Consider the following 57,671-nt stretch of genomic DNA (forward strand, 5'->3'; position numbering starts at 1 on the left):
TCTGCCCTTCCCGCTGGCGATACCGTGCCCTAGTCGGACTAGGCCGCCGTCAACTGCAATGGGCGCTCAGGCGGCAGAGGCGTCAATGCTCCGGCCGGACGGGCTTGAATGATCTCTATGCCGCCTGCTTTCGGCGGGCCTCTCGCTGGCGTCTCAGTTCGTGGCGCTTGGCCGCCCAGGAGAAGTCATCACGTTCCGCTGAAAGGATCTTGGCGAAGGCGCAGTCTGCGATCCAGGAGTTCAGGCAGTCTTTCGCCCGCATTTTCTGTGATCGTAGCCGAAACATCGCTGATTTCATGGGTGTGATGCAACAGCCTGATTTCGCCGCTTTCGCAATCCTGCGATGTCCTGCGGCGAGAATTGCCGAAATTATGCAAAGCACGGTTTTTGCTGCCGCGCCGACCTTCGATCGGGCCAAGGCGAGGAGAGCGCGGCTCTATTGCTTCGCCGACGAAGCGTCCGCACAAGCGTTCCAAGACCACTTCCCAGGCTTGATATTCGATCCAAAGTGCGACCGGGAAAATGGCTTGGTCCGCGGCGTCTGGCTCCGCACGGGAGAGTACAAGAGAATTCTCGATCTCGGCCCGCTCAGCGTGCGGGAGATCCTGCGGAACTAGGGGCAAGCCATGTGCGGACGCTATACCAGGTATCTCCCGTGGTCGGAAATTCACCGCCTCTATCGACTAACGGCGCCAGCCGAAATCGGCCGCAACGACGCGCCGCGCTACAACATTGCGGCCACGGAAGAAAGTGCCGTTCGTCACGGCAGGCGAAAACGGAATCCACCGGCTTCGCCAAGGTTGGTGGCCCGTCCCTTTTGGGCCAAGGAGATGCCGAAAGCCGCCATGTTCAAAGCCCGAATCGAGAGCGTCGACACGCTCAATCCGCGTCAGACCGTCGAGGAAGTCATCTCCCGGCCGCTCGAGTTCTATCTCGGCCTCAAAGGGGCGGCGTGCGACCGCCGCGTTGGCGAACTCATGCACATGATCGAGATGGACGAAAGCTTCCTCGACCGTCTGCCGGGCGAACTTTCGGGCGGTCAGAAGCAGCGCATCTGCATTGCCCGGGCGCTAGCTGCTAATCCGGAGCTCATCATCTGCGACGAGGTGACCTCGGTCCTCGACCAGATCGTACAGGAAGAGATCCTGAAGCTCCTTATGCGGCTGCAACAAGAATTCGGAGTCAGCTACATTTTCATCACGCACGACATCGCGACGGTGCGGGCAATCGCCGACGAAATTGTCGTCATGCACCAAGGCAAAGTCGTCGAGCAGGGGCTCAAGACCGAAATCCTGACGCCGCCGCATTGCTCCGTATACCGAGCTGCTTCTCTCCTCGGTGCCGGAGGTGGATCCAGACTGGCTGACGAAGCTGCTGGAAACCCGGGAGCGCAAGCGGGTATGGGCATTCGGTCCGAGCGACGGCTCTGCGAGGAGGTCAACCTTAATCTCGCCTATCGATGGTTTTGCCGTTTGGGATTGGACGGCAAGGTTCCTGACCATTCTACCTTCTCGCGCAACCGCCATGGCCGGTTCCGGCAGAGCGACATCCTGCGACACCTCTTCGAGACAGTCGTGGAACGCTGCCTGAGCGAAGGCCTGGTAGGTGGCGAAGGGTTTGCGGTGGACGCCAGCCTGATCGCAGCCGATGCCAACAAACAGCGCTCCATTCCGGGGCGACGAGTGGCGCGCCGCCGATCTTGGCGCTGGGGCCGGTCGAGCGGTGCGAGAGTATCTCGCAACCCTGGATGACGCCGCTTTCGGGGCGGCCAGTGAGGTCACACCGAAGTTCATCTCACCCTCCGATCCGGCGGCACAGTGGACCGGAGCGCACAAGGGTCATGCCTTCTTTGCTTACGCCACCAATTATCTGATCGATACCGACCATGGCGTCATCCTGGACGTCGAAGCCACCCGCGCGATCCGGCAGGCCGAAGTGGGAGCGGCGCGCACCATGATTGACAGGACCGAGGACCGCTTCGCCCTCAAGCCAGAGTACCTGGCCGCCGACAGCGCCTACGGATCGGCAGCGAACCTCGCCTGGTTGGTCAAGGAACGGGAGATCGCGCCGCATATCCCGGTGTTCGATAAGTCCAACCGGACGGATGGCACTTTCTCGCGCGCCGACTTTATGTTCGATCCGGACGCGAACGAATACACCTGCCCGGGTGGCAAACGGCTGGTGCAGTTCCGGCGCAGCTACAAGACGCCGCGCACAGGCAGGCACGCGGCTTTACCGCGCCAGCCAGCACGACGGCAAAGTCTGCGAGTTGAAGTCGCAGTGCTGTCCGAATATGCCCTCTCGTAAGATCCCCCGAGATCTGAACGAGGATGCCCGCGATGTCGCCAGGGCAATTGCCGAGACGCCGGAATATGAGCGGTCCCGTCATCGACGGAAGAAGGTCGAGATGCTGTTCGCGCATCTCAAACGCATTTTGCGGCTTGGGCGTCTGCGACTGCGCGGTCCCTCAGGCGCGCGCGATGAGTTCCTCCTCGCCGCTACCGCCCAGAATCTCAGAAGATTGGCAAAGCTCCGACCACCGGCCGGGCCGATGATCGCTGCCTTGGCGTAAAGGAGGGACAGCCGCCGCCAAACGAAACACTGCAGGTAGTGAGATCCGAAAACTGCGGCAAATCTGGCCGGATTGATCCGACCAAGAGCCATGCTGCCGTCCCGGCAACGACTAAATCAACAATATCAGGCGCATAGCAGTCGTTCACGAAAGTTGGCAAGAACGACTGCAACGGGTTGAGGGCAGATATTGGTGGCGATCTACCTGAGTTTATTTCGCGAAGGCGGTTCGCTCATTTAGGAAACGGGCCGTATTCTGTCGATCGGCTGAATCAATTCCTCTCCGCCCTTATTCTTGCTTAAATTCACCTGCCGATCGACTCTGTTGAATTGCAGTTGGGCACCGAGATCGCGCCTGAGCAGGTCCTTGGCCGCTGAGGTCGGCGTCGCCGCATCCAGCCAGGCGTCATAGGCGGCGGGATCGAGAATTATCGGCTGCCGATCGTGGAGGTTGACCATCGAAGGCTGCCTTGTCCGTCGGGCAACCAGCACCAGAGATAGCCCCGCGCCGTCATATTCACCGTCACCGGCGATCAATCACCGGCATCGGTCCGCGCCACTGACGTTCACTCTGCGATCCGGGTGTTCTGCAACCGAATCGTCACGCCGCCAAGCGAGCAAAGAGCGAGTGTCCGACACAAGCCGGGAGACCCGCCTGATGCGTGCAACACCTTGATCTAAGCGCAATTTGCCTCATTCAAACAGACGAGGACAGTAGCCCGGCCTGATTCTACGTTAGGAGGTCGTCGTGTGAACTCGTCCTGGAGCAATTATTGCACGTTATGCGGAAACAGAAGCAAGCTCGTGACTCTTGATGCAGACACTGTTGGAGTTCATGCGGTCGCATCCCGTAGGGGGCACGTTGTCGAAGAACGGCTGGGGGAACAACGATTTTTTCGGTGCTACCGCAAAAATCTACAAACCCCATTCGGTTATTTCCCGCCAGGATGACCACAACGATGGGATATTTGTCGTAAAATCGGGGTGGGCCATCCTTTACCACGGACTGCCGGACGGAGAACGGCAGATCATCGACACCCCTCTCAGGGGAGACATTGTCGGTTTCCGTGGTGTGGACGGACCCCGTCTAGCGTCGCTGGCGTCCATAACCGAACTCGCTGTTTATGAAATTTCCAGTAAGGAACTGCTCAAGGCCATTTTGTCCCAAGGCCACCTCGGGAAGAAGATCGCCTGCTCCCTGGCCCGCTTGAACGCCATCCTTGCCGAACATCTTATGAATACCGGGCGGCGGAACGCGATGAGGCGCACCGCCCATTTCCTGCTCGAGTTGGAGGAGAGGCTCTCCATGGTTGGGCTGTCGGCCCATGGGAGATATGAGTGCCCTCTTACCCAATATGAACTGGCCGACATCCTCGGAATGACCGCCGTTCACGTCAACCGAACGTTAAGGGAACTCCGCAAGGCCGATCTCGTTTCTTTCAAGTCAGGCTATGTAGAGGTGATCAACCGCAAGAAGCTGGTCGAAACAGCCGGATTCGACAGCGAGTATCTCAGATATCGCTGAGCGGCAGCATATCGACCATCAGCAAATTCTCCGCTGAAGACACCGTCCGGCGTCGCGGACAGTTCCACAAGACATTTCCGGGGACACCTGGCGGGCTTGGCATGTCTCCACGACGGCAGCCGCATCCGGCCGAGGCGGTCGAAGGTTGGGCTCAGCGGAACTCAACCCATTCAAAATCGAGAGAAGCCAGATCATCACGCCCGACGGCGACACGGCCTACCGCGCGAGGTCGGCGTGCTGCCTACGGCAGATCCATCGGGTGTGCTCGAATTAAAGCGTTGCGCCACGGATATCACTTCTGCGCCCTGACTATGCCAACAGCACCTTCAGGAATTCTGGTCTACCTCTGCAATCGCGGCATGCACTAGCCGATCCACGTTCGGGTGTCGGCTGGGCTGAAGATGGCTAAGTGGTCCCATGCCTGCGTCTTAAGGCAGAATGCAGCGCCTTGGGGCCAGCCTGGCGTCGGTTTCCTTGAAAATTACGAAAAAAACAACCTATGTTAGAGACTGCTTATAAATAAACCGTACACTCACCCAAGCTGGTCTCGCTGAGGAGTCGGACAACTGAAAACGGCTCAAATGGGGTAATCGAGCCTCAAGCTTTCACAAGGCCTGGTTATCAAACCTGCAATGCTAGTGAATGAAGAAACTACATCGCAAGGTGGTTTGGTATGGGAAAGAGTGGGTATTCCACGGCACGGCTGCATAACTACACTTCGGCCAATCGGTCAGGGGTTCCGTCCAGCGGAAGCGTTCACGGACAGAGGGAATACCTCCTCATCCTGGACGGAAGGGCCCTAGACCGCGAATGTCTCGCATCGGCTCTCGTGGACCACGAACTCGGCATGGGGGTCGCCGCCTTGAGTTCGATCGATGAATGGCGCGTAAAGAAGGGCTCGGCCCCTCCCCTGGCAGCCATACTCTTCAACCTTGGCGGACGGAAGGTCACCGATCATGGCATCGCAGACGAGATCAGGCACATTTCCTCCGAGTTCAAATCAATTCCTGTGGTCATCCTGGCCGACACCGAAGACCTTGTACAGATACTGACCGCTCTCGAATGCGGTGCACGCGGCTACATTCCGACCTCGGTCGGAATCGATGTCTGCGTCGAGGCTATAAACCTTGCGGCAGCGGGAGGCATCTTCGTCCCGGCGAGCAGTGTCCTTTCCATGCGGCACCTGATGGATTCGGGCAGCCGCGACAGACAGCCTTTGACAGGCATTTTCACACTCAGGCAGGCCGAGGTTGCCCAAGCGCTCCGGCGCGGCAAGGCGAACAAGATTATCGCCTACGAACTGAACCTGCGCGAAAGCACCGTGAAGGTCCACATCCGAAATATCATGAAGAAGCTGAAGGCGACCAACCGCACGGAGGTCGCCTACAAGGTCAACGATCTCCTCGCCGAGGGAACTCTGGCGGAAGAGTGGACCAGGCATAACACTGCCCGCCTTGGGTGAATTCCGCGGGCTGTGTTCGAGGTCTTCGGCACGATCGGCAGTATTGCCTAGCTGCCTGTGCGGGTTAATTGCTACCGCGGAATCGGCCGCTCAATCTGCGATCTAAGCAGGCTCGGGGAAGGTGTGTCTGCCTACCCATCCTATGGCCTCCTCGATCGTATCGAAATTCTTGTGCTCCCGCTCAGCAGCCCGAACCCCGTCTCGAGGAACCATTTGCCTTTTTCGTGGAGTAGGCTTCCTCGTCGATCTGGGTGAGGACCGCCACCAGTTGGTCACGTTTCCTATTCGGGATCTCGTATTCGAGCATCAGGTGATCGCGAAAGACGTTCTGGGTCGGTTGGTTGACCTCCCGTTGGTCCTCGGGATCAACCCGTGATCTGCATCCGTCGGCCACTGCTTATCGATCGGCTATGGGTGGGGAAGTAGCTGTCTTCGAAATCAGCGGGTTCGAATGTGGACGAGTTTAATCGGAAGGGCCTCGGCCGAAGCCCGTGCCGCTTATCCAACGCTACCGCTAGGCTTTGGCAAGTGACCGCACAAGCCCGAATGACGATATGTCAGGACGGGAAAGCGGGTCTATCGGATGATGATTATTAGTGGTACCCCTTTTGTGCTTCAAGTAGATCTTGCGGATGGTGAGACTGCTGAGTTGCCATCTTTTCGTTCCCCGACGAGCCATTGCCAGAGGGGGGCGTAAGCATACCATGGTTCATCGCCCAAACTGCAGCCTGTGTCCGGTTGCGGACCCGAATCTTTCGAAGGATGGCCTTGACGTGTACCTTCACTGTAGCTTCGGCGATGTTAATCTCGCGCGCGATGGCTTTGTTAGATTCCCCTTCGATCAAGCGCCATAAAATACATCTTTCCCGATTTGACAAAATTACTAGTTCTCGATCCCCATTCTCCACTTTAACAGCCACGTGTGTTAACTCGTCAGTTACCGTGTCATGTTTCAGACCATGCCTTACATCTTGAAGAAACGCCGAAGTTTCTGCAGGTAACACCATCTGCCCTAGCATAACCAATTCGAGAGCTTTGACGAAAGTGTCGTAAGCAGCAGCTTTTGTCAAATACCCGTCAGCCCCCGCACGAAGAGCTGAAACTATATCGGTCGTTCGACAGTAATCGGCTAGCGCAACGACATGGCAGGTCGGGTAAATCGCTTTAAAGTCTGCAATTTGTGCGAATTCAGCATCCGCATCAATACCGCCGACATCTATGATGAGCAAGATGGGTCGGTGCTGGGGTAGCGGCTTCTGCAGAAGATCGTGAACACAAGCCGCAGAGAAAAGAATACGAAAATTTGCTGCATCCAGGATTCGACTAAGGCCTTCTCGGAGTAACTCGCTCGGCCCGACAAGCACTGTGATAAAAGATTGCCTTGTCATCATGGCCTTCTCGCTCTGCGCGATTAAGATACACGCATCGATTAGGGCGCTCCACGCACCACCGCACAGTTTCTTTTTTTACCTTACGCTTGGAAGGCCCTACCCCAAAATACCCTCTTAAGGCGTAGGGCAGCATCGTCGAGGCCTATCCGGATTCTCAAGCCTACGGCCTTTTGGGGAAGGCACGAGCCCGGCTTTCAGCCGCTCCGGAATGATCGTGTTTGCAACTAGGAGCCGTAAATGGTGATCGGCTCGTTCTTCCATGACCTGGATGATGAAGTTGGAAACGGCCCAGCCATCCTGCGAATGCATGTCGGGGCCGCAGGCGGTTCGAGACGCTGCGTCGGTAAACCAAGAGTTCCTCTTCGTTGCGTTCGATCGCTTTTGTCCCGTTTTGCCATCAAAGAAGTTCTCCTGCAGCGCAGCAACCTGGCTAATTGGACGAGCCCTCCCAAGACCGCGCTTTATCCGGAAGGAGTGCCCACAAAGGGATAGTTGTGCCGCTGGCGGCGAAGGCTCACGATAAGGCAGAGCCTTGCCCGTCGAACCTCGACCAGTTCGGGACGGGGCGGGATGGCCGCCCTTGAAATGAAAGCCATATGCCATGGCCATGGATACAGAATACAATTCCGAGCCCATCCCATTCCCGTCACAGGCGGCCCCCCGCAGGGGAATAAAGGCCGTCCTGCTTGTCTTCGGGCTGTGCGGGGTCGCCGCCCTGGGAGGGGCCGCGATCAGAAACGGGGGGGCCATGGAAGCTTCCAGAGCCGTGGCACAAAAGGTCGAGGATGCTTCCGGCGCCGTGGTGCAGAAGGTCGAGCATGTCTCCGGAGCCGTGGTGGAGAAGGTCGAGGATGTCTCCGGCGCCGTGATGCAAAAGGTCGGGGATGCTTCCGGCGCCGTGGTGCAGAAGGTCGAGGATGCCTCCGGAGCAGTGGTGCAAAAAGTCGAAGATGTCTCCGAAGCCGTAGTGCAGAAGGTGTCTGCTGCTATCTATGGCTGGAGCTGGCAAGAACATCCGGTCCAAGCCACGGCCGAACCCTCCCGCGCGATCGTGTCGAGACCGGATGCGTCGACTATGGCGTCGGTCGAACGGAGCGCCGTCCCTGCCCTCCCCACCAGTGCCGAGCGCCCCAAAACCCTCGCCAAGGCGCCAGACGTGCCAACCGGAGCCCTCTTCGGCGTCGGCGATCGCCTCAAGGCCGTGTTCTACGAGCGCGTCGACGTCGAGGAAGACAAGTGGGGGGGCGCGTCCTCGGCCTTGCACGGCATCCTCCAGCGTCCGGAACTGAGCGGCGAATATATTGTCCAAGAGGACGGCACGATTTCAGTGCCCTTGCTTGGCTCCATTCCGGTCGCCAACCGGTCGACGCAACAGGTACAGGCCGACTTGGCGGAAACCTTCAATCAACTGCTGGGCCGCAAAGGACTAGTCAACATCCTGCCGCTGGAGCGCCCGCCCATTTACGTGCTGGGCCCGGTCAAGAATCCAGGCTCGTTCAAGTACGCGGCCGGCATGACGATCCTGCACGCGATCGCGCTGGCCGGCGGACTCGACCGGGCCGAGAGCGAGCCGTGGCAGAAGATCGAAGCCGTGCGTGAGACCCAGAAGCGGACCGGGGCGATCGATACCATGTTGAAGTTGCTCGCGCGCGCGGCGGTGCTGAAGGCCGAGCGCGACGGCACGGCGCCCAAGATCCCGCGCCAGTTGCTGGAGCTGGCCGGCGCGACCGAAGCTGCCAACCTCGTGAACGAGCAGAGCGACCGGCGCAAGGCCGTCGCCACGGCCCGCAAGGATCGCGAGCGCGCGACCATGCGTGCGCTGGAGGCGGCCAAGCAGGATGTTGCCGCTTATGCGCGCATGGAGTCGTTCGACGAACTCATCAAGCTGCGCCAGGAGCGCGTCAACAGCATGCGCACGCTCGTGGACCGCAAAGTTCTCAGCATGACGGTGATGGATCAGATCCAGAGTGAGTTGTCCGACGCGCAACAGCGTCGGCAGGACGCCCGCAACCAATACGCGAGCGCCAAGCAGCGCCTCGCTTGGCTAGAGTCTGAGGTGTTGCGGACCCGGGCCGACCTCAGGAACGATCTGGAGGTCGAGATCGAGACCACGGAGAGCCAGATCGCGGCCAATGTGCGCGAGTTGAACGCCAGCGAAGGCGTCCTGTACATGTTGCCGGTGACCCGCGCGCAGTTTGCGAAGGACGCAAACAGCGCAACTTATCAAATCGTGCGGCAATCGGCAGCCGGGCCGGTCAGCATCGAGTCCGATGGGATGACCCTGTTGCAGCCAGGCGACCTCGTCAACATCAGCGTGGGCGCTAGCGAGCCAAGAGAGCCGGCCGGTTCGCCGGTCCCGACCTTGCCGCTGACCGGCGAGAGCTTGCCGGCCGCGCGCAGACCTAGCGATGGTCTTGGAACGTCGCTTCTCGAGAATGGCATTCAACAGTAGCGCTGCTATCCCCGGGAGACCCGGCATGAAGACCAGCTCAGCCTGCTCCTCAACGAACTGCGCTTGCCGCCATCAAGCGAAGTTGTGGGATCGAGATCCCCATCATATCGAGACCAATCCAGCCCATCCGACGAATACGCCATAAAAGCGTTGTATCGGACGCCAGTGATCGGTTGTAAAATGCTTCACCAAGCGACCATTCATCACAGGCAACTTTGACGGGATCACTGTAGTATGTCTGAATTTTCTCGATCCCCATTCCGGGCGTGGCTAACCATGTCGGAATATGATGGCATAACCGATCAACGTCGGTTAGCACTTTATTGAGACCGGTACCCGCCGCCGGATCGCTGGTAGCAAAACTGTCACCAGCCAATACCAGACCAGGTTGCTGTTCATGATTCTGCGCGGCGTAAAGATCAACGGGTCGAATCTGAATATCGCTTGACACGACAGCATCACCAAGGAGACGCTTCAATCGGGGCATTACCGAATACAATGCAGATAACGGCGATGTGCGCACTTCCTGACACCACGGATGGCGCATATCACCATGGTAGACGAACACATTGGCGCGCATTCTTGAACCAATCGGAAACAGGCTCACATAACCCATAGGCCCTGGCTTTTCCGCAGAATACGTTAAAGCTTGAAATTTGAAACCAGCTTTAGAGGTGAGATCAAAACCAACACTGATCGAGTGGCATTTGCTGATCTCGGATCGCGTGATCGCACCCCGGACGACATTGTTTAAGCCGGTCGCCACCACAATCAATCGGGTCGACCATGTGTCACCATTTGACAGGGTAATTTGCTGCCGGTCGGAACTCGTCGTTATTTTGGTCACTTTAGCGCAGATGAATTGGACACTATCAGGAATCTGGCGGCGAATAACATTTACCAAATCCTCATAAGCCACCCCATATTCGCAGGGCTCGCCGTGTTTCCCTTGCTTTTTACCAATGACATAACCGCGACGGGCCACCCATATCTCAGTCATCGGTGTCGCAGCCGCCAATACGGCATCCACCAGCCCGGTTTTTTTGAGCAAGTCGACTTGATCGCCATCGAGTTTTTCGCAGCGAAACTCCACCGGATAGACTTGATGGATATCAACAAGGATGGTCGAAATCCCCATCCGGCCAAGCATCGCAGCGGCTAACGAGCCGGCGGTACCACCCCCGAGGACCGCTACATCAATATTATTCAATTCCCGCTCCTTCGCCCACCACTTCATTGACAACACGATCATGACAGCGAACCAAACGGTATCGAAGAAAATTCAAGACCCCGTCTTTTGCTGCAAAACCAAACCATGGGCGCTTGTTCATCACGCGACCAAACCGCGCAATCCACAGTTCGGTGAACAGCGTTGACGCGGCAACAATCCCCTCCATCATCCGGCCAGTCTCGCGAAGCAACCTGAACTGCTTCTCCTCAATCTTCTCGCAGCGAAAATCCTCCGGATAGGGATGATGCGCGTCGATCAGGGCGACCGAGAATCCAGCTCGCCCGAGCGTCGCGGCGGCGATGGAGCCCCCCAGGCCGCCGCCGACAGTCCCAATATCTACGCCATACATCATAGTCTCCCGCAAAGTAATCGCATTATACTATACTTTTTAGAGAAGCTCGATGATTGTACCCCGCTCCAAGATCAAAAACTCGTGAACGGTCGGTCAGATAAACATGCGACGCAAGGATCGTCTTGTCTTACGAAGAACCTGCCGCAGCGGCGGCTTTAACAACGTCGTTTGATTATACCATCTATCCACATAATGAATCGCCATTCGCGCCGCAATTACAATACGACCGCGCAACGTTCTGCTATCAAAATGGAAAAACAAGGGCAAGTTGATATCCGACCATGCAAGCTTATATGGTTCGTCGCCGATCGTAAAATCGAATTTCTGCATCTTCTGGCCAATGGCATATTGCAACATTTCCTGAATATGCTGACGCCCGGGACTGTATTTGGCGAACTCGTCCTCATAACTCGACATCACCAGTGAATAACTGGAGTTGAACCGGAGACCGAGACCCGTCGCCACCGGAACCCCAGCCACATCCAGCCGCGTGACATGGATAACCCCGCACAAGCGAGGATTGGCGACAATCGCCAAGTAAAATTCGCGAAAACCCGGACGTGCGAACATATCATGAACACCCATTCGGGCATAGCTGCTCCGTTTTTGTTCGATCAGCTTTGCAATGGTCCACTCGATCTCGGCCTGCTCTTGCACGTCTACAAAGCGAATCGCCCCGCCACCTTGCTTGGCGAGGTTTTTGGCCTTGCGCCGGTGGGTATGCAGCGTCGAATTCGAAAACTTTGACGCATAAAACCGATCCCAGTTCGCTTCCGGGAGGGTTGCGACATGTCCCCCGCAATTAGCCAGCAAGACTGGAAAGTCGAGAAAGGGATTAGGTTGAGAGCCGACAACACTGGGCATATTGTAAAATTCAACAGCGTCGAAACGAAGTTGAGGATAGTCTTGAATCGTCCGAATTATGTCTTTCCACAGGCGGCCGAATTGCCCAGGTTTCACGTGATCGCTAAAATTTGTCGCCAGGATGGGCGAATTATAATCGCACAATTCCGATCCAAACCAGACCAGCCGGCGGATCAGACCATGGCGTTCGATCGCCAATGGCAGAATAAAAACCGCCACGCCGGTATCGTCGAGACCCAGCACGATCACCGGAATCAGTTTCTCTTTGGAGCCGATGTGGCGATACCATTCCATCTGCCAATCAAACAATTGGAATACAGTACAATCCGCATGCTGCTCTAATGTTCTCCACTGAGCTTCCACCGCTTCCATATCGGTGAAAATTTGCAGAGCAATATTCGCCGTCGTCATTGGGTGTTCCAATGTAACAAAGGTTTTAGCCGGTCCTGCTGCTAGAGAATGTTCTGCTTGAAATCCCAAACCCAGCGCCATGATCGATGTCTCCTCAAGTCTGGAGCGGCGACTCGGTCGGTCGCTCGTGCTGCGCGGGGCCGGCGGCAGAATCCAGTTTCACCGCGAAGGCCAAAATCAGGGCGGCACATGCACCCTCGATGCTGACGGCGAGCGTCCAGCCTAGGACCAGGCCTTGAAGTCCACCAAGCTTCGCCCCCGCGACCACGAAGCACAGCTCCAGCAATCCGCCAAGCGCGAACCAGCGAGATGCCTTGCGCATCCTGTCGCCCAACCGCGCCAGCGTACAGGCATGAAATTTGAGCGTTGATCCCAACAGGCTGAAGCCGAGGAAGCGCAGGCTCGAACCGGCGATCTCAGGATACGCTGGATTGAAGACCGCAAGGATCTGCTGCGAATAGGTGAAGATTATGACGGCGCAGACCAGCGAGAAGAGCAATGACGCCGTCACCGATACAAGGACATCGTGTCTGGATTGTTTCGGGCATGCCCTGATCACGGGGAACAGGACCGTGGCCATGGCTGCGGGAATCAATGACGCCATAGAGACCAGCATCCACAACGCCACGAAGGCGGCATTTGTGGTGGGCGACAGGAGAACCAGCACAAGGTAGGGCATGATGACGCTCGGGGCCTGCAAGGCCACATCGAGCGCGTAATGGTCGACCACCTTGCGTCGGAGAATATGGAGCAGCTGAAAATCGGGGGCCCCAACAAGACGACGCGCGCCGCCCCGGGTCAAGAGATCGACGCCGACAAAGGACGCCAGCAGGCCGGCCACCCAGGTCAGAAGAAGCGCGGCACTGGACGTGTGGCCGGCGGCCGCAGCGCAGGCGATCAGCAGCAGCTTGAATGTGGAGAACAGCACTTGCCGGATCATCCTGCCGGTGCTGCGCAGGTTGCCGACGAAGGCCTGGTCGACCATCATGGCGAGAACCGTCAGGCCGCAGCCGAGGACGAATGCAACTCGTTGGAGCCAGCCGCCGATCGACTCGGTCGAGCTGTTGAGGTACGCATCTCCGAAGACAAACACCACGGCCAGGCCGACCCCCAGCACCACCCCGATGGACGCTGCAGCGCCCACGAGGCCGCGGTCCCTGCCTGGATGCCGTACGATTTCACCCATCAGCAGGGTCCCGAGCCCGCCCTCCCCCAGCAGGCCGACGAACGCCATTACGGACAGGAGGGCGGCGGCCTTGCCGATCACTTCCGGCGGAAACAGCCGCGCCGCGAGCCACCAATAGACAAACCCGAGACCGGCCGCTGCAATCGTTCCGATCGCCAGAGCGCTGGAATTCAGCACGAGCGCGGCGCTCTTTCGAAGCTCTCGTCGGGCGCGAATAATGGCCGTCCTGACGAGGTCTACCGGCAAGATGGCTCTCCCGAACCTTGCTGCGCCGGCACCGCTGCCCTGCTGGCGGCTGGCCGCAGGACGTCCCGGTAGACCTGCTCGATCCGGGTCACGACCGCTCCGGCCTTGAGGCGGCCGACCCTGGCGAGGCTTGTCGCCTCCAGGCGGGCGAGCAAGGCGCGGTTCTCCAGAAGTGTCTGCATTGCGTGGGAAAGGGCGTGCGCATCACCCGGCGGCACGAGAAGCCCAGTTTCGCCATGATCGACTAGATCCGGCATGCCGCCGACGCCGGTTGCAACGACCGCCTTGCCGGACGCCATCGCTTCCATGATGACCGTCGCGCAGGCTTCGGGCCCGACCGACGGCAGTACGCCGTACAGTGAGCGCCGCCAAGCATGCATGATGGCGGAATGCGGCCATGTGCTGAAGACGCGGACGTTCGGCGGAAACTCTGTTGGCGTATCGGCGACTCGGCGCCCGATCAGGACCAGTTGCGGCGCCCGCTCCAGGCCGGCATAGGCTTGCAGGAGAACGTCAATGCCCTTGAGGCGCATCATGTCACCGACGAACAGGATGAATTCATCCCGGGGTAGCTCCCGCAGGCAGGGATTTTCCGGGCCAAGCACCCCGACATCGTCGGGCACGAAGTTGGGGATGACCTCGTAGGGGGCGCTGCCTTCGGTCAGTCCGGTGTGACGCGCCACCGCGTGGCTCACCGCGATGAAGCGGTCCACCGCGCGCCGAGCGGCGAAGCTCGACGCCCAGTTGCCCAAGGTGGTCGCGGCTGCCTTCACCGCCCCGTAATGCCTTGTAGCGCAGGGCAGGCACTTGGCCGGCGCTGGGCCACTGCAGAGATGGGTGCCCAAGTGCATGAAGTTCTTCTTGGCGCAGACAAGACCGTAATCGTGGAGCGTAACCACGAGGCGTGCCCCACTCAGACCTTTGAGCGGCAGGAAGGACGCGTAGATCCAGTTGTGGGCGTGGACGATGTCCGGCTCCTCCCGGGCGACCAGCCGCTTCAGGGCAAGCACCAGTTCGGGATCCGGAAAGGGCGGTGCATGGCGGCGCTCGGGATCGCTGTGGAGGCCCGACAGACGCTGGAGCGTGCCGCGCAGGCGATGCACGCGGACCGCGCCGTCCAGCTCGGTTTCGGGCGATCCGGGATGCATCAAGGTCCCGACGCTGACATGATGGCCCCGCTGCGCCAGCGCCGCGCCGAGATTGCGGACATGCCGCTCCTCTCCCCCGATCACCGGAGGATAGAACTGCGATAGCAGCAGGATGCGCATAGTCCAACCTCGTTTCAGATGCGCGGCACCAGCGTCGAAACGCTGCGGTAGAGTCGGTTGTCTTCCGGCCGATAGAGCCGGGCATCCGCCTTCTGCGGGGTGGCCAAAACGGGCACCGGGATCTCCCGCGCCCAGCTCTCGCCCGGTGCGATGGTGAGCGATCGGAAGATGGCGAACGGTTGCCCGTCGAGGGTGATTTCCAGGTCCAACAGCTGAGGTTGAGTCTCGGCGCTCCTGATGCCGACGGTGATCCGGCCTGACTCGCCACTGGCCGACGGCAACAACCAGAACGCGGTGTATTTGAATTCCCGGTAGGCCGCTTCGTCCCGGACGGCCAGCGCATAGGCTCCGGTCGCCACAAGCAGCGCTAGCATGAACGCGGCCCCCTGCCAGAGCCGGACCCGCGCCGGAGCCGGCCAGGCTGGCAGATCGGGAGTGTCGCGGCGGCAGGCGGCCACCGGTGCCGCGGCTGCCGTCACGCCCCAGAACCACAGCGCCCAGCCGAGCGGCGTAAGCGAGCCCGCGGCGTTCAGGGCAAAGCCCCCGGCGATGCCGGCGGCGAGGCTTGCGCCGACCGCGTAGACGAAGTGTTGCAACGCGGAGCCGGTCCTCACGCCAATGGCCCGCAGCACCGTGTGGCCCGAGACGAGGAACACCATGGGCGCGCCCAGGGCAGTACGGATGAGCAAACTGTCGCTGACCGCAACAGCCGCCACCGCGGCCCCCGCCCACAGGCACGCGGCCAGAAGGTCCAGCTTCCTACAAATTCTCATGCAATCCCCTCACGTCATAGATGACGATCCAGCCGTTGTCGTAGATGCGGGTGATGCCCTTGATGTCATTGAACTTGAGCAGCTCTGCGCCCGAGAGCGGCGTTCCCCGCCGTTGCCACGGCTCGAAGTAGAAGCCGAGCACCGGCGGGGCAGTGGACAGGCGCAGGTCCACCAGCAGGAAATCGATATCGCTTCTCACCAAGGCCCAAAACTCGTCAGGCCCCAAGGTCTCGTTCTCGAACACCCGCGAGGGAGCCACGCCTTCGACGATCTTTACTCTCACGTCCTGCCGCCCGTAGCTTGCGAGCAGCAGGCGATTTATGCGGTCGGATGTGAAGCGGTTGCCGGCCCCGAGCCATGCTTTGGTCCACAGCGCCGTTTCGATCCCCATGGATTCGATCGATTGCTGGTCGGCCGCCACCCTGTAGCGTCCACGTAACGGTTCGAGCGCAGCGCTCGTGACGCCGCCCAGGACGATGACCGCCAGAGCAACGGCCGGTGCGATGCGGCGCCACCCGCGTCGCGTGCGGCCCTCCCAAAAGTGGACGACGCTCACCCCGACGACCAGCCCGACGCCGATGAACACGAACGTTCCCATGCGGTTGCCGATTTCCCATCCGCCGATGGTCAGCCGGAAAGCCACCGAGATCGGGAAGCCGAAGGCCAGCAGGCTGAGAAAAACGAGGCGGCTGTCGCGCCAGCGCCTCCCGAGAACATCCTGAAGCGGACGCCAACCCGTCCGCGCGTCGCTCGGCGCCGCCATGGCCAGCGACCGAAAGAATCCTGTCGCCAGCCCAAGTGCCAACAGCAGGATTGCGAGCAGCGTGGTCAGCCGCATGGCGAGGGGCTGCGGTGGCGCGCCGAGCTGGTCCGAGTTTGGGGCGCCCGTGATCTTTCCGAGCAATGTCTTGAAGCCAGTTTCGACGATGGGTCCGAGATAACCTGCGAGATGGTTGCCCCGCGCCTCCATCCACAGGATTGGCAGGGCGATTGCCAGCGTCCCCGTGAAGCCCACTGCGATCCTCGCTTCGCTCCGCATGGAGGCGTCCCGGCGCAAAGCCTCGAGGATTGCCACCGCTCCGAGGTAGATGGCGGCGTAGAAAGCCGCGAGGTGATGCGTGACCGAAAGGCTCATCAACAGCAGGGCGATCAGCCCAAGCGCCTTCAGCCGCTCTCGCCCAACGAGATCCTTGGATGCTGCCTCGACGGCGAAGATCAGCACGCACAGCACGATGCCGAGACTCTCGTATGAGAACATCGACTCGAACAGGACGAAGGTTGAGCAGCCCATATAGGCCAGACAGCCGATGGCCGCGATTCGCGGCGATCCGGTGATGCTTTCGAAGAACAGAAACAGGGCACCGATGAACGTGCCCTTGAGGACGGCCAACAATAGCGTCCCCGCCACAAACAACGGCAATCCCGTCAGATTGACGATCGCCGTCGAAACGATTTCCAGGGCGGGATACGTTGGCCCGATCGGGAGAAGCGGGTTCGACAGAAATAGCCGCCGTGCCGTCATAAGATCGTCGGCTGCGATCCAGTGCAAGAACTCGTCGTGGCCGATGAAGCTCGTCGGGGAATAGACTACCTTGCAGTAGAAAAGGGCTTCGGCAAGCAGGAACAGGAGGAAGACGCGCTCGCCCCTGGCTGTTGTCGGCCAAGCTATGCGAAGGCTGGTCGGAGCGACCAGGAGAACGATACCGGGCCAGAAGAGCAGCGGCGCCACCTCATAGCCCCGGCGCCCGGCGGCGTGCCCGGCCACGACCAGGAGCAGAGCCGTAGCGACCGTCAGGCACAAAACCGCGATCCATCCGGAGTTGGCCCGTTGCGGCGGCGTATCGGCGCTGCCCCCGCGAAGGTCGGGACCGATAACGGCCGAGACGAACCTTATCCCGGCCTGGAGCGGGTTGATCCTGGTTCCCGGGGTGAAATGAGCCGGCATCATCAGCATCATGCCCTCGTCGCAGGAGGCCACGATGTCACGCCGCCGGAGGGCAAGCGGACCGTGGATCGGCTGCTCAGGACCTCACAGTAGACGTCGTTCAGCGCTTGAGCGCAGGCATCCCAGTCCGGCAGCGCCAAATCCGGGACCTCCCGATGGGCCCTCAGCTCCTCGGCCATGGCGGCGGCCAGCTCTTTCGGACCGGCGTCGGGCGGAATCGCCCTGCATAGGCCATTGGCGGCCAGCTCCCGCAGCCCGGACGTGTCGCTGACAAGGACCGGACGGCGCAGCGACAGGGCTTCCATGACGGCAACCGGATGGGCTTCGTAGTCGCTGAACAGCACGAACAGTGCGGCGCTCGCCAGAAGGTCTGCCATTTTCTGCCGCTCGGATCCGGGGATAGCTTCGATAGTGACCCGCTTCTCGAGGCCGAGCGTCGCGACGAGGCGCCGCAACTCTCCCTCGTACGGACCTGTTCCGACGATGTGCAGTCGCACGTCCGGTACCCTGTGGATCAGTTCGGGCAAGGCCCCAATCACCCGGTGATGGCCCTTATAGCGCTCCAGCCTGCCGCCCGAGACGATTAGGTGTGGATCGACCTTGATGCCGGGGCTCCCGGCTGGCATCGCGGCGCCGTTCGGGATAACGACAAACCGTTCCCGCGGCACGCCCATCCTCTCGCTGAAGAAGTCGGCTTCGAATTCGGAGACGCCTATCATCCGTGCGGCCCGGGCCACCAGCGGCCGAAGCAGCGCGTGCTGTGTGCCGCGCACGGCGTTGCGCAGCCGGGAGGAATGCCCGCCGCTGTGGAAGGTCAGGATGAACGGCAGGTCCCCTCGGACGGCCGCGAGCAGCCCGATCGGCGCCACGAAGGTGTTGTAACCTTGGAAATGGATCAGATCCCAAGCCCCGCGTCGGATCGCGGTATAAATGCCGGGCGCAACATAGAGGTCCAGCTCCCTCGGCCAGGCCGGCACGCGCCGCACGCGCATGCCGCGCATCTCCTCCTCAACCTGCAACTCCCCCGAGGGATCGGTGGTGAGCACGTCGACCGAGTGGCCACGCGCCACCAAGCGGGCACCGACTTCCTGGATGTGAGTTTCGATGCCGCCTATGAGAGGATAGCAGCGGGCGGCAACCATCAGGATTCGCATCGGGTTTGTCCACCGCCATCACAGGCCGTCGCGCTCCGCCTGTGCTGTGGGTGCACCCTCTCGCGCAGGATGGTTTTGAGGACGCGCCAGCCGTCCGGGAGGGCGCGCAGATGGCTCACACCGCTGATGCGCGGAGCCTCGAAACTTGCCACCTCGACGATATTGAGGTGGTTCTTCAAGGCTCGCACGTTGATGAGGGTCTCGATCTCGAACCCGTCGCAATCGCAGTTTAGCGTGGCGACGTGCTTGCTCCAGAAGGCTATGTATCCGTAGCATAGATCGGAGAACCAACCGCCATAGAGCAGCCGCACGAACAGGGTCAGCCCCCTGTTGCCCAACATCCGGAACAGCGACATGTCACCGGTGCCGGCGCCCTGGATAAAGCGTGAACCCTTAACGAGATCCGCGCCGGCCATCAGCGCACTGACAAAAACGATCGCCTCCTCCGGGACCATGGAGCCATCGGCGTCCAGCATGACGATGATGTCGCCTGTGGCGGCCAGGAATCCCGCTTGCAGTGCAGCGCCCTTGCCCCGACGGGGCTCCATGACAACCTTCACGTCCTCGCGCAGGCGACGCGCGACCGCGACCGTATCGTCAGTCGAATGACCATCCACAATAATGATCTCATGCGCCCAGTTGGGGATGCGCGGCAGAAGCCAAGGGAGGTTCTCGGCTTCATTGAGCGTCGGGACGACGAAGCTGACTCGGGGCAGAGTCAGCGATCGCCGCAGCGCGAAATTAATCAGGTCAGGCGGCGATGTGGCACCGACGGGGGCGAGAATGCTGGAGAGCCCGGCGTTCATGGCAGCGCTTCGAGGTCGTAGCATGGGACCCATCCGGCGGGCATATTGTGCTTCCATGACCCCATGAGCTCCCCGAAAATCCGGTGCTCCACATCGCGCGCGCGCAAATGCGCCGCCAGCGACAATCCGCAGCGACCAGCTCCAATGACCGCCACATCCACGGATGTGCTTGATCCAACCATATGCGGACTCCCGGCCATATAATGAAAGGAGATGAAATGAAAGAAGATCGGTACTATTGTTCCCCCATAATCTTAGGTTGTTATACGACGATTACTGATTCAGGTCTGAAATGGAAGGACGATAGAGTGTTAGGAAGAGACAATAGATGATTAGCCCTTTTGGGGTATCCCTTCAGGTTATTTCCAGTCCATACCACCTGCGCGGATAGCACGGCAGCGCCACCCGATCATCTTCAGCAGCTGTGCTGGCAGCGTTGCCAAACCCGATTAGACCTCTGGGCCACCTTCAACGCCAGCGAGGACATCCATCGACCCGCGGCCGGCACTAGCTCACAAGCGACAATTTCTACTGAGCGAGCCGTGCGGAAGGCAGCGAAGGTCGTCGGCGCGAAGAAATGAACGTCCATCGCAACGCTGACATTGCCACTGGCCAGAAGCTGCGATGTGGAGGTGGGGCTCGCTCCTTCACTCGGCCGTGATATCCCAGCTTATTCTGTGCCCGAGAAAGGTCGGGCGCGCCACGGCCCTTCGCAGGCGGGGTATCTTGCGCTCGACCACCTGGGCTACGGGTGGGCTGACCCGGACGAGACCGGCCAAGAGAGGGACTGCCCACGCGGTCCCGAGACCCCACGCGGTCCCGAAACCGGCGCGTCAGGTACCAGCAAACGATAGGCGGTCGTGACCTCTCGCAAACCCCGGATATGCCCGAACAGGTCGATCACCTCCAAGCCAGACCGGCGGTTGTAGGTGTGACACCCCAACGCTCCGGACCAAATGCGACCGACCGGGGTCTGGGCAAACTCCGACGCCCCCAGCGCATCGATCTGGCAGAACGTCACCGCGCCGCCATAAACGCGCGCGCAGTCTTGGACCGGGCGTAGCGTGCGTCCGCCGTGTCGGATAACGGCGCCTGCGGGGCGGCTGAGCCTGGCATCGATCAGGACGGGGTTGGCGGTATGGGGCGTCCAAGATCCGGTCAGGCTCTCGGCTCGGTAGAGGCTGAGGACATCCCAGGACGTGGACCTCCACAGCCTTGGGCTGACGAAAAACCAAAAGCCGCCCGCATGCCAGAGCGGCGTGGTATCGTAGCCCTCAATGCCTTCCATGAGGCAGGCCTCCCGCGTCCACCGGTAAGGGAATTCCACTGCCCGGTAGAGGCTGACATTTCTGGCCGCCCCCGATTCGGGGATCATCCAGATCTGCCCATCCTGCTCGAACACGAACGGGTACGAGAGGTGATGCGGTTCCTCCACGACGATCCGGGATGCGCCGGCTGTCCCGTCCCGGTTCACCGTCACGACCGCAATGCACCCCCGGTTCTTCGAGTAGAGGTACTGTTCGACAAAAATGAAATCCTGCCCCTGGTGCCGGAACGGGAATGGGTCGGCAAGGTAGCTGTCGGCATTTCCGGTGAGCACCCGGAATGCTGCTTCGCCTTTGTCGAGCAGGCCCGCCGATTCATCGAAGCGCCAGCCAATCCCCCACATCCTGCCGCCCCTCGCCAGGACGTCCAAAAGCCCGATCGCCTTCGATGCAACCGTGCCGGTCGCTCTTACAAGCGCCGAAAGCGCGCCAAACGAAGGCACTGCCATCCGTGGACCGGGGATATCGGACGCAGCTGAACCGGTTTCCTCGCACAGGGCTTTGAGGATCAGCGGCACAGCACAGGAAAGGGCGCTGTCGAGCCTCGCTGCCAACACTTCACGGTCTCTACTGGCCGGACGCGCCGTCCACGGCTGCAACGGCCGCGCCGTGTCATGCAGGTCGACGAGTAGATCCTGACGATTCAACCAGGCTGCCACGATTCCGATCTCGCCGGGTGCGCCGTTGAAAACCGGGGTGAGCACGCGCCGCGCCGCCGGCAGCGATTCCGCCCCGCTCAGATCGATCACCACATCCACTTGGTCGGCCTGAGGCGGCGGCAGGCACCGCAGCGCCGCCTCGACGGGGTCGATGGCGCCGTTCCCACGAAAGCCATAGACCAGTCGTTCGAGTTCGAGCAGCAGACGGCAGATTAACGGCAGCGGGCGGCTACCGGCCGCCAAAGCGCAGGAGACTTCGTTGCCGGGCACCTCAGCGAGCGCTTCTGCCAGCCAGAGGTGCCACCGCAGTAGCCGGGACGGATCGAGACTCAGGCAAATGCGCATTGTTGTTCTCACGGCGATTTCAAATGGCGCCAGCTCACAGCTTTGACGAGAACCACCTCAGGCGATCCGCCTACACTGGACTGCGCCGCGGGCCGGCGAGCCAAAGGCGGCAGATAGAAAGCCGCAACGCGAGGATGGTTCCCACCTACTGTGGTTGCGGGGACACGCCATGTGGGGGAGCCGAACACTTGATTGAGAGATGCCTGACAGCACGGTCCATACTCGAGCGGCTGGAAGCGGCCAAGCACCACTATGCCCGAACGACGCCGGGCTGTGCGAGGTCAGAGGAGGTAATCCTTCGGGGTTCTTGTGCTGTGCCTCCGGCAAGGGTCATGTGGAGGGATGATTATCGAATGGCAACGGGCGAAATACGGACTGCGCAGGGCGTGGTTGTGTGCGCTTGTGTTCGCGTTCGTATCCGTTCCGGCAATCGCGAGCGCCGCGGATGATCCGTCGGCAACGTCCTTCATCGAGACTTCCGGAACGAACTTCACCTTGGACGGCAGGCCGTTCTTCGTGACCGGCGTAAACAACCACTATCTGACCTACGGGTCGCCGGATGAGGTCACCCGAGTTCTCGACGACGCGGTGGCGATGGGCGCCAATGTGGTCCGCACCTTCCTCCAGCCGGTGATCGGGTCGCTCGACGGAAGCAAGCCTACGATCTGGGATTGGCGGCTTGAAGGCGAAGCCAGCAATCTCGCGGTCAAGGGCACGTACCTGCTCTACTGGGACCCGAGCCAAAACAGGATGGCGATCAATGACGGCGCCAACGGCATGCAGAAGGTTGATTTCCTCATCGCCGAGGCCGGCAAGCGACGCCTGAGGCTGATCATCGCCGTCCTGGATTTCTGGGCCTTCACAGGCGGCGCCCAGCAGATGCGGGCCTGGTATGGGAGCCGGGACGCCCCAGGCGTGCAGAGCCAGTACAACACCGACCTCAGCAAAGAGAAGTCGGAGTTTTTCTTCCAGGATCCGCGCACGAAGCGCGACTACAGGACCTGGGTCAGCCACGTCGTGCAGCGAGTCAACCCGCTCACCGGGCGCGCCTACCGGGATGATCCGACCATCATGGCCTGGGAGCTGATGAACGAAGGCAATGCGCAGCCTGAGGCTTTGCGGTTGGCCTGGACTGGCGAAATGTCGGCTTACGTCAAGTCTCTCGATTCCAATCACCTTGTCAGCTCAGGGCATGCCAACATTCTCGACCCGAAGCTAGCCGATTTGACGATCCCGACTCTCGATTTCGGGACCTGGCACGGCTACCCGCTCTATAACAAGCTGACGGTCCAGCAATTCAACGAGATGATCCCCGAGTTCTGCCAGCTAGCCGCCCGCGCCAAGAAGCCGGTGCTTCTGGAGGAGTTCGGCTATGCCCGCTCCAATCAGAACGTGGCCGCAGCCTACGCCATGTGGCTCGACACGCTGACGCGTGATCGCAACTGCGCCGGCTGGATGGTGTGGCGGCTGGTATCCCGGCAGGACAGCGGACGTTATCCCGTCGACGAACACGACCAGTTCGATATCCGCAACGACGGAAGTGCGATTTGGAACATTCTCAAAGCCGCGACGGCCCGGGCGGCGCAGGCCCGCGAGACCCGCCGGGCCTCAGAAATCATCCGGGAAGTCCCATGACCGAAGTCTCCGTCGTGATCTGCGCGCGCACGCTCGACCGCTGGGACGAGTTGAAGCGTGCGGTCGGGTCCGCCAGCACCCAAACGCGCGCCCCGCGCGATATCGTCGTAACAGCCGCAATTCAACAGGCCCGCGAAAGGAACCAGCAGCCATGATCGATGCGTCGGTTGTCATCTGCGCCTACACACTCGATCGCTGGGACGATTTGAACGCCGCTATCGCGTCGGTGCGCAACCAGACCAGCCCTGCCCGCGAGATCATTCTCGTCGTCGACAACAATAAGGCTCTCTTGAAGCGAGCCCGGCGCGAGATCGAGGGTATCGTCGTCACACCTAACAATAACGTGCGTGGACTGTGCGGCGGTCGCGTCACGGGTGCCGGATTGGCAACCGCACCGGTCGTGGCATTTCTCGACGACGATGCGATCGCCGATGAGCGCTGGCTAGAAGAGTTGCTGGTGCCCTACGCCGATCCGCGCGTGCTTGGCGTCGGCGGACGCATTGAGCCTCTATGGCGCAAACCTCGGCCCTGGTGGTTCCCGCCTGAGTTCAACTGGATCATCGGCTGCACCTATCGCGGAATGCGGGTACGAAATGGTGGCGAAGTGCGTAATGTGATAGGCGCGAACATGTCAGTGCGCGCCGAAGTGCTGCATGGCTGCGGCGGGTTTGCCGGTCAAATGGGACGCATCGGCGGCGGTAGGGGCTCAGCCAATACATGCGACGACACCGAGTTTTGTATCCGCGCCACAAAAAAAATTGGAGGCGTATGGATATACAGACCCGAGGCCAGCGTTCGCCATGTGGTTACAGCGGAACGCACGACCTGGAAGTATTTCCTCCATCGGTGCCGCATGGAGGGGACCTCCAAAGCGGCACTCGTAGGCTTAGCGGGGACTAAGGACGGGCTGGATTCCGAGCGGCTTTACGTCCTTACTCTGGGGCGCTCCATCCTCGAATACGCAGCGACTGGCAAGATCGGTCAGGCGCTCGCCATCTTTGTCGGATTGGCGACTACTTCAATTGCTTACACGCAGGCACGGGCACGGGCCGCCATCTCGCAGGGTCCAAAGATAGCCACGGAACAAAAGGGCGTTACGTCCAGGACGTGACTCTCGCCGCTGGCACAATGCAGCGTCAGCCTATTCATTTCGCAAGGAGATTCACATGCCACGGATTTATGAGAGTCGCAAACGCGTTTTGGTCACCGGAGGAGCCGGCTTTCTGGGCTCCCACCTAATAGATCGACTGCTCTCCGATGGTCATGAGATACTCTGCGTCGACAATCTCTTCACGGGAACCAAGTACAATATTGAACATCTACACGCGAACCCGCGCTTTGAATTTCTGCGCCACGATATCACGTTTCCCTTATACGTCGAAGTCGACGAAATCTACAACTTGGCCTGCCCTGCATCGCCCATCCAATACCAGCACGATCCGGTGCAGACCACAAAAACGTCGGTGCAAGGCGCAATCAATATGTTGGGCCTCGCCAAGCGGCTCAAAATCCGAATTCTGCAGGCTTCAACAAGTGAGGTCTATGGCGACCCTGCGGTTCATCCTCAAACCGAGGATTATTGGGGCAATGTGAACCCCATTGGTCCTCGGTCCTGCTATGATGAGGGAAAGCGTTGCGCCGAAACGTTATTTTTCGATTATCACCGACAATGCGGCCTTGAAATCAAGATTGCGCGCATCTTCAACACATACGGCCCCCGGATGCATCGGGCTGACGGTCGAGTTGTTTCCAATTTCATTGTTCAGGCACTCAGCGGCGAGCCGATTACGCTTTACGGTGACGGCAACCAGACTCGTTCATTCTGCTACGTTGATGACTTAATAGATGGTCTTGTACGCCTCATGGACAGTCGAGCTTCATTCACGGGACCAGTCAATTTTGGAAATGATGGAGAATTCACCATTCGAGAGCTTGCGGAACTGGTGCTCGCTGAAACCGGCTCGTCGTCAAAACTCGTCAATTTGCCGTTACCCCGCGACGATCCAAGACAACGCCGACCCGATATATCCCTCGCCAAAGCCGAATTGGGCTGGCAACCGACCATGGCACTGAAAGGCGGGCTGAAGCCAACCGTTGCATTTTTTCGCAGCGACCAGGCACGCCGATCACGATCGCAGGAGGAGCCACAAGTGATCGCTTTCGAAGAGCGGAAACAAAGGTTCCATTCCATTGCTGGCGACTTCCTTTCATCTGGATAACCACTCGCACATCGTGAGCTTCGGCATTCCGACTGTCGACCGAATCTCCGGCGCCCCGAAGCTGCGTCGCGACGGTCTATGCCCCTAGATGTTTAGTCCCGGCATCTGGTGGAGCGGATTGAGTGTGAAGCGCTCGGGCTGAGTGGCCCATGACTTACAGATGAACTCGTAGGGTGTGAGACCCTTGAGGGCCTTAAGTCTTCGGCCGAGTTGTAGGCCGCGATGAAGTCGGCGAGATGCCGGCGGAGTTGGTCGTGTTTCTCCTAGTAGAAGCGTTTGACGGTGGCGTCCTTGATGGTCCATGGATGCTTGGCCTTGGTCGTGCGGTGCTCGATGTCGTTCCTGGCGCAGGCCAGTTCGAAGGCATGGCCCAGAAGCGTTCGCCGTTTGCGATCGTCTCCTTGATCAGCGGCACTGCCGACCCTCCGGCGCCGGGGGTGGTGAACTGAATGCCGTCGGTGAGCACGGTGTGGATCTTGTAAGGGACGGCCGCGATCAGCCGCAGCAGGAAGTCTCTCGAGATGGCGGTGGTGGCCTTCTCGTGCAGTTCGACGAAGGCGAACTGCGAGGTGCGGTCGATGGCGACGAACATGTCCAGCTTGCCCTGTTGGGTCCTCACCTCGGCAATGTCGATGTGGAAGTAACTGCTCGGGTAGCTCTTGAACTTCTTCTTCGCCGGCTTGTCGCCTTCGATATTCCGGCAGGCGGGCGGCTGATGCCGTGGCGCTGCAGACAGCGGTGCAATGAAGATCGTGTCAAATGGGGGATGGTCGGCTGGAGCGCATAGAGGCAATCATCCAGCGGTAGCAACGTATAGCGCCTGAAAGCGACCATGACCGCCTCCTCCTCGACCGAGAGCACCGTCGATCGCGGCGCTTTCGGACCAGTCGGAAGATCGGCGACCGAAGTCCGCGTCTTCCACTTCGTCACGGTCTTTTGGTTGATCCCGTAGCGCCTGGCCAGCGTCCTCAGGCTCTCTTGACTATGCTGTATCGCTCGACGGACGCCTCTGTCGTCGTGGCGCTCCCATGCAGAACCTGGCCCAAAGCGCATCCTTTGATTCGGAACACAAGGATGCCCCATCAAAGCCTGGGATCAAACATCTCCCTTGCCGCCACTTGGAGTCGGTTGTTCTGACGCGCGCCTAACACCACCTCAGCTAGTGAGGACCATCAGTGAGGCGCCGCCGAGTAAGCGCACCGACAGGTCCTCTCCGGCAACAGTCCGGACAATGCGCCGCGCGGCGTTACCGAGGATGGCTGTCGTGGTTCGCCATTCGGGATGGATCTGCAGGATATCTTCCGCCGTCCTAGTGTACTGTGCGTCAATAATCTTGAAGCCCGTGTCGCGCAGAGTCGCTAGAGCTGTTGCCTGATCAAAGTAATGCAGGTGACCGACCTCCTTGCGTTGCTTAAGGTGCTGACCGCGCAGAAGGCCGACGATACTAATGTCGAGAGGAATATGAAATGCATAGTATTTCGAACGTCCTCTGAGCCTTCTAAGAAAGCCCATATAGTCATCGACGTGCTCGAAAACATCGATGCACAAAAGAAGATCGTAGTTTTCGTTGGTTTGCAGGAAGTCACTGCAGTGAAAGCTTAGGTTGTTTCTTTCTCGCTGTTTGGCCAAATTTATAGCATAGGGAGCGATATCGTAGCCGATGGCCGTTGAGTCACGGAAGATATCGTGCTGAAGGAGGGCTTTCAGAACGCCTCCCGTCCCGCAACCTGTGTCGACGATTTTCTGGCAACTGATATTGTTGGCGCGCACGATCTTGGCGATGCTGGCGGCCTTGACACCGCCGTCTTCGTCATGCCAGGTCGGATTGGCAGCGGCATAATCTTTTCCGGTATAGAGGTCATTACTTGACATCATCTCTGCCCATCTCAGTGTGCTTGAGCCAGATTAAGTTGCCTCTTCGAATGCTTCGACCTAATAATTGCTTGTGACTTTGAATGAAAACAACCAGCTCTCTGCATGGCCCTAAGGCCAGCTCCAGAACGGGAATCCCAAGTCGTCCCTCTTGATCGAACTTCACATTTTGGGAATGAACGAATCTTAGGTCGGCACCGGTCCGCCTTGAGGTCGCTCCAGAGTTCTAGAGTTCCTCCCTTGCCCCGGGCTGCACGCAAGGTGCGAACCGCGCACCTCAGAAAGTGGGCGCAACCGGATAAAAACAAAACCTAGTCATTACAAATGTAACGACACTCTCGATGCCGTCAAGCCGCCGGCTGCGAAGTTCCGGGGGGCACCTTATAGCACGCGGCCCATCTGAGGTAGCTCATAAGAAAGAACCAAACTCTTCGCGTTCCACAGCGACGCTGCTGGTAGAATGTTGTCGCCGATCAGGGACAAGCGATGCCGCATTATCGGCTCTGCATTCTGAAGGAACACGGCCAATTCATGGGTGCGCAACCTAGCCTGCATAGATGACGATGCAGCGAAAGAGCACGCTAACCGGTTGGCACTTGGCCACGAGGTGGAGCCTTGGCGACTGGTTGCGCGGTTCAAATTGGGGGCCGTCCTGCGGCGGGAAAGCTCCCTCGCGCCTAGGGCCATGTATTAGCCATTTCAACAAGCCGCGTAAGCGATCGTACTTCCCTTGGATGCGGTTGCAGGTTTTGGCGCTGTTCGATGCGTTGCGATTGAACAGCCCGTCCGGTGCTGTGGGGTACGCTCGATAACGGTGCCAGCCTTCCACCTTCGATCATTGAAAACGGATGATGCGGACATCGCCGCCGTGCCGCCGGCGACGTCGCTCAGCAACACGTGTAGAGACTGGAGCTTAGTCGAACCGCAACAGCGGACCTGGGCCGGCGCATCGGCCGCGCAAATGGCCGGTCGAACATCCGGGCCGGCAGCTCCGGCCCAGGCCCGACGGCCCATCCGCCACGCAGCCCGGCCGTGCTTTTCGACGACCTCTATGCGAACGACCCGCTCGAACCACAGGCCCCCAAAACAGCGACATTTTAACCGACGGACACGGTTTTCGAAGGACGTCCGGAAGGCTGTTTCGGTGTGGTTGTTCGACGCACCGGATATATTAGAAGCTGTTAATAAGTTTTCGCCTAGCCTCATTCTCGCCGCAAATGGTCGCTTGGCTTGCGTACATCGTCCACGAATGATCCATCTCACGTGGTACAAGACGATGTGTGTATAAATCATAGAGCGGAAATGCCTGCGTTTTACTTAGGGCGCGGGTGGAATGAAAACAAGAAAAACGCAACTAACTAAGGATTTACCGTGCTTTTACTGAACGGCAAGCTTGGCGGTGCCTCCGCCAAAGAGCTGCGCTCGACTTCAATTCGGCTGCGGCTCGAACCGTTGAACACCTTGCGCGCCCGCCCACCGATTCAAGGGAGGGCCTGATGGGCATTCCCGTCGACAACTCACCTTCGATGGCGAGTTCAGCGTTAAGCTCGCTCGACAATAATGTCGGGGCGAGGACTTCCAAATCTCCGCTACTTTGAAATCCGTTCGCGGTGCCCAATAGCGGGCATGCGATATGTCGCGCGCCTTGGCGATGCGCGGCGTGGAATTCCTGTTTTCAACGCCAAAGAAGGATCACGGAATGGCTCTTTCCGCACCCACAGGCTTTGCCTCTAGCGACCTCGTCTTCGAGGATAACTTCTCCGGTACGGCACTCGACAGCGATTGGCATACCTACATCACCAGCAATGCCGCCAACGGCTGGCCGTGGGACAGCAATGGATCGGGCGGAAGTGGGATGGGCAACCGGTTTAATGCCGAATACAATATGCCGAGCCAAGATAAGGTGGGCAACGGGCTGTTGAATCTCACGGCAATTAAACAGCCCGTCAACGGCGTGGCTCAGGGGTCGGCATATACATTCCCTGTCACGTCCGGCGTCGTCAGCAGCTATGGCAACTTCGAATTCAATGGCGGCTACCTTCAGATCAGCATGAAGGCGCCGAGCGGCGACGGCGCTTGGCCAGCCCTCTGGCTGATGCCCGGCAAAGGCGCCGGCAGCAGCGGCGACAATTTTGAGATCGATATACAGGAGGGTGGATTCACCGGTTCGGGACCGGCAAACCAAGCGTTCTCCTACCACCTCCACGGGCCGTCAGGGGTAGCTGGTGGCGTCGTCGACAGCGGCGTCGACCTCACGGCCGGCTTCCACACATACGGCATCAACTGGGATCCTGGTAAGTCGATCACCTGGTATCTCGACGGGAAGCAGATGGCGCAAGTGACCAGCGCACAGGCGCAGATTCCCAATCAACCGATGGAGCTGATCATGAGCAATCAGGTCGCGAATTCGAACGCGGCCGGATGGCACACGGCTCTTAATAGTTCGACTCCCTCGTCGATGCAGATGCAAGTCGATGAGATCCAGCTGTATCAGAAGGCAGGCAGCGGCGACACCGTTACAGGTGCCAACGTCACTCCCCCAACCACTGGCGCGATCGGGACCGAGACTGGGTCTGGGACCGGGACTGTCCTTCCTCCCGGCGGCACCAGCGATGGCACTTTGTACGGCACCAGCGGCGCCGATGTACTTCGGGAAACCGGCGCCCACACGATGATCGGCTATGGCGGCAACGATGACTACTACGTCGATAATGCCGGCGACAAGGTGGTCGAGTCCTCTGGCCAAGGTCAAGACAGGGTGTGGACTTCCGTGAGCTATGCTCTCTCGGCCGGCTTGTCGATTGAAGTCCTTGGCACCACAAAGGACGCCGGCACCACGGCAATCAACCTGACCGGCAACGGGTTGGCCCAAACCATCCAGGGCAATGCCGGCGCCAACGTCATCAACGGCCGCGGCGGTGCCGATAAGTTGAGCGGCTTTGGCGGCAACGACACTTTCGTCTTCAATAGCGCCCTTGGTAACGGCAATGTCGACAGGATAACCGACTTCAACCAGGACAAGATCCACCTCGACGACGCCATTTTTGCCGGGCTTCATTTGGGAGGGCTTCCATCCGCGGCTTTCTTTGCTGGTACAGCCGCGCATGACAGTTCCGACCACATCATCTACAACAGTTCGACTGGAGCGCTCTCCTATGACAGCGACGGCACAGGCGGCGCATCTCAAACACAGTTCGCCACGCTTTCCCCACATCTCTCGCTCACCGCAGCCTCATTCTATGTGACCTGAAGGACCTACGCGGGGAAATAACATCCCGCGAGGGGCTGTCGTGGCCAAACAAGGACTGGATAAACAGCACCTCAAAGCCATGTTCCCGAACCGAAGGTCGGCGTAGCAAAAGGCGGGAGCCCGGTTTTCGGGAAAGATCATGCTCAAACAAAGCGATGCAGTTCCATCCCGATGCCATCGGGATGGAACGGGCTCTATTTGTGAGCTGTCTGTAGGTTGTCCAATGCGGTTGCCAAGCGCCACCAGAGTAGGCCGGCTCTGATGATGGCAACCTGTTGTCACGCAAAGAATGGTCGCCTGATGACCCATGGCCAGCATCTTGCCGATCGTTAGCGCTGACTTGCGGAACCGCTCCTGTGGTCGGGCAGCGGCATATGGACAGCCCCCTACCTGAAGAACGCCGCCGCCTCGTCATCATCATCGTCCTCGAGCGGCGGTGACCACTCCAGTTTGCAAAAATCGGCGGGCGTGGCACCCACTGAGCCGAGGCAAAGCCGTAACAATTTCATGCGACTGGTCCCGAGATCGCCGCCTGTCAAATCGCCCGGCCAGAAGGGAGGCAATCGAGAGAATGCCCCTGTGGGATCGGTTCAACCATGGCAAGGAATCCGCAAACTCCCACCAGGCCTCTTGCTCTGGATCTAACCAAATAGAGCGGATCCCCAATCGGGTCGGCATATTCTGGTGGTTGATTGCTGCCCGTCTGGGAACACTCAGGATGCTTAAGCGAATAGCCCGTCATGTTGGCTTTTTCTAAAGGTACGCGCGGTCTGGCCGTTGTGTGACCCCCATATTTTCAATTGGAAAAATGTGCGCGATGGGCCCGGAGCGGTTTTTAAAAAAGGCGTTGCGCTAGAGATGTGACCCGGCCCCCGCGTCATGGCGGAACCGTCATTGACTGACCGCGTTGATTGTCTCCAGAGAAGGAGACCGATCGATGTTCAGGTTGCTGCTGTTAGGGCTAATCGGCTATCTCGTTTACCGCTACGGGCGCGAGATACTCGAGGAGACATCAGACGACGTGCCCGGCGCACCGAGGCGGCGCAGAGAGTCTTGATCGGCATTGTCATTCACCGGCTCGAGGTCTGGCCGCAGGGTGTAGAATTCGCCCCACGATAGGCGCTTACCGCGGAATGGTCGGTCGCTGTCGCCGGGTACGGTGGCCGCCATTGATGCTCCCTTCTGTCGCTATGTCTGGTCTTCATGCTGCTTCCTTCCAATGCAGAGAGCGAATGGCGTCGTTGTCATCATTTTCGCGAGGCAGATTGTCGTTCAACTCGTCGGGATATGGGCACCACCTCTCGATCCCTCCTCATCTTTGCCAGTCCAGAAATCGACTAAAACACGGCGAAATTCGATTTCACCCTCATCGTTCACGCCGAGTTGGCGAAGCATCTCGGCAAACTTGTCCCTCGCCATCCTGTGCCCGTATGTCTCTTTCTCGCCCTCTCTGGCGTCGTGGGCCGCTGATGGCCCATTGACGTGAGCCGGTTCATCCTGCTCATCAACTGGCCCGGTATCGTGGGCCGGTGCGGAAATTTGCCTTGGGTTGCCAACTCCAGAACGTTGATGACGGGAACATAGCGGCTGGCGCCTTTGCCTTTTCCCCGCCCTTGGAAGGTGCGTACAACCCAACCCGTGTCCATAAGGGCATGATCGCGCGCTGCACGGCATAGCGCGACGGTACAACGGCACCGGCGGGCGCGCGTTGCTTCAGGCGGTCGATATCTGCTCATCCCCGATTTCCACAGGTTGGGACCGTAGCATATCAGTTCCAACGCTTATATTCCCTAGTGGAAACCATAGGAGTCTCTGTTGGAGCAGAAACGCACGATCGCCCCCTTTATTGGTGGCATGTATGGCAGCCTTGTTGCCCTCGCGTTGGCGTTCGGTTTCCGCTTCCTGATGATTCCCGATCCCGATCCGACCTCGCAAGCAACTATAGTCCTTTCAGGACTGGCCTTTTCGATCTGTTTCAGCCTGACCTTCCTGCGCGAGCATCGACGCCAAATTGCCGCCGCGAGAGAATTTCTAAGCCGGCCAAGATCGTATCAGGACTAATCTTTGCGTTCTGCAACGCAAAACCCCGAACCTCTCCAGATAGCGTCCGGGGCATCTGAAAAATTCAGTCGAACCAACCTGATGCAACAGGGCGATGCTGGCCGGCCGGCATCTCCTGCTGGCCGGCCCATTCTAATGCCATTCGATTAAAATGCCCCTGCGTATATTAGCAATCGCTCAATTTGGCGCGTCAACAATGTCAGGGCGGCGGGTTAAAACCAAATGGGTGATGTCATGCGAAGCGACTTCGCCGCTGCGCGCGAGCTCTTGGAGTGTGCCCAAAACCGGCTCTGCGGCATGGACGAAACGAGCCAGCGCGTCAGCGAGGCGCTGGATTCCCTGATCGAGGAAATAGCCATCGCGGAATTCCGCAAGGCGCCATTGACCCTCGTGCCGTTTCCCCGTGCGCGGCCACCCAAGCATGCCCGGTAGAATTGCCGATCGTGCTAAATGTTGATGGGAATTCAGCGCCTGAGTGGCAGGCGCCTTATCGCCTCTATGACACGCTCGCGACTTGACCAGATGCGACCGTCTTGGTGAACGTGTTCCTCACCCTGACTGACTTGTAGGCGCCAAGAACCGCCGAAATCCACACCGTATCCAAAATAAACACAATTGGTATTGCAAACCACTGGTATGAACCGGTGCCTTTGGCCAGAAATCCGTTCTTCCTGACCGGTCCTGAGACGGTTACCCGCTTCAAACCGCAATCGCCGCCACCAAAATCCGGTTCTGCCTTCGTATTGCCGCCCGCAATTCGGCGATCCTCGCCTCATCACGCTTCACGAACTCGATGAACATCATGTTCATGTTGTTAAACACCAGCTCGCCCAAGGCCTGCCCGTCGATATCGCGGCGTACCAGGCCGAGCGCCTGTAGCCTCGCGATCAGCGCGCGGATCTGCTCGGTCAGTGCCCGGTCAAGCGCGGTATAAGCCTGGCCGAACGGGCTGTCGGGCAGTTGCGTCGAGATTGCCATCGCCTGCCGCCACATCTCCTTGCTGAGATAATGCAGTGAATGCTCGATATAGATGCCGAGCAGCGTGTCCAGCGCATCGCCGACATTGGCCGGCGGGTTGGCGACGACGCCTTGCCCGGCATTGAGCACCTCGTTGACCTCCATCGAAACGATGGCGCCGAGGATGTCGCCCTTGTTCTGGTAATAGTTGTAGATCGTGCCGACCGAGACCTCGGCCTGCGCGGCGATGGTCTCGATCTTGGCGCCTTCGTAGCCGGCATCGCGGAAAAGCTCCGCGGCCGCCTCGATGATGCGGCGGTGCCGATCCGCCTTTTGCCTTGCCCGCAATCCGCTCATATCTGCTATTTGCCATAAAAACCGAATTGACTCAATTTTAGAATTGGTTCAATTTTTTGCCAGAAGCCAAAAAGGCAAGGGAAAACACTCGATGTCCATCAATCTGAAGGCTACGAATCCAACTACCAAGAACCCGCTTTCCGTCCTGAAGAGCCGTTTTCACGCCGCGTGTGCCGCGACAGCACTGCTGCTGGCGACGGGCAGCCTCGCCCAGGCAGCCGATCTCAATGCCTTGATCTGGTGCGATCACGCCGATCCGGCACTGCTGCAGCCCTTCGAGGAGGCCAACGGCGTCAAGGTCAATGTCAAGGAGTTCGAAGGCACCGGCGCCGGCTTGGCGATCGTCGAACAGTCGCAGCCCGGCGACTGGGATGTGATGGTGATCGACAGCATCGACGTACCGCGCGGCGTCGAAAAAAGCCTGTTCGAGCCGTTGCCGGAAGACAAACTGCCGCTGGCCGACCTCTTTCCCCAGGTGAAGATGGACAGCTCCACCGTGGTCGACGGCAAGCGCTACGCTATCACCGAAAAATTCGGCTACAACACGATCGGCTACAACAAGACCAAGGTCGATCCGGCCGACATGCAGTCGATGGCTGCGCTGACCAGCGATAAGTACAAGGGCAAGATCGCCATCTACGACTACTATCTGCCGGTCATTGGCATGGCCGCACTGGCAATCGGCAAGAAGACCGCCGAGCTGACCGAAGCCGACCTTCCCGCCATCAAGGAAGAGCTGCTGAAGATGAAGGCCAACGCCAAGCTGGTCGGCGAGGTGACTGCCAGCCAGACCGCGCTGGCAACCGGCGAGGTCGACATTCTGGTCGGCGGCGGCGAATGGGTGACGGCCGGGCTGGCCAAGGAGAACCCTGCGCTCGATTTCTCAATCCCGAAAGAAGGTGCTGTGCTGTGGTCGCAGTCGCTGGCGATGTTCAAGGATTCCAAAAACAAGGATATGGCGCTGAAATTCATCCAGTACATCATGAGCCCTGAAGGCCAGGCGCGGCTCTCCACCTCGGCCTGCTATTGGGGCATGCCGGCGAATACCAAGGCGGCTCTGACCGATGAGCAGAAGAAGATCCTGCGCTTCGACGAGCAGCCGGATTTCCTGGCCCGCGCCCAGCCCTATCCGGCGCCGAATGCCGATCTCGACAAGAAGATGCAGGACGTCTGGACCGAAATGCTGCAGGCGCAATGACCGGTCGCCGGTCATGAACTCTGCCACGAACAGTGGACGTGCCCTGCCCTGGGCGCTGGTCACGCCGGCGCTCGGCTGGACGCTGCTGTTCTTCGTGCTGCCTTTCCTGGCCATGGCGCTTTCCAGCCTGACGGCGCATGATGGCGGCGGCTTCACCCTGTCAAACTACAGCCAGTTCTTCAACAATCCGGCCTATTGGCAGGCGATGGTGAACTCGCTGCAGGTCACCGCCATCGTCACCCTGATCTCGGTGCTGCTCGCCTACCCCTTCGCCTGGATCCTGGCCGAACAGGTGCCGGCGCGCTGGCAGCGGCTGGCGCTGATGCTGGCGGTGCTGCCGTTCTGGACTTCCTATGTCGTGCGCTCCTACTCCTGGCTGCTGGTGCTGGCGCAGAACGGCGTGATCAACCGCGCGCTGACCGGCTCAGGCCTGTTTGCGGAACCGGTGCAACTGGCCAACACACGGCTGGCCACGATCATCGGCTTCGTCCATTTCTTCGTCATGCTTTTGACGCTGACCATCTTCGCCAATCTGAAGCAGCTCAGTCCCAGCTACCGCAAAGCTGCCGCCGATCTCGGCGCCGGGCCGGTCCGCACGTTCCTGCATGTCGTCCTGCCGCTGACGATGCCCGGCATCATGGTCGGCGCTTTTCTCACCTTCGTGCTGTGCATCGGCGACTACATCACACCGCAGATCCTCGGCGGCAACAACGAACTTTTGATGCCGCAGCTGGTGATGATGCAGATCGGCCGGCGCGGCGACTTTCCGCTCGCCTCGGCGCTGTCGATCATTCTGATGGCCGTGGTTACCATTGCCTATCTCGCCTGCGCCCGCTGGCTGAAGATCGAGCGGGCCTGACCATGCGCTCCTCCACTGTGGCCAAAGCCATTCGCATCCTGTCCGGCCTCTACGCCATAGCCATCTATGGCTTCATTTTCCTGCCGGTGGTCGTGCTGGTGCTGTTTTCGCTGCAGGCGACGTCGTTTCCGATCCCGCCCTTCACCGGGCCGTCGCTGCGCTGGTACGACGCCGTGCTCGCCGACACCCGGCTGACTTCGGCGCTGGTCAATTCGCTTCTAGTCGCAGCCATCTCCTCAGCTGTCGCCGTCACGCTGGGTTTCCTCTCCGCCTGGGGTTTTGCACGCTTCGTCCTGCCCGGCTCAGGCCTGCTGCGCGGGCTGATCACGCTGCCGCTGACGGTGAGCTATCTCATCATCGGCATGGGACTGCTGGTGCTGTTCAACTGGGCCGGCGTGCCAAAATCGCTGCTTGCCGCCGGCATCGGCCATGTCGTCATCAACCTGCCGCTGTGCTTTGCCATCATCTACAGCCAGATGGGCGACCACCAGATCAACATCGAGCGCGCCGCGCGCGACCTCGGCGCGCCCGAGTGGAAGGTGCTGCTGCTGATCACAGTGCCGGTGATGGCGCCGGCGATCTTCGCCGGTTTCTTCCTGTCGATGACCTTCTCGTGGGACGAATTCGTGATTTCCTTCCTGCTGACGCGTTTCGACACGACGCTGCCGGTCGAGATCTGGAACCTGCTGCGCTCAGGCCTCAATCCCAAGACCAACGCCGTCGGCTCGCTGGTCTTCGCCGTCTCCATCGTGCTGGTGGTAATGTTCGAACTGATGCTGTTGCGGAGAAAGCCGGCATGACCGCGCCGCTGGTCGATATATGCTCTGTCTCGCATCGCTTCGGTCAGCAGACCGTGCTGAAGAACGTGTCGCTGCAAATCGAGCCGGGCAGCTACACGATCCTGCTCGGGCCGTCGGGCTCTGGCAAGACGACGCTGCTGTCCATTCTCGGCGGCTTCGTCACGCCGAGCGAAGGCAAAGTGCTGATTCGCGGCGAGGACTGCACCGCCGTGCCACCTGCCAAACGCCCGACGACCACGGTGTTCCAGGACTATGCGCTGTTTCCGCATATGAGCGTCGGCGGCAATGTCGGCTTCGGCCTGCGCATGCAAGGCATCGATGCCGCGACGCGGAACGCGCGGGCGCGCGAGGCACTGGCGCTGGTCGGGCTGTCCACCGCTTTCGACAAGAAGCCGCACCAGCTTTCCGGCGGCCAGCGGCAGCGCGTCGCATTGGCCCGCGCCCTGGTGGTCGAGCCGGCCGTGCTGCTGCTCGATGAGCCGCTCGGCGCGCTCGACCTCAAATTGCGCCGGCAGATGCAGGACGAGCTAAAAGCGATCCAGAAGCGGGTCGGCACCGCCTTCATCCATGTCACCCACGACCAGGAAGAGGCAATGGCACTGGCCGACCATTGCGTGGTGATGAATGATGGGCGCATCCAGGACGAAGGGCCGCCAGAGCGCGTCTATGCGCGGCCGGCGACGCGCTTTTCCGCGACCTTCATGGGCGAAAGCACGCTGATATCCGGAGCGGTGACGGCGGCTAAGGACGGAACAATCGCTGTGGCTACTCAGGTCGGACCGCTTTCGCTGACCGGCGCATTGCCGGCCGGGACGACTGTCGCCCTCGCCGTGCGTCCGGAACACCTTGTTCTCGGCGCGGCCGGCGGCGCTGTAGGGCTCGGCACGGCCAAGGTGAGCGACGTTGTGTTTCAAGGCAGCTTCAAGCGCGTGCTCGCCGTTTCTGCGCAGGACCCGGCGCTGCACTTCATCGCCAAGGTTGCCGCCGCTGCGGCCGTCCAGCCGGGCGACATCGTTGCCGTTTCGTGCGACGCTGGCGACATCATCCTTCTGGCGAGTTGAGCCATGGGCGCGCTTCCGGTCATCGACGCTCCGAATTGGTATGAAACCATCCGCATGGGCGATGGCGTGACGCTGATCCACGAGCCGTGGATCAAGCCGTTCTTCCGCTGCAACATCTGGCATGTGCGCGGTCGCGACCGCGATCTCCTGTACGACACCGGCCTCGGCCATTTCAGCCTGCGGCGTCACGTGCCGCTGGTGACGGAGCGAAGGATCATTTGCGTTGCCAGCCACACGCATTTCGACCATATCGGCTGCCATCACGAATTTCCGGACCGCTGCGTGCATCGGGCCGAGGCAGAAATCCTCGCCGATCCGCGCAATGAATGGACGGTTGCCGACCGCTACGCTACCGACGCAATGTTCGATGGAATGCCGCTAGGCTGGGACGCGGCGCGCTACCGGATCCTGCCGGCGCCGGCCGATCGCTTGCTCGGGCAAGGCGATGTCGTCGATCTCGGCGACCGTGCCTTCGAGGTAATCCACACCCCGGGTCATTCGCCCGGCGGCATCGCGCTCTACGAGAGGAAGACCGGCATCCTGCTTTCCGGCGACATCGTCTATGACGGCCCGCTGATCGACGATGTCTATCATTCCGCCGTCGACGACTATGTCGAAACGCTGCTACGGATGCGCGAGCTCGATGTCGCGGTCGTGCATGGCGGTCACTTCCCGAGCTTCGGCAAGGTACGCTACCACCAGCTTATCGACCAGTATCTCGCACAAAAGCGGCAGGCCGGCTGTCATCTGCTGCAGGCGCGATAAGCACCGGTGTATCGCATCGCGAGAAGTGCTTGACGTATTCACAACGCCCTTTGCGGGCACGGCGTGCCGGCGGCATCGCCGCAGCGTGAAGCCGTGGGTTGGGGTCTCAAACTCGTCTCTTCCGACTGGCGCACCAGTTGGGCAAAGGCAAGAGCAAAACTTCCCAGCATCAGGACGATGATAATCAGGCGTGTTACCGGCAATAGATCGGTCCGACTGGCTGGCCCCCACGCCGCCCATCCACTGCCGGCTAACATGATCGATCCGGCTTTACGAGAGTTTAATCCCCGTCTTAACCATCACATTCGCTTGTCACCCGATACGATGCGCGAGCGCCTGGCCAGCGCTCTTCCCGGCGCTGCGTCTAGGCAGCCCATGCCTCCCTTTGCAGATTTGCCGTCCCATGCTAACCCGGCGCTGGCGCGGCCCATGCAACCGGTCGCCACCAACCGGTCGCCATCCACATCGCCAATGGGGAGCCATGAACAAAGCCGCCAGCCGTTTCGCCTTCGTCTCGTCCGACACCGCCGATGCCAAGGCGGCGCTGGAGAGCCTTTCGGAGCGCTATGGCCAGACGTCCATCGAGGATGCAGAGATCGTCGTCGCCCTCGGCGGTGACGGATTCCTGTTGCAGACCTTGCGCGACACGATGAGCACGGGAAAAAAAGTCTACGGCATGAACCGTGGCACCATTGGCTTTCTGATGAACGAGTATCGCGCCGGCGGTTTGACGGGGCGCATCGCGGCGGCCGTTGCCGAAACGATCCGTCCGCTGGAGATGCAGGCGGTGACGGCAGAGGGCGAAACGATTTCAGCGCTGGCGATCAATGAGGTTGCGCTGTGGCGCCAGTCCTACCAGACGGCCAAGATCCGGATCACAGTCGACGGGCAAGTGCGGCTCGAGGAATTGAACTGCGATGGCGTGATGATCGCGACGCCGGCCGGCTCGACCGCCTACAATCTGTCCGCGCACGGGCCGATCCTGCCGCTCGACGCGCCGCTGCTGGCGCTGACCCCGGTCAGTCCGTTTCGCCCGCGCCGCTGGCGCGGCGCGCTGCTTTCCAACAAGGCGACGGTTCGTTTCGACATTCTGGAGGCGGAAAAGCGGCCGGTGAACGCCGCCGCCGACCACACCGAAGTGAAGGCCGTAACCTCGGTGACGGTGCGAGAATCGCCAACGGTGACGGCGACGCTGCTGTTCGATCCGAGCCACTCGTGGAACGAGCGTATTCTTGCCGAACAGTTCCGTTACTGAGCCGGTACAGCGAACGGGCAGCTCGATTAAGAACCGCGATTAAGGTTACGACTTCACAATCACACCATTCCCCGCCCGTTTCTGTTGACAAATCGTGGGCTTGCGCCTACCTGCAATACCAATCTTGCAGGCGCGCGGCGCTTGCCGCGACTGCTTATGTTGCGCCCCCGAACCAGCCAAAGACAGCCAAACTTGTCCTCAGACGCCCAGATCGCTCAAGAAGCGTTGACCTTCACAGACCTCGGCCTGTCGCCGAAGGTCCTTTCCGCAGTCACCGATGCCGGTTACACCGAACCGACGCCGATCCAGGCCGGCGCCATACCGCACGCCTTGCTCGGCAAGGATATTTTGGGCATCGCCCAGACCGGCACCGGCAAGACGGCCTCGTTCGTGCTGCCGATGCTGACCCGGCTTGAAAAGGGCCGGGCCCGCGCCCGCATGCCGCGCACGCTGATCCTCGAGCCGACGCGCGAGCTTGCCGCGCAGGTCGAAGAGAATTTCATCAGATACGGCAAGAACCACAAGCTCAACATCGCGCTGCTGATCGGAGGCGTGTCGTTCGACGAGCAGGACAAGAAGCTGGAGCGCGGCGCCGACGTGCTGATCGCGACGCCCGGCCGCCTGCTCGACCACCGCGAGCGCGGAAAGCTTCTGCTCAACGGCGTCGAGATCCTCGTCATCGATGAGGCCGATCGCATGCTCGATATGGGCTTCATTCCCGACATCGAGCGCATCTGCGAGATGATCCCGTTCACGAGGCAGACGCTGTTCTTCTCGGCGACGATGCCGCCTGAGATCACCAAGCTCACCGAGAAATTCCTGCACGCGCCGGTGCGCGTCGAGGTTTCGAAGGCCGCGTCCGCCGCCACAAACATCATCCAGCGGCTGGTGAAATCCGGCTCGAAACCCTGGGACAAGCGCGAGACGCTGCGCAATCTGATAAGGGCCGAGGATGCGGAGCTGAAGAACGCCATCATCTTCTGCAACCGCAAGATCGAGGTCTCGGAGCTTTTCCGCTCGCTGCTGAAATATGATTTCGACGCCGGCGCGCTGCATGGCGACATGGACCAGCGCGCGCGCATGCAGATGCTGGCCAATTTCCGTGACGGCAAACTGCGCTACCTCGTTGCGTCGGACGTTGCGGCGCGCGGCCTCGACATCCCCGATGTCAGCCACGTCTTTAATTACGACGTGCCGATCCATGCCGAGGACTATGTCCACCGCATCGGCCGCACCGGCCGTGCCGGACGCTCGGGCAAATCCTTCACCATCGCCACCAAGTCCGACACCAAATACATCGACGCGATCGAACGGCTGATCGGCAACAAGATCGAGTGGCATGACGGCGATCTGTCGACGGTCGTCGCCAGCGAGGGCGGAGAGGACGATGCTCCCCGCCGTGGCCGCGGCGCCCCGCGCCGCGCCGGCCGCAAGGACGATGACCGCAAGGACAGGGGCGAACGCAAGCCACGCGAACGCCACGCCAAGCAAAGCGAAGCTGCAGCACCGGCTGTGGTGCGCGAGGAACAGGCAGTGGCGGCCGAGACCGCGGTCGCCGATGCCGGTGAGCGACGCGCGCGCAAGGAAGCGATCCGCTCGGAAAATAGCGAGCGCCAAGCTTCGCCCGAACGTAAGGCTTCGCCCGATCGCAATCGCAACGAACAGCGTGCGCCGGAACGTGGCGACACCAGGCCGCAGCGCGACGGCAATCGCCCTGCCCGCCATCGCCTGGAAGACAATGACGCGACCGTCGGATTCGGCGACGACATGCCCGCCTTCATGCGCATCGTCGCCAAGGTCTGATCAAATACCAGTCCGCCTTTAAATCCAGAATACCTAAACGGAAACGGCCCCTTGCGGGGCCGTCTTCATGTTCGATGCCGGGTTCGTATCTGAACATGATCTTTTCCGAACCCGAAGGTCCGGGATCATGGTCCAGCTCAGGTGAGCGGTGAAAGCTGGATTTCGACGCGGCGGTTCTGAGCACGGCCGGCGGCCGTCGCATTGGAAGCGATCGGACGCGTCTTGCCGAAGCCGGTGACGGCGAAGCGGCGGGAATCGACGCCCTGCCCGGACAGATAGTTGGCAACGGCCAGCGCGCGGCGCTGCGACAGGTCGAAATTGTGTTCGTCGCCACCGGTCGAGTCGGTGTGGCCGAACACGTCGACGGTGGTCTGCCGGAACTTGTTCAGCACAACTGCGACCGAATTCAGCACTTGATAGAAGCCGGGCTTCACCGCGTCCTGGTCGACGTTGAAGGTGATGTCGGACGGCATGTTGAGGATGATCTGGTCGCCGGTGCGCGTGACGCTGACGCCGGAGCCCTGAAGCTGCCGGCGCAGTTCGGCCTCGTTCTGGTCCATCGTGGCGCCGATGGCGCCGCCGGCGAGCGCGCCGACGCCAGCGCCAATCAGCGCATTACGGCGATCGTTGCCGCCGGCAAGCAGGCCGAGCCCCGCACCCGCCAGCGCGCCGATGCCGGCGCCGGCAGCAGTGTTGGAAACTTTCTGCTCTCCGGTGTACGGATCGGTTGTGGTGCAGGCACTCACGAGCACAGCCGTCGCCACGGCGACGAGCACAGTCTTTTTCATCGGGTAATCCCTCTCCAAGCGTCGCGCCGACGGCGCGCCATATCAGCCCTTCCGGGCTCGTTGTAACATGAAATGCGGCGAAAAGCGGACGGGAAAAGCGGCTGCCTGTGGCTTTTCCCGGGTGAATTCCACGGCCGCAATATTGCGCGATTTTGATCGGTTACCAGAGATTATCGGTTACCAGAGATTTTTGCCGTCGATGACAACGACCTCGACCTGATCGAGGTCGAAATTGTCGAACAGGCGCGAATTCACGCTGATCTTCGGATTGTCGAAATCCGGCTTGCCGGTCGACCAGTCCGGCGTTTCGGTGAAGGTGCCGCAGCCGCAGGTGGCGCAGAAACCGTGTTTGATCATTTTCGACCCCCACCGGTAGAACGAGACATTCTTGAGCGGGCTGGTGAGCTTGAATTGCGACGGCGTGTAGTATGCCCACAACGAGCCGCGCTTCGAGCAGAAGGAGCAGGTGCATTGCGTTACGGTTTGCGGCGCTTCCGAAACTTCGAACGTCGTCGCCCTGCAGTGGCAGCTTGCCTTTATGGTCATGAACGCCTCCCTCACGATTGCCTGCCGCCCGCACGGCAAGACAAACATAGAGAGACGTTCCCGACAACTGCCTGTCAGCAGGTGCCTGCGTCGGACGCGTGGCGCGCTTCAATCTTTTTGATGCCCGTCGTTATCCCAAAACCGCTGCGCATCCCGGGTCAGGCCATGGCTCAGGCCCTTCGGCAAGCTTTTGGGCGACAAGCATTAAAACGAAGACGGTGGCACGAACAGGCAGATGGTCTTTCCGTCGTTCGCGCCGGCGACCGAGCACCAGTGATATTCGCCATCGGGCGAATTCTTGATCCGTGCATCGCTGTAGGCCACGACCTCACCTGTCCCCTTAATGACATAGCCCTCCGGACGTTCGCTGATCGACGTCTGCGAGACCGCGCGGCAATCGTAACCAGAACAACAGGAGAATGGGTAACTCCAGCCTTGCGGCCTCGCTGCAGTCGGCGTGGCGTCGTGCGCCAAAGCCGGCGCTGCAGATGCAATGATGGCGGCCGTCAGAGCCACCACCGCAATGATTGAATTCAGGAGGCGGCGCGCCGTCTGGACGGCTGAGGCCGATCGAGTGTTGAGAGCGGGCATGGGCGCAGTTCCTATCACCGAGTTATCAAGCGTTTCGCTTGCCCGTTCCCAGAACGTGTCTTCCCAGTGGCCGGATCGTCAGGTCGCAGATACGCCGCGTCCGGCCATAAATGCTTTTTCCCCCAGCCTTAGATGCTGGGCTGATTCCTTTGTTGGCGCAAGAAATTGCTGTGCAAACCGAGCGCCGACATCTACAGCCGGAACCAGCCTGCCGCGGTTGACGAGAGTGACTTCATCAACCCCGGCAGATGGGATCGCAGAAAACGAGATTCAGCTCGCAGTGGTTCCGGGCTAGGCGCCGCCAGGCTTGCAACATCTAGCCCGAAGGAAGAAGTCGTTGTGGAAAATTGGATGAAAAAACAAACCCGTAAAGCGACCGCTCAATTAAAATGAGAGCCTGTTACTCTAGCGTGATGTTCCTGCTGCTTGGGGCGTAGGAGCTTCAGTCGATATCGGCCACCACTTCGCCGGCGCCGCCCTCGATACGCTGCGACAGCGACGCCTCCATGAAATCGTCGAGGTCGCCGTCCAGCACGCTCGACGGGCTTGTGCTCTCGATGCCTGTGCGAAGATCCTTCACCAGCTGATAGGGCTGCAGAACGTAGGAGCGGATCTGGTGGCCCCAGCCGATATCGCTCTTCGACGCTTCGGTGGCGTTCGCCACCGCCTCGCGCTTCTTCAGCTCTTCCTCGTAGAGCCGCGAGCGCAACATCTCCCAGGCCTTCGCCTTGTTCTTGTGCTGGGAGCGCTCGGCCTGGCAGGCGACCGCGATGCCGGTGGCGAGATGAGTGATGCGGACCGCCGAATCGGTGGTGTTGACGTGCTGACCGCCCGATCCGGACGAACGATAGGTGTCGATGCGGACGTCCGATTCGGAAACGTCGATCTCGATCGTATCGTCAATCACGGGATAGACCCAAACGCTGGCAAAGGACGTGTGGCGGCGCGCATTGCTGTCGTAGGGCGAAATACGCACGAGACGGTGAACGCCGGATTCCGTCTTCAGCCAACCATAGGCATTGTGGCCCTTGATCAGCAGTGTGGCGGACTTGATGCCGGCCTCTTCGCCGTCATGCACTTCGAGCACCTCGACCTTGAAGCGCCGTCGCTCGGCCCAACGCGTGTACATGCGCAGAAGCATCGAGGCCCAGTCCTGGCTTTCGGTGCCGCCGGCGCCGGCATGGACTTCGAGATAACTGTCGTTGGCATCCGCCTCGCCCGAAAGCAGCGTCTCGATCTGGCGGGCCTTTGCTTCGCCGCGCATCGAGCGGATCGCCGCTTCCGCCTCGGCGACGACGCTCTCGTCGCCCTCTTCCTCGCCAAGCTCGATCAGGCCGATATTGTCCTCCAGCGCCTGGGTGAGGCCTTTGACCGCGGCGATGCCTTCCTCGAGGCCCTGGCGCTCACGCATCAGCTTCTGCGCCTCCAGCGGTTCGTTCCAGAGACTGGAATCCTCGGCACGCACATTCAGGTATTCAAGCCGCTTTAAGGCTTGATCCCAGTCAAAGATGCCTCCTCAGCAGGGTTATCGCCTGCCTGATTTCGTCGACAATGTTCTGCGTTTCCGAGCGCATGGCTAGTCGTTTTGTCCTGTGCTGAAATGGGGCGCTGTTGCTTAAACAGAGCTGGGTTGGCGCGATACATAGGGACGGCACCGCCACCTGTAAAGCGAAATGGGCCGGCTTGAAAGCCGGCCCAGAACACCATGTCTATGTCAATATAGCCCGCCGCCGCCGGACTGGATGGCTTGGTTGGCCTGTGGCGACAGCGCGCCGCCGGAGGCGTTGGAGCCGTCCGCACCCATGCCGATCACCCAATAGCTGTCGGCGGGGCCGGTGCCCGGCTTGAAAGCTTCGATAAAGGCGCCAGGGTCGCCTGGGTTGGCAGCCATGCCGGTCTTGCGATTGATGGCGATCAGCTTCATGCCTTCGGGAACCTGGAAATCGACATTGGGCGTGCCGTCCAGCGCCACGCGCATGAAGTCCTTGAAGATCGGCGCGGCGAGGCCGCCGCCGGTCGCGCCCTTGCCAAGACCTTTCGGCTGATCGTAGCCCATATAGAGGCCAACAACGAGATTGGGCGTATAGCCGATGAACCAGGTATCCTTCTCGTCGTTTGTCGTTCCGGTCTTGCCGGCGATGTGGCGGCCGAGTTCGGCGACCGTGGCGCCGGTACCGCGCTCGACGACGCCCTCCATCATCGAGGTGATCTGATAGGCAGTCATCGGATCGAGCACCTGCTCGGAATTGTCGATCAGTTCCGGCTCAGGCTGGTTCTGCCATTCGGCGGCGTTGCAATTTTCGCAGCCGCGTTCGTCCTGCCTGTACACCGTCTTGCCGTAGCGATCCTGGATGCGGTCGATCAGCGTCGGCTTGATCGACTTGCCACCGTTGGCCATGATCGAATAAGCCGACACCATGCGCATCACGGTGGTCTCGCCCGAACCCAGCGCCATCGGCAGATATGGCGCCAGACGGTCATAGACGCCGAAGCGCTCGGCATATTCGGCGACCAGCTTCATGCCCATGTCGTTGGCCAGCCGCACAGTCATCAGATTGCGCGACCTCTCGATGCCGGACCGCAAGGTCGCCGGGCCAGCTGTCCTTCCATCGTAGTTCTTCGGCGTCCAGGTCGTGTTGCCGCTCTTGATGGTGATCGGGCCGTCCATGATCACCGAAGCCGGCGTATAGCCATTGTCGAGGGCGGCCGAATAGACGATCGGCTTGAACGACGAACCCGGCTGCCGCATGGCCTGCGTGGCACGGTTGAATTCGGATTGCGAGTAGGAGAACCCGCCGACCATGGCCAGAACACGGCCGGTATGCGGATCCATGGCGATCATGCCACCTTCCACCTCGGGGGCCTGGCGTAGAATATAGGCCCCGTCCGTACCCTCTTTCTTCTGCACGAAGATAACGTCGCCCGGCTTCAGCACGTCCGCCGGCGATTTGGCCTTGACGGTCTTGCCGTCGACCACATGGCGCATGGCGAAGCTCATGTCGTCGCGGCTGACGGTGCCTTCGATGCGATCCTTGACGAGTTCGCCCGAGATCTGCCGGGTCGGCCGAAGGCCGATGGACAGGCCGCTCTCCGAGCTGTCGAGCACGACGGCGAGCGACCATTCGGGCACGTCGTCCAGTCCCTTGACTTCGCTCAAAGGCACGCCCCAGTCGCCGGATACGCTGATGGTCTTCACCGGCCCGCGATAGCCGCGCAGCGTATCGAACTTCATCAGGCCGTTCTGCATGGCTTTGCGGGCGATGAGCTGCATCTTGGGATTGAGCGTCGTACGGACGGACAGGCCGCCCTCGTAAAGCGCATTCTCGCCGTAGCGCGCGCTGATCTGGCGACGCACCTCCTCAGTGAAGTATTCGCCGGCGAACAGATAGGTGCCGGAGCGGCGTGGCTTGACGCCGAGCGGCTCGGCCTTGGCCTTGGCGCCTTCCTCTTGCGTGACGTAGCCGTTGTCGACCATCTGGTCGATGACCCAATTGCGGCGCTCGATGGCGCGGTCGGCATATTTGAAGGGATGATAGTTGGAGGGACCCTTCGGCAAAGCCGCCAGATAGGCCGCCTCCGCCACGGTGAGTTCATTCACCGCCTTGTCGAAATAAGTGAGCGCTGCGCCGGCGACGCCATAAGCGCCGAGCCCGAAGAAAATCTCGTTAAGGTAGAGCTCGAGAATGCGGTCCTTCGAATAGGCCTGCTCGATGCGGAAGGCGAGGATCATCTCCTTGATCTTGCGCTCGTAGGTCTGATCCGAGGACAGCAGGAAGTTTTTCGCCACCTGCTGGGTGATCGTCGAGGCGCCGACCTGGCGCTTGCCTGAGCCGAAATTCTGCAGATTGACCATGACTGCGCGGCCAAGGCCGGTCATGTCGATGCCGGGGTGATTGTAGAAATTCTTGTCCTCGGCAGACAGGAAGGCCGCCTTGACACGGTCCGGCACCGCCTGGATCGGCAAATACAGGCGCCGCTCGCGCGCATATTCGGCCATCAGCGCACCGTCGGACGCATGGATGCGGGTCGTCACCGGCGGTTCATACTTGGCCAGCACCTCGTAGTCGGGCAGATCCTTCGACAAATGGCTGATATAGATCGCCACGCCCGCCGCGACCAAAAGGGCCAGCGCCGTGCCGATGCCGAAGAAATAGCCAATGAGACGAATCATGCCCGCTCCAGTCCTTGGTTCGGGAATTTCCTAAACGAAGCCGCCTTTCGCGCAAGCTTTCGAGACGATCCCGACCGGTAATCGAAACCCATGTCGCCACCATGTGGGCAAAATGCGGCAGCCTGGAATTTCGGCTTCGAATGGCCAAAATATAAGTGCAAAGTGTTGTCGTCGTGCAACGCTGCCTCTGGTTGTGGCGAGGGCCGGCGTCTCAGCCTCCGGTTCCGGCTCCGGCCTTGGTTGAAGCGAACAGGGCGATCGCATTGGTTATGCTCTGGGCCGCCTTGCCGCGCCAATCGGCGCTGAGCAGTTGCGCCTCGTCCTTGGCGTTCGACAGATAGCCGAGTTCGACCAGCACGGAGGGGACATCCGGCGCCTTCAACACTTTGAAGCTGGCCGAACGCTGCGGATTGTTAATGAGGCCGACACTGGTGGAAAGCTGGCCGACCAAAGTCTGGGCGAAACTCATCGAGAAACTATGCGTCTCGCGGCGAATCAGGTCGATCAGGATGTCGGTCACTTCCTTGTTGTCGTCCTTGATTTCCATGCCGGCGAATTGGTCGGAAAGGTTTTCACGGTCGGCGAGCGCCTGCGCTTCCGGGTCGGAAGCCTTGTCGGAGACCGTGTAGACGGTTGCGCCGCGAAGACCCTTGACCCTGATCGTGTCGGCGTGGATCGAAATGAGCAGATCGGCCTCGTGCTGGCGGGCTATGCGCACGCGGTCGTCCAGCCGCAGGAATTGATCTGTCTCGCGCGTCATGAACACGTCGTATTTGCCGACTGCGGCAAGTCTTTCCCGCAATTCGGTGGCGAAGGCGAGCGTGACGTTCTTCTCGACCGTGCCGTTCAGGCCCTCGGCGCCGCCGTCGATGCCGCCATGGCCTGGATCGATGACGACGGTGAAGCGATGGCCTGGATTGGAAACCGGGCCGGTGCCGACCCTGCCACCCTTGTCGGAGGAGACCGTCGAGCCGGTGGTCAGCGCCTGATTGGCAAGAGCGGCGTCGAACTCCCGCACGGACGCCGCCGACATGTCGATAGCGATGCGGTAGCCGCTGCTGTCATCGTTCTTGAGCACGTCGAGCCTGTCGACGGCGAACGGGCCCTTGCCGGTGAGAATCAGCCGCGACACCCCCTCGCCGAGATCGCCGTAGCGCACGCTCCTGACCAGGCCGCGCGCCTTCACATCCTTGGCATTGATGGCGAATTTCGTGCTTGGCAGGTCGACGACCAGACGGTGGGGGCCGCGCAGCAGAAACCATTTGACGTCGGGTTCGCGATCGAAATTCATGACGATGCGCATCTTGGTGGCGTCACCCGCCATTTTGTAGCTCGTCACCGCGAGCGGTGCGTCGGCAGCAAAGGAAACCGGCGAAAAGGCCAGGCAAGCGACAACCACCAACAGCAGACAAGCAGCGCGGAAGTAGGCAGCGTAGAAGAAAGTGCCTCCGGCGCGACCACTCCAGTGCGTGAAGACTGCCAGTCCCATCTCTTTCCAGTCGCTCCGGTTTGGCGCCAGGCGCCCAATCTTGTTTGTCGGAGTGTCGGCGTCTTGTCGAATGCCGGTTAGGCCGCGAACTCAATTAACGATTGGTATCCAGAGAAGGTTAACCAAGCCTTTTCATGCAAAGGTTAAGCTGTGCTTCCGTCGCGGAACTGCTTTTTGCCGGCATCGGAAATCGGGGTTGCCTTCCAACCCGCCAAATCATAAAAGCGATGGTGGATCACTGCAATCCTGGAACCGTCCTTCTCCGCAGCTTCCTGCTACAGCTCAGATGAACGACGACTCCTTTCGCTTCAGACGAAAAAGGTATCAGGTGATCGCGACGAATTTCGCAGGTGCGAGCCCGTGGCGGGGGAAGCGCCTGCGTGAGGAAAACGGCCGGGATTGTCCCGCGCCGGCTCTGTATGAGCAAACAAGCTGGTCCGGTTTTCCCGGGCTTTGGTTCAAAAAGGTTCTGCTGGTTACGATGGCTTCAAGCGCAATCATGGAAAGGTCCGCAGCAAACCGCGCCATTATGGCTGCGGGCGGCACCGCCATGGCGCTCAGGCAGCGGCCGGCGGACATTCAATTGCCCGGCACCCATGTTCATCCACACTCACAGCGGCGGGCGTTGCCCCGCAAGCTGCGGCTGACGGCTGCCGGGGGGAAACGAAATAATGCCCAACAAGATGCTGATAGACGCCTCCCACCCGGAGGAAACACGTGTTGTCGTCGTTCGCGGTAACCGTATTGAAGAATTCGACTTTGAATCCCAGGACAAGAAGCAGCTCAAAGGAAATATCTACCTCGCCCGCGTAACGCGCGTCGAACCCTCGCTTCAGGCAGCCTTTGTCGAATATGGCGGCAACCGTCACGGTTTCCTCGCCTTCAGTGAAATTCATCCCGACTACTACCAAATTCCGGTCGCCGACCGTCAGGCGCTGCTGCGCGCAGAAGCGCAGGAGGCTGAAGACGAGGACGATGAGGATGGCGAAGGCGACGACCGCCAGAGCCGCGATCGCGGCCGGCGTGGACGCCGGCGCGGCGGCAAGAGCCGCGATCGGGGCGAGCACAAGCGTGATGCAGGTGCGGCCGATTCTGACGATTCTGTCGAGTCCAATGACAGCGGTTCCAATGAGGGCGGCGAACACGGCGAGGATGCGGTCGCGGATAACGCCGATGCCGTTTCGGAAAATGTCGACACGCCGTCCGATACTTCGGAACATGGCGAGGATGTCGCCGGTCATACTGAGGCGAGTCATAATGAGACGAGCCATAACGAGACTGGGCCTTCCGAAGGCGGTCCAAATTCCCTCGCCGCCAGCATCGAAGCGGATGTGATTTCCGAAGCCGTGCCGCAGGCGGAGACGGCCGGCGAAGCCACGTCCACCGACAATGATCGCGGCATGCTGGAAGAGGTGCAGTCCTCGCATCCGGAGGACCATGAGGTCGAATCGGTCGGCGCCGAAGATGCGCTGGAAGAAGCGCGCAACCGCCGCAAGCCGGTGCGCCGCCAGTACAAGATCCAGGAGGTGATCAAGCGCCGCCAGATCCTCCTGGTGCAGGTCGTAAAAGAAGAGCGCGGCAACAAGGGCGCAGCGCTCACCACCTACCTGTCGCTTGCCGGCCGCTATTCGGTGCTGATGCCGAACACGGCGCGCGGCGGCGGCATCTCGCGCAAGATCACCAACGCACAGGACCGCAAGCGGCTGAAGGAGGTCGTCGCCGATCTCGAAGTGCCGCAGGGCATGGGCGTCATCCTGCGCACAGCCGGCGAAAGCCGTACCAAAGCCGAGATCAAGCGCGACTACGAATATCTGATGCGGCTTTGGGAAAACGTCCGCAATCTGACGCTGCAGTCCACGGCCCCTGCCCTGGTCTACGAAGAAGGCAGCCTGATCAAGCGCTCGGTGCGCGACCTCTACAACAAGGACATCGACGAGATCCTGGTCTCCGGCGAAGAGGGCTATCGCGAGGCCAAGGACTTCATGCGCATGCTGATGCCGAGCCACGCCAAGGTCGTGCAGCCGTTCCGCGACACGACGCCGATCTTCGTGCGCAATGGCATCGAGGCGCAGCTCGACCGCATGCTGCAGCCGCAGGTGACGCTGAAGAGCGGCGGCTACATCATCATCAACCAGACCGAGGCCCTGGTCGCCATCGACGTCAATTCGGGCCGCTCCACCAAGGAGCACTCGATCGAGGACACAGCGCTTCACACCAATCTGGAAGCGGCCGAGGAAGTCGCACGGCAGTTGAGGCTGCGCGATCTCGCCGGCCTGATCGTCATCGACTTCATCGACATGGAGGAGAACCGCAACAACCGCTCCGTCGAGAAGCGGCTGAAGGATCACCTCAAGAACGATCGCGCCCGCATCCAGGTCGGCCGCATCTCGCATTTCGGCCTGATGGAGATGTCGCGCCAGCGCATCCGTGCCAGCGTGCTGGAATCGACGATGAAGCCTTGCCCGCATTGCGGCGGTACCGGCCATGTGCGGTCCGATTCGTCTGTCGCGCTGATGGTTGTACGGGCGATCGAGGAATTCCTCCTCAAGGATTCGCGCAGCCACATAACGGTGCGGACGCCGGCGGCGACCGCGCTCTATGTGCTCAACCACAAGCGCGGCACGCTGGTGGAACTCGAAAGCCGCTTCGGCCTGACCATCACCGTCGAAGCCGACGACACGGTCGGCGCCCAGCACTATGCGATCTTCCGCGGCGCGCTGGCTGAAAAGCCTGAAGGCTTCGTCGAGGTGCGCACGTTGCCCGCCTATGTCGAGCCGGAAGAGCCCGCCGACGAAACCGTCATTGAGGAGGAGGAAGACGAGGCCGTTGCACCGGCGGAGCAACCGCGCCAAGCTCAGCAGCCGCAGCAGCCAAGGCCAAGCGAGGATGGCGAAGGCCGCGACCGCAAGCGCCGCAAGCGCCGCAGACGGCGCGGCGGCAAGGATCGCGACCGCGAGCATGGCGCCCCCGTAGAAGGCGCGTCCCTCTCGGCCACAGCCGATGGCGTCTCCGAAGCCTCAAGCGATGAAGGCGCTGAAGCAGACCTCGAGGACCAGGTCGGCGTCACCGAGGCGGTGGAAGCGTCGGATGACAGTCAAGAGCCTGATGAACGTCGGGGGTCGGATGAAGGTCAGGGCAAGAAGCGCCGGCGCGGCAAGCGCGGCGGCAAGCGCAATCGCCGTGAAGACGGCGAAGGCGAGGTCGATGCAGGCACTGCAGAATCGGCTGACGGCCCCGAAGGCGAAGTCTTGGAGGGCGTAACCGTCTCCAGCGAGCCGGTAGCAGCAATGCCGGTCGAAGAGCCTGTGGACCTTGCTCCGGCCAATGACGACATGCCGAGCGCCGAAAAGCCGAAGAAGCCGCGCCGCGCCGCCAAGCCGAAGAAGGCTGCGGCGGACGTCGTCGTCGAGACGCCGGTAGCCGAGCCGGAAACCTCTGCCGAGGCTCCCGCACCTGTTCCGGAGGAAACAGCCGTGGCGACCGTCGACGAAAAACCGACGGTCCGCCCATCGCGACGCAAGCCTGTACCGGTGGATGCGCCGGTTGAGCCGATCGTGTCTTCGACCGTTGCCGAAGAGGAAAAGACCGAGGAAAAGCCGAAGCGTGCCGGCTGGTGGCAGCGGAAAGGCTTCTTCTAAGCTTTTCGGTGGTTTAGCCTGATCTTTTGACCAAAGAATCCCGCGCTGTCTTGTCGACAGTGCGGGATTTTTCTTATCTGAAGCGCCACAAGCTTTATGGCGCGAAGACCGACCAGTTCATCATCTTCGCCAGCCTTTCCAGCGCAATCGACCCCAGTCTGGAATTGCCGTTGGCGTTCAGGCCGGGCGACCATACGGCGAGCGAGGCCACGCCCGGCACGATCGCCAGAATGCCGCCGCCGACGCCGCTCTTGCCGGGGATGCCGACGCGAAAGGCGAAATCACCGGAGCCGTCATAATGACCGCAGGTCAGCATCATCGCGCCGATGCGGCGGGCGCGCTCGGCTGACACCACGGAATGGCCGGTCGCCGGGTTCTTGCCGCCGTTGGCGAGGAAGCGACCGGCCAACGCCAGTTGCCGGCAGCTCATTGCGATGGCGCAATGGTGGAAATAGACGCCCAGCGCCAGATCCGGCGCGTGGTTGAGATTGCCGAAGGATTTCATGTAGTTGGCAAGCGCCAAATTCCGAAAACCGGTAGCGCGTTCCGAAGCCGCGACCTCGCGGTCGATGATAATGGTCTCGTCGTCGGCCAGGAACTGGATGAAGCGCAGGATCTCGCCGATCGCCTCGCGCGGCTGATGGCCGGCGAGCAGAATGTCGGAAATGACGATGGCGCCGGCATTGATGAACGGATTGCGCGGAATGCCGTTCTCATGCTCGAGCTGGACGATCGAGTTGAACGGGTTGCCCGAAGGCTCGCGCCCGACACGCTGCCACAGCGCGTCGCCGACATTGCCGAGCGCCAATGTCAGCGTGAACACCTTCGAAATGCTCTGGATCGAAAACGGCTCATCGGCGTCGCCCGCCATCAGCACGCGACCGTCCTTGGTCACGGCGGCAATGCCGAACTTCTTCGGATCGACTTTGCCGAGTTGCGGAACATAGGTCGCGACTTCGCCGCGATCCGTGCGCTCCGCCATTTCGGCGGCAATTTCAGTCAAAGCCTGTTCGAGTTCCGGCATGGCGCTACTTCAGCCAGCGTTCGAGGCGCATCATCGCCTCGACCATCTCATCATGGCTGCCGGCGTAGGAAAAGCGCATGGTTCGATGGCCTTGGTGCGGATCGAAATCGCGGCCGGGCGTCGCCGCCACATGCGCCTCGGCCAGCATCTTGCGCGCCAAGGCCATGCTGTCGTTGGTGTGCCTGGTGACATCGCAGAAGGCGTAGAACGCCCCGTCCATCGGTGCCGCCAGCGCAAAGCCGAGTTCGGGCAGGCGTTTCATCAAAAGCTCGCGATTCCACGCATAGCGCGCCTTCACCGCCTCCAATTCCCCGGTCGCCTTGAATGCCTCGATCGCGGCGATCTGGGACAGTTCCGGCGGTGAGATATAGAGACTCTGGGCGATCCGCTCGACCGGCCGCACCAATGGTTGCGGCAGCACCATCCAGCCGATCCGCCAACCGGTCATGCAGTAATATTTCGAGAAGGAATTGATCACCGTCACGTCCTCGCCGTAGGCAAGCGCCGTCGTGTCCGGCGCAGCGTAAGCCAGCCGGTGATAGATCTCGTCGGAGATCACGGCGATGCCGAGCTCTTGCGCCGTCGTCACCAGCGCCGACAGCTCGTCGGCGGGGATAACCGCGCCGGTCGGATTGGCCGGACTGGCGAACAACACGCCCTTCAGCTTCTTTTCGCGATGCGCGGCCTTCAGATGTTCGGCGTGGAGATAGGCATCACCGTTGAGCTCGATCTCGACGACCTCGATACCGAGCGCGGCCATGATGTTGCGATAGGCCGGATAGCCAGGCGCGGCGATGGCGACACGATCGCCTGGATCGAACATTGCCAGAAAGGCCAGGTTGAAGGCGGCGGACGATCCGGTGGTGACGGCGATCCGGCCGGGTGAAACGGCAAGCCCGTAGTGGTCAGGATAGTGCTGCGCGATCGCCTCGCGCAGGCCCGCAAGACCCAATGCATCGGTGTAGCCGATGCGCCCCATCTTCAATGCGTTTGTCGCCGCTTGCCTGACCCCGGTCGGCGCCGGGTCGGACGGCTGGCCAACAGCCATGGAAACAACCGGCACGCCCGTTGCCTTCAGCCGATTCGCTTCCGCCAGAATGTCCATGGCGTGGAACGGCTCAACGTCGCCGCGACGCGAAAGCGATACAACCATTTGACCTCATTCCTTGCCGGCTGCGGGCGCCGAGCTCTGGCGTCCGCGCCGCACAAATGCCCGATTGATGTGAGGATCACAAGTTCGGTAAAGTTTCAGTGCCGACTTTTCATCCTCCGCCCGCTCGTCTACCAGTGGACCTGCCATGTTGAGCCAACCCAAATCGACGATAGCCAGGGCAGCACGCGCCTTCGCGACGCTTTCGCTTGCCGCGACGGTCGCTGTGACCAGCACCGTCAGCGCCTTCGCGCAAAACGTGCCGGTGGTGCGCGATGCCGAGATCGAAGCACTGGTGCGCGATTATGCGCGGCCGATCTTCCGGGCCGCGGGCCTGCCGGAAGACGGCGTCGACATCGTGCTGGTCAACGACCAGAGTTTCAACGCTTTCGTTGCCGGATCCCGCATGTTCATCAACACCGGTGCCCTGATGTCGGCGGAGACGCCCAACGAGATCATCGGCGTCATCGCCCATGAAGCCGGCCACATTGCCGGCGGGCACCAGCAAAAATTGCGCAACCAGCTCGAACGCGCCAAGACGATGGCCATCATCGCGACGCTGCTTGGCGCAGGTGCCATCGTTGCCGGCGCCACCACCAAAAGCCGTGGCCTCGCCGGCGCCGGCATGGGGGTTGCAGCCGGCGGCGGCGAGATGGCGCAGCGCAGCATCCTCGCCTATCAGCGCACCGAAGAGATGACCGCCGACCGCTCGGCGATAACCTATCTCAACGCGACCGGCCAGTCCGGCCTGGGCATGCTGAAGACCTTCGGCCGCTTTCAAAGCGCGCTCTCGCTGTCAGGGGCGCAGGTCGACCCCTACCGGATCAGCCATCCGCTGCCGCGGGAGCGCATTGCCAATCTCGAAGTGCTGGTCAAGCAGAGCCCTTATGTCGAGAAGGTCGATCCGCCGGCACTGCAGCAGCGGCACGACATGATGCGCATCAAGATCGCCGCCTATATGGGGGGCAAGGCCGCCGCATCGCGGCTGATGCGCAAGAACCCGGACAGCCTCGCCTCGCAATATGGCGACGCGCAGACGAGCTATCTTTTCGGCGATCTGGCCGGGGCGCTCGCCAAGACCAACGCGCTGATCAAGGCACAGCCGAAAAACCCCTATTTCCAGGAATTGCGCGGCGACATCCTGATGAAGGCGAACAGACCGAAGGCTGCCGCCGAAGCCTATGCCAAGGCGGTCAGCCTCGATCCGGCACGATCCGGGTTGCTGTCGGTCTCCTACGGCCAGGCGCTGATGGCCATTGGCACGCCCGATTCCCTGGAGAAAGCGGTGGTGCAGATCAACAAGGGCCTCGGGCGCGACCGGGAAAACGCCGTCGGTTACCGCCATCTGGCGCAGGCCTATGGCGAACTCGGCAACATCCCGGCCGCGGATCTTGCAACCGCCGAAGGCCATTTCTATTCCGGCGCCTACAAGGATGCCAAGATCTTCGCAATGCGCGCGCAGATGAAAATGAAGCGCGGCGAGCCGGGCTGGATCCGCGCGCAGGACATCATAAACTACGCACCATCAGGCAAGAAAAAGTGAACCTTCCGGCCGTGCGCGGCGACATGTAGTGGACCAATCGGGTCGGGCCGGAAACCAGGCAAGAGGATTAGGGATGATGAACAAGGCAATTCTGCTGGGCACCACGGGAGTGGCGGTCGCTCTCGCCATGCTGGGTTTCGGGTTCGTGACCGGAAGTCCGCAGACGGCAAAGGCCGATGCCGTGCAGATCGCCCAGGCGGCGCCCGCCGACACCAAGATCGACCGGGCCGAAGTCGAAGGCATCATCCGCGACTATCTCCTGAAGAACCCGGAAGTGCTGCTGGAGGCTCAGGAAGCGCTCGAGGCCAAGCAGAAGGAGGCGCAGCGCGTCGCCAGTCTCGCCATCATCAAAAATGCCAAGGACCAGATCTTCAACTCGGCCTTCGACGGCGTCGTCGGCAATCCGAACGGCAAGGTCACCATCGTCGAGTTCTACGATTACAATTGCGGCTACTGCAAACGCGCCATGGAGGACATGCAGACGCTGACGACAGCCGATTCGGACCTGCGCTTCGTGCTCAAGGAGTTCCCGATCCTCGGCCCGGATTCGCAGAAGGCGAGCGTCGTCTCGATGGCCTTCCACCTGATGATGCCGGAGAAATACGGCGAGTTCCACAACGCGCTGCTCGGCGCCCAGGGACGCGCCACCGAAGCGGCGGCCATCAAGGTAGCG

The 57,671-nt window shown here is 60.7% G+C and carries 43 protein-coding genes and 4 pseudogenes (1 of these 47 running past the window's edge); 24 read left to right on the top strand and 23 right to left on the bottom strand.

Annotation, left to right across the window (positions count from 1 at the left end; genetic code table 11):
• Positions 1 to 209 precede the first annotated feature (209 nt).
• From CIT31_RS30180 to CIT31_RS30190, 4 genes and pseudogenes are all read left to right on the top strand, one after another.
• Entirely contained in the window at positions 210 to 617 is a 408-nt protein-coding gene (locus CIT31_RS30180; RefSeq protein ID WP_133116235.1) for a hypothetical protein, read from the top strand.
• 9 nt (positions 618 to 626) lie between these two features.
• Positions 627 to 818, top strand: a pseudogene (locus CIT31_RS35965) (hypothetical protein); the annotation flags it as partial.
• A gap of 60 nt (positions 819 to 878) precedes the next feature.
• Positions 879 to 1,386 (top strand): annotated as a pseudogene (locus CIT31_RS30185) (ATP-binding cassette domain-containing protein); the annotation flags it as partial.
• Between the two features lie 17 nt (positions 1,387 to 1,403).
• Positions 1,404 to 2,572, top strand: a pseudogene (locus CIT31_RS30190) (transposase); the annotation flags it as partial.
• Between the two features lie 236 nt (positions 2,573 to 2,808).
• Here the strand turns inward: CIT31_RS30190 and CIT31_RS30195 are convergent.
• Positions 2,809 to 3,108, bottom strand: a complete 300-nt coding sequence (locus CIT31_RS30195) for an SOS response-associated peptidase family protein (protein ID WP_133116236.1) — start codon at positions 3,106 to 3,108, stop codon at positions 2,809 to 2,811.
• Between the two features lie 325 nt (positions 3,109 to 3,433).
• Between CIT31_RS30195 and CIT31_RS30200 the strand changes: the two genes are divergently transcribed.
• Positions 3,434 to 4,096, top strand: a complete 663-nt coding sequence (locus CIT31_RS30200; RefSeq protein ID WP_245316528.1) for a Crp/Fnr family transcriptional regulator — start codon at positions 3,434 to 3,436, stop codon at positions 4,094 to 4,096.
• 673 nt (positions 4,097 to 4,769) lie between these two features.
• Positions 4,770 to 5,558 carry a response regulator transcription factor gene (locus CIT31_RS30205; RefSeq protein WP_095521550.1) on the top strand — a complete coding sequence of 263 codons (789 nt, stop codon included), beginning with the start codon at positions 4,770 to 4,772 and terminating at the stop codon, positions 5,556 to 5,558.
• Positions 5,559 to 6,151: 593 nt separating this feature from the next.
• Here the strand turns inward: CIT31_RS30205 and CIT31_RS35570 are convergent.
• Positions 6,152 to 6,949 carry a LuxR C-terminal-related transcriptional regulator gene (locus CIT31_RS35570; protein ID WP_108722864.1) on the bottom strand — a complete coding sequence of 266 codons (798 nt, stop codon included), beginning with the start codon at positions 6,947 to 6,949 and terminating at the stop codon, positions 6,152 to 6,154.
• Between the two features lie 766 nt (positions 6,950 to 7,715).
• Between CIT31_RS35570 and CIT31_RS30220 the strand changes: the two genes are divergently transcribed.
• The gene (locus tag CIT31_RS30220; protein WP_133116237.1) at positions 7,716 to 9,401 is read left to right on the top strand and encodes a polysaccharide biosynthesis/export family protein; all 1,686 of its coding nucleotides are present in this window, start codon (positions 7,716 to 7,718) and stop codon (positions 9,399 to 9,401) included.
• Between the two features lie 49 nt (positions 9,402 to 9,450).
• Here CIT31_RS30220 and CIT31_RS30225 read toward each other — a convergent pair whose 3' ends face one another.
• The 10 genes from CIT31_RS30225 to CIT31_RS30275 all read right to left on the bottom strand — a co-directional run bounded on the left by CIT31_RS30225 (position 9,451) and on the right by CIT31_RS30275 (position 21,966).
• Positions 9,451 to 10,611 carry an FAD-dependent oxidoreductase gene (locus CIT31_RS30225; protein ID WP_165778604.1) on the bottom strand — a complete coding sequence of 387 codons (1,161 nt, stop codon included), beginning with the start codon at positions 10,609 to 10,611 and terminating at the stop codon, positions 9,451 to 9,453.
• Complete coding sequence (locus CIT31_RS30230; RefSeq protein WP_095521554.1) at positions 10,604 to 10,984, bottom strand: FAD-dependent monooxygenase; 381 nt, start codon at positions 10,982 to 10,984, stop codon at positions 10,604 to 10,606. Before CIT31_RS30230 ends, CIT31_RS30225 begins: the two co-directional genes overlap by 8 nt.
• A 93-nt stretch (positions 10,985 to 11,077) precedes the next feature.
• The gene (locus tag CIT31_RS30235; protein ID WP_095521555.1) at positions 11,078 to 12,340 is read right to left on the bottom strand and encodes a GNAT family N-acetyltransferase; all 1,263 of its coding nucleotides are present in this window, start codon (positions 12,338 to 12,340) and stop codon (positions 11,078 to 11,080) included.
• A gap of 13 nt (positions 12,341 to 12,353) precedes the next feature.
• Positions 12,354 to 13,691, bottom strand: a complete 1,338-nt coding sequence (locus CIT31_RS30240; protein ID WP_133116238.1) for a polysaccharide biosynthesis protein — start codon at positions 13,689 to 13,691, stop codon at positions 12,354 to 12,356.
• The gene (locus CIT31_RS30245) at positions 13,682 to 14,959 is read right to left on the bottom strand and encodes a glycosyltransferase family 4 protein (RefSeq protein WP_095521557.1); all 1,278 of its coding nucleotides are present in this window, start codon (positions 14,957 to 14,959) and stop codon (positions 13,682 to 13,684) included. The genes CIT31_RS30240 and CIT31_RS30245 overlap by 10 nt, the downstream gene beginning before the upstream one ends.
• Before the next feature lie 14 nt (positions 14,960 to 14,973).
• Entirely contained in the window at positions 14,974 to 15,732 is a 759-nt protein-coding gene (locus tag CIT31_RS30250; RefSeq protein ID WP_133116239.1) for a hypothetical protein, read from the bottom strand.
• Positions 15,719 to 17,710 (bottom strand): hypothetical protein, encoded by a 1,992-nt coding sequence (locus CIT31_RS30255; RefSeq protein ID WP_095521559.1) that lies wholly within the window; start codon positions 17,708 to 17,710, stop codon positions 15,719 to 15,721. The genes CIT31_RS30250 and CIT31_RS30255 overlap by 14 nt, the downstream gene beginning before the upstream one ends.
• On the bottom strand, positions 17,686 to 18,831 hold the full coding sequence (locus tag CIT31_RS30260) for a glycosyltransferase family 4 protein (RefSeq protein ID WP_095521560.1): 1,146 nt from the start codon (positions 18,829 to 18,831) through the stop codon (positions 17,686 to 17,688). The genes CIT31_RS30255 and CIT31_RS30260 overlap by 25 nt, the downstream gene beginning before the upstream one ends.
• Positions 18,819 to 19,637, bottom strand: a complete 819-nt coding sequence (locus tag CIT31_RS30265; protein ID WP_084831445.1) for a glycosyltransferase family 2 protein — start codon at positions 19,635 to 19,637, stop codon at positions 18,819 to 18,821. The genes CIT31_RS30260 and CIT31_RS30265 overlap by 13 nt, the downstream gene beginning before the upstream one ends.
• A 745-nt stretch (positions 19,638 to 20,382) precedes the next feature.
• On the bottom strand, positions 20,383 to 21,966 hold the full coding sequence (locus tag CIT31_RS30275) for a glucosamine inositolphosphorylceramide transferase family protein (RefSeq protein ID WP_095521562.1): 1,584 nt from the start codon (positions 21,964 to 21,966) through the stop codon (positions 20,383 to 20,385).
• Between the two features lie 495 nt (positions 21,967 to 22,461).
• Here CIT31_RS30275 and CIT31_RS30280 point away from each other — a divergent pair, with 495 nt between their 5' ends.
• The 4 genes from CIT31_RS30280 to CIT31_RS30290 are packed head-to-tail and all read left to right on the top strand — an operon-like array spanning position 22,462 to position 25,820.
• Positions 22,462 to 23,601 (top strand): glycoside hydrolase 5 family protein, encoded by a 1,140-nt coding sequence (locus CIT31_RS30280; RefSeq protein ID WP_342586967.1) that lies wholly within the window; start codon positions 22,462 to 22,464, stop codon positions 23,599 to 23,601.
• On the top strand, positions 23,598 to 23,756 hold the full coding sequence (locus CIT31_RS34505) for a hypothetical protein (protein WP_164759731.1): 159 nt from the start codon (positions 23,598 to 23,600) through the stop codon (positions 23,754 to 23,756). The genes CIT31_RS30280 and CIT31_RS34505 overlap by 4 nt, the downstream gene beginning before the upstream one ends.
• Positions 23,753 to 24,712, top strand: coding sequence for a glycosyltransferase family 2 protein (locus tag CIT31_RS30285; RefSeq protein WP_206073436.1), 960 nt, complete (start codon positions 23,753 to 23,755; stop codon positions 24,710 to 24,712). The genes CIT31_RS34505 and CIT31_RS30285 overlap by 4 nt, the downstream gene beginning before the upstream one ends.
• A gap of 55 nt (positions 24,713 to 24,767) precedes the next feature.
• The gene (locus CIT31_RS30290) at positions 24,768 to 25,820 is read left to right on the top strand and encodes a UDP-glucuronic acid decarboxylase family protein (protein ID WP_095521564.1); all 1,053 of its coding nucleotides are present in this window, start codon (positions 24,768 to 24,770) and stop codon (positions 25,818 to 25,820) included.
• Positions 25,821 to 25,904: 84 nt separating this feature from the next.
• On the opposite strand, the pseudogene CIT31_RS30295 reads toward CIT31_RS30290, so the two are convergent.
• Positions 25,905 to 26,866 (bottom strand): annotated as a pseudogene (locus CIT31_RS30295) (transposase family protein).
• 109 nt (positions 26,867 to 26,975) lie between these two features.
• The gene (locus tag CIT31_RS30300; RefSeq protein ID WP_095521565.1) at positions 26,976 to 27,695 is read right to left on the bottom strand and encodes a class I SAM-dependent methyltransferase; all 720 of its coding nucleotides are present in this window, start codon (positions 27,693 to 27,695) and stop codon (positions 26,976 to 26,978) included.
• A 1,630-nt stretch (positions 27,696 to 29,325) separates the two neighbouring features.
• Between CIT31_RS30300 and CIT31_RS35575 the strand changes: the two genes are divergently transcribed.
• The 3 genes from CIT31_RS35575 to CIT31_RS30315 all read left to right on the top strand — a co-directional run bounded on the left by CIT31_RS35575 (position 29,326) and on the right by CIT31_RS30315 (position 33,435).
• Complete coding sequence (locus CIT31_RS35575) at positions 29,326 to 30,942, top strand: family 16 glycosylhydrolase (RefSeq protein ID WP_095521566.1); 1,617 nt, start codon at positions 29,326 to 29,328, stop codon at positions 30,940 to 30,942.
• Positions 30,943 to 32,757: 1,815 nt separating this feature from the next.
• Positions 32,758 to 33,003 (top strand): hypothetical protein, encoded by a 246-nt coding sequence (locus CIT31_RS30310; RefSeq protein WP_127210427.1) that lies wholly within the window; start codon positions 32,758 to 32,760, stop codon positions 33,001 to 33,003.
• Positions 33,004 to 33,225: 222 nt separating this feature from the next.
• The gene (locus CIT31_RS30315) at positions 33,226 to 33,435 is read left to right on the top strand and encodes a hypothetical protein (RefSeq protein WP_342586968.1); all 210 of its coding nucleotides are present in this window, start codon (positions 33,226 to 33,228) and stop codon (positions 33,433 to 33,435) included.
• A gap of 267 nt (positions 33,436 to 33,702) precedes the next feature.
• Here the strand turns inward: CIT31_RS30315 and CIT31_RS30320 are convergent, their stop codons facing one another.
• Complete coding sequence (locus CIT31_RS30320) at positions 33,703 to 34,317, bottom strand: TetR/AcrR family transcriptional regulator (protein ID WP_095521567.1); 615 nt, start codon at positions 34,315 to 34,317, stop codon at positions 33,703 to 33,705.
• A 91-nt stretch (positions 34,318 to 34,408) separates the two neighbouring features.
• On the opposite strand from CIT31_RS30320, the gene CIT31_RS30325 reads away from it, so the two are divergent.
• The 7 genes from CIT31_RS30325 (at position 34,409) to CIT31_RS30360 (ending at position 42,058) form a co-directional block, all read left to right on the top strand.
• A complete protein-coding gene (locus tag CIT31_RS30325; protein ID WP_095521568.1) occupies positions 34,409 to 35,515 on the top strand; it encodes a polyamine ABC transporter substrate-binding protein in 1,107 nt (368 codons plus the stop codon).
• A gap of 13 nt (positions 35,516 to 35,528) precedes the next feature.
• A complete protein-coding gene (locus CIT31_RS30330; RefSeq protein WP_095521569.1) occupies positions 35,529 to 36,374 on the top strand; it encodes an ABC transporter permease in 846 nt (281 codons plus the stop codon).
• A gap of 2 nt (positions 36,375 to 36,376) precedes the next feature.
• Complete coding sequence (locus tag CIT31_RS30335) at positions 36,377 to 37,174, top strand: ABC transporter permease (protein WP_425350680.1); 798 nt, start codon at positions 36,377 to 36,379, stop codon at positions 37,172 to 37,174.
• A complete protein-coding gene (locus tag CIT31_RS30340; RefSeq protein WP_095521570.1) occupies positions 37,171 to 38,235 on the top strand; it encodes an ABC transporter ATP-binding protein in 1,065 nt (354 codons plus the stop codon). Before CIT31_RS30335 ends, CIT31_RS30340 begins: the two co-directional genes overlap by 4 nt.
• Before the next feature lie 3 nt (positions 38,236 to 38,238).
• On the top strand, positions 38,239 to 39,000 hold the full coding sequence (locus CIT31_RS30345; protein ID WP_095521571.1) for an MBL fold metallo-hydrolase: 762 nt from the start codon (positions 38,239 to 38,241) through the stop codon (positions 38,998 to 39,000).
• 481 nt (positions 39,001 to 39,481) lie between these two features.
• Entirely contained in the window at positions 39,482 to 40,255 is a 774-nt protein-coding gene (locus CIT31_RS30355; protein WP_095521572.1) for an NAD kinase, read from the top strand.
• Positions 40,256 to 40,447: 192 nt separating this feature from the next.
• Positions 40,448 to 42,058, top strand: a complete 1,611-nt coding sequence (locus CIT31_RS30360) for a DEAD/DEAH box helicase (protein ID WP_165778605.1) — start codon at positions 40,448 to 40,450, stop codon at positions 42,056 to 42,058.
• 137 nt (positions 42,059 to 42,195) lie between these two features.
• On the opposite strand, the gene CIT31_RS30365 is transcribed toward CIT31_RS30360, so the two are convergent.
• From CIT31_RS30365 to CIT31_RS30390, 6 genes are all read right to left on the bottom strand, one after another.
• Entirely contained in the window at positions 42,196 to 42,846 is a 651-nt protein-coding gene (locus CIT31_RS30365; RefSeq protein ID WP_095521574.1) for a YiaD family glycine zipper/OmpA-like lipoprotein, read from the bottom strand.
• 177 nt (positions 42,847 to 43,023) lie between these two features.
• Positions 43,024 to 43,392: a GFA family protein gene (locus tag CIT31_RS30370; protein ID WP_095521863.1), complete on the bottom strand. Its 369-nt coding sequence runs from the start codon at positions 43,390 to 43,392 to the stop codon at positions 43,024 to 43,026.
• 204 nt (positions 43,393 to 43,596) lie between these two features.
• On the bottom strand, positions 43,597 to 43,983 hold the full coding sequence (locus tag CIT31_RS30375; protein WP_065008216.1) for a hypothetical protein: 387 nt from the start codon (positions 43,981 to 43,983) through the stop codon (positions 43,597 to 43,599).
• 442 nt (positions 43,984 to 44,425) lie between these two features.
• Positions 44,426 to 45,557 (bottom strand): peptide chain release factor 2 gene (gene prfB, locus CIT31_RS30380; RefSeq protein ID WP_101918721.1). Its coding sequence is split into 2 segments (ribosomal slippage): positions 44,426 to 45,490 and positions 45,492 to 45,557, totalling 1,131 coding nucleotides; the frame shifts between segments, so codons are not numbered across the junction.
• 140 nt (positions 45,558 to 45,697) lie between these two features.
• A complete protein-coding gene (locus tag CIT31_RS30385) occupies positions 45,698 to 48,154 on the bottom strand; it encodes a penicillin-binding protein 1A (RefSeq protein WP_095521576.1) in 2,457 nt (818 codons plus the stop codon).
• A 211-nt stretch (positions 48,155 to 48,365) separates the two neighbouring features.
• A complete protein-coding gene (locus tag CIT31_RS30390) occupies positions 48,366 to 49,643 on the bottom strand; it encodes an N-acetylmuramoyl-L-alanine amidase (RefSeq protein ID WP_095521577.1) in 1,278 nt (425 codons plus the stop codon).
• A gap of 671 nt (positions 49,644 to 50,314) precedes the next feature.
• Between CIT31_RS30390 and CIT31_RS30395 the strand changes: the two genes are divergently transcribed.
• The gene (locus CIT31_RS30395) at positions 50,315 to 53,281 is read left to right on the top strand and encodes an Rne/Rng family ribonuclease (protein WP_029353825.1); all 2,967 of its coding nucleotides are present in this window, start codon (positions 50,315 to 50,317) and stop codon (positions 53,279 to 53,281) included.
• Between the two features lie 94 nt (positions 53,282 to 53,375).
• On the opposite strand, the gene CIT31_RS30400 is transcribed toward CIT31_RS30395, so the two are convergent.
• Both CIT31_RS30400 and CIT31_RS30405 read right to left on the bottom strand, forming a co-directional pair.
• Positions 53,376 to 54,305: a glutaminase gene (locus tag CIT31_RS30400; protein ID WP_095521578.1), complete on the bottom strand. Its 930-nt coding sequence runs from the start codon at positions 54,303 to 54,305 to the stop codon at positions 53,376 to 53,378.
• 4 nt (positions 54,306 to 54,309) lie between these two features.
• Positions 54,310 to 55,458, bottom strand: coding sequence for a pyridoxal phosphate-dependent aminotransferase (locus tag CIT31_RS30405; protein WP_095521579.1), 1,149 nt, complete (start codon positions 55,456 to 55,458; stop codon positions 54,310 to 54,312).
• A gap of 145 nt (positions 55,459 to 55,603) precedes the next feature.
• Between CIT31_RS30405 and CIT31_RS30410 the strand changes: the two genes are divergently transcribed.
• Together CIT31_RS30410 and CIT31_RS30415 are read left to right on the top strand one after the other, a co-directional pair.
• On the top strand, positions 55,604 to 56,998 hold the full coding sequence (locus tag CIT31_RS30410) for a M48 family metalloprotease (protein WP_095521580.1): 1,395 nt from the start codon (positions 55,604 to 55,606) through the stop codon (positions 56,996 to 56,998).
• Positions 56,999 to 57,074: 76 nt separating this feature from the next.
• Positions 57,075 to 57,671: the 5' portion of a DsbA family protein gene (locus CIT31_RS30415; RefSeq protein ID WP_029353820.1), read on the top strand. 207 nt of this gene lie beyond the right edge of the window; the window shows 597 of its 804 coding nt (coding positions 1-597); the start codon lies at positions 57,075 to 57,077; its stop codon lies beyond the right edge, outside the window.

It is taken from the genome of Mesorhizobium wenxiniae, from assembly GCF_002284535.1.
Classification (GTDB): domain Bacteria; phylum Pseudomonadota; class Alphaproteobacteria; order Rhizobiales; family Rhizobiaceae; genus Mesorhizobium; species Mesorhizobium wenxiniae.

What these genes read in the sequence shown, in the direction of transcription:
- CIT31_RS30205 (WP_095521550.1), top strand. Translation starts at nt 4,770, where the DNA reads ATGGGAAAGAGTGGGTATTCCACGGCACGGCTGCATAACTACACTTCG.
- CIT31_RS35570 (WP_108722864.1), bottom strand. Translation starts at nt 6,949, where the DNA reads ATGATGACAAGGCAATCTTTTATCACAGTGCTTGTCGGGCCGAGCGAG.
- CIT31_RS30230 (WP_095521554.1), bottom strand. Translation starts at nt 10,984, where the DNA reads ATGATGTATGGCGTAGATATTGGGACTGTCGGCGGCGGCCTGGGGGGC.
- CIT31_RS30235 (WP_095521555.1), bottom strand. Translation starts at nt 12,340, where the DNA reads ATGGCGCTGGGTTTGGGATTTCAAGCAGAACATTCTCTAGCAGCAGGA.
- CIT31_RS30245 (WP_095521557.1), bottom strand. Translation starts at nt 14,959, where the DNA reads ATGCGCATCCTGCTGCTATCGCAGTTCTATCCTCCGGTGATCGGGGGA.
- CIT31_RS30250 (WP_133116239.1), bottom strand. Translation starts at nt 15,732, where the DNA reads ATGAGAATTTGTAGGAAGCTGGACCTTCTGGCCGCGTGCCTGTGGGCG.
- CIT31_RS30260 (WP_095521560.1), bottom strand. Translation starts at nt 18,831, where the DNA reads ATGCGAATCCTGATGGTTGCCGCCCGCTGCTATCCTCTCATAGGCGGC.
- CIT31_RS30265 (WP_084831445.1), bottom strand. Translation starts at nt 19,637, where the DNA reads ATGAACGCCGGGCTCTCCAGCATTCTCGCCCCCGTCGGTGCCACATCG.
- CIT31_RS30275 (WP_095521562.1), bottom strand. Translation starts at nt 21,966, where the DNA reads ATGCGCATTTGCCTGAGTCTCGATCCGTCCCGGCTACTGCGGTGGCAC.
- CIT31_RS34505 (WP_164759731.1), top strand. Translation starts at nt 23,598, where the DNA reads ATGACCGAAGTCTCCGTCGTGATCTGCGCGCGCACGCTCGACCGCTGG.
- CIT31_RS30285 (WP_206073436.1), top strand. Translation starts at nt 23,753, where the DNA reads ATGATCGATGCGTCGGTTGTCATCTGCGCCTACACACTCGATCGCTGG.
- CIT31_RS30290 (WP_095521564.1), top strand. Translation starts at nt 24,768, where the DNA reads ATGCCACGGATTTATGAGAGTCGCAAACGCGTTTTGGTCACCGGAGGA.
- CIT31_RS30300 (WP_095521565.1), bottom strand. Translation starts at nt 27,695, where the DNA reads ATGATGTCAAGTAATGACCTCTATACCGGAAAAGATTATGCCGCTGCC.
- CIT31_RS35575 (WP_095521566.1), top strand. Translation starts at nt 29,326, where the DNA reads ATGTCGCGCGCCTTGGCGATGCGCGGCGTGGAATTCCTGTTTTCAACG.
- CIT31_RS30315 (WP_342586968.1), top strand. Translation starts at nt 33,226, where the DNA reads ATGGGTGATGTCATGCGAAGCGACTTCGCCGCTGCGCGCGAGCTCTTG.
- CIT31_RS30320 (WP_095521567.1), bottom strand. Translation starts at nt 34,317, where the DNA reads ATGAGCGGATTGCGGGCAAGGCAAAAGGCGGATCGGCACCGCCGCATC.
- CIT31_RS30325 (WP_095521568.1), top strand. Translation starts at nt 34,409, where the DNA reads ATGTCCATCAATCTGAAGGCTACGAATCCAACTACCAAGAACCCGCTT.
- CIT31_RS30330 (WP_095521569.1), top strand. Translation starts at nt 35,529, where the DNA reads ATGAACTCTGCCACGAACAGTGGACGTGCCCTGCCCTGGGCGCTGGTC.
- CIT31_RS30335 (WP_425350680.1), top strand. Translation starts at nt 36,377, where the DNA reads ATGCGCTCCTCCACTGTGGCCAAAGCCATTCGCATCCTGTCCGGCCTC.
- CIT31_RS30340 (WP_095521570.1), top strand. Translation starts at nt 37,171, where the DNA reads ATGACCGCGCCGCTGGTCGATATATGCTCTGTCTCGCATCGCTTCGGT.
- CIT31_RS30345 (WP_095521571.1), top strand. Translation starts at nt 38,239, where the DNA reads ATGGGCGCGCTTCCGGTCATCGACGCTCCGAATTGGTATGAAACCATC.
- CIT31_RS30355 (WP_095521572.1), top strand. Translation starts at nt 39,482, where the DNA reads ATGAACAAAGCCGCCAGCCGTTTCGCCTTCGTCTCGTCCGACACCGCC.
- CIT31_RS30365 (WP_095521574.1), bottom strand. Translation starts at nt 42,846, where the DNA reads ATGAAAAAGACTGTGCTCGTCGCCGTGGCGACGGCTGTGCTCGTGAGT.
- CIT31_RS30370 (WP_095521863.1), bottom strand. Translation starts at nt 43,392, where the DNA reads ATGACCATAAAGGCAAGCTGCCACTGCAGGGCGACGACGTTCGAAGTT.
- CIT31_RS30375 (WP_065008216.1), bottom strand. Translation starts at nt 43,983, where the DNA reads ATGCCCGCTCTCAACACTCGATCGGCCTCAGCCGTCCAGACGGCGCGC.
- CIT31_RS30385 (WP_095521576.1), bottom strand. Translation starts at nt 48,154, where the DNA reads ATGATTCGTCTCATTGGCTATTTCTTCGGCATCGGCACGGCGCTGGCC.
- CIT31_RS30390 (WP_095521577.1), bottom strand. Translation starts at nt 49,643, where the DNA reads ATGGGACTGGCAGTCTTCACGCACTGGAGTGGTCGCGCCGGAGGCACT.
- CIT31_RS30395 (WP_029353825.1), top strand. Translation starts at nt 50,315, where the DNA reads ATGCCCAACAAGATGCTGATAGACGCCTCCCACCCGGAGGAAACACGT.
- CIT31_RS30400 (WP_095521578.1), bottom strand. Translation starts at nt 54,305, where the DNA reads ATGCCGGAACTCGAACAGGCTTTGACTGAAATTGCCGCCGAAATGGCG.
- CIT31_RS30405 (WP_095521579.1), bottom strand. Translation starts at nt 55,458, where the DNA reads ATGGTTGTATCGCTTTCGCGTCGCGGCGACGTTGAGCCGTTCCACGCC.
- CIT31_RS30410 (WP_095521580.1), top strand. Translation starts at nt 55,604, where the DNA reads ATGTTGAGCCAACCCAAATCGACGATAGCCAGGGCAGCACGCGCCTTC.